The 55,441-nt window shown below is 65.6% G+C and carries 55 protein-coding genes and 1 other RNA gene (2 of these 56 running past the window's edge); 37 read left to right on the forward strand and 19 right to left on the reverse strand.

Features of this window, described 5'->3' with window-relative positions:
- Positions 1-187: the 5' portion of a recombination-associated protein RdgC gene (locus HPS01S_RS11515; protein WP_066155745.1), read on the reverse strand. It extends 812 nt beyond the left edge of the window; 187 of the gene's 999 nt are visible here — the first part of the coding sequence; it begins with the start codon at positions 185-187; its stop codon lies beyond the left edge, outside the window.
- A 199-nt stretch (positions 188-386) separates the two neighbouring features.
- Here HPS01S_RS11515 and HPS01S_RS11520 point away from each other — a divergent pair, with 199 nt between their 5' ends.
- Positions 387-1,100, forward strand: coding sequence for a hypothetical protein (locus tag HPS01S_RS11520; protein ID WP_157576266.1), 714 nt, complete (start codon positions 387-389; stop codon positions 1,098-1,100).
- Positions 1,097-2,461 carry a Tle-like phospholipase domain-containing protein gene (locus tag HPS01S_RS11525; protein WP_503826368.1) on the forward strand — a complete coding sequence of 455 codons (1,365 nt, stop codon included), beginning with the start codon at positions 1,097-1,099 and terminating at the stop codon, positions 2,459-2,461. Before HPS01S_RS11520 ends, HPS01S_RS11525 begins: the two co-directional genes overlap by 4 nt.
- A gap of 37 nt (positions 2,462-2,498) precedes the next feature.
- On the opposite strand, the gene HPS01S_RS11530 is transcribed toward HPS01S_RS11525, so the two are convergent.
- From HPS01S_RS11530 to HPS01S_RS11545, 4 genes are read right to left on the reverse strand one after another with little or no spacing between them, the layout of a single operon-like run.
- The gene (locus HPS01S_RS11530) at positions 2,499-3,266 is read right to left on the reverse strand and encodes a LamB/YcsF family protein (protein WP_066155754.1); all 768 of its coding nucleotides are present in this window, start codon (positions 3,264-3,266) and stop codon (positions 2,499-2,501) included.
- Entirely contained in the window at positions 3,263-4,315 is a 1,053-nt protein-coding gene (locus HPS01S_RS11535; RefSeq protein ID WP_066155757.1) for a 5-oxoprolinase subunit C family protein, read from the reverse strand. Before HPS01S_RS11535 ends, HPS01S_RS11530 begins: the two co-directional genes overlap by 4 nt.
- Positions 4,312-5,055, reverse strand: a complete 744-nt coding sequence (gene pxpB, locus HPS01S_RS11540) for a 5-oxoprolinase subunit PxpB (RefSeq protein ID WP_066155758.1) — start codon at positions 5,053-5,055, stop codon at positions 4,312-4,314. The genes HPS01S_RS11535 and pxpB overlap by 4 nt, the downstream gene beginning before the upstream one ends.
- 5 nt (positions 5,056-5,060) lie before the next feature.
- Positions 5,061-5,609 carry a winged helix DNA-binding protein gene (locus HPS01S_RS11545; protein ID WP_066155760.1) on the reverse strand — a complete coding sequence of 183 codons (549 nt, stop codon included), beginning with the start codon at positions 5,607-5,609 and terminating at the stop codon, positions 5,061-5,063.
- Positions 5,610-5,779: 170 nt separating this feature from the next.
- On the opposite strand from HPS01S_RS11545, the gene HPS01S_RS11550 reads away from it, so the two are divergent.
- Genes HPS01S_RS11550 through HPS01S_RS11560 form a run of 3 tightly spaced genes read left to right on the forward strand, consistent with a single transcriptional unit; the run spans position 5,780 to position 8,563 of the window.
- The gene (locus tag HPS01S_RS11550) at positions 5,780-6,754 is read left to right on the forward strand and encodes a TRAP transporter substrate-binding protein (protein ID WP_066155762.1); all 975 of its coding nucleotides are present in this window, start codon (positions 5,780-5,782) and stop codon (positions 6,752-6,754) included.
- Positions 6,755-6,768: 14 nt separating this feature from the next.
- Positions 6,769-7,275 (forward strand): TRAP transporter small permease, encoded by a 507-nt coding sequence (locus tag HPS01S_RS11555; protein WP_066156067.1) that lies wholly within the window; start codon positions 6,769-6,771, stop codon positions 7,273-7,275.
- Entirely contained in the window at positions 7,268-8,563 is a 1,296-nt protein-coding gene (locus HPS01S_RS11560; RefSeq protein WP_066155763.1) for a TRAP transporter large permease, read from the forward strand. Before HPS01S_RS11555 ends, HPS01S_RS11560 begins: the two co-directional genes overlap by 8 nt.
- Before the next feature lie 12 nt (positions 8,564-8,575).
- Here the strand turns inward: HPS01S_RS11560 and HPS01S_RS11565 are convergent, their stop codons facing one another.
- On the reverse strand, positions 8,576-9,844 hold the full coding sequence (locus HPS01S_RS11565; RefSeq protein ID WP_066155766.1) for an NAD(P)/FAD-dependent oxidoreductase: 1,269 nt from the start codon (positions 9,842-9,844) through the stop codon (positions 8,576-8,578).
- A gap of 50 nt (positions 9,845-9,894) precedes the next feature.
- On the opposite strand from HPS01S_RS11565, the gene HPS01S_RS11570 reads away from it, so the two are divergent.
- Positions 9,895-10,599 (forward strand): aspartate/glutamate racemase family protein, encoded by a 705-nt coding sequence (locus tag HPS01S_RS11570; RefSeq protein ID WP_066155769.1) that lies wholly within the window; start codon positions 9,895-9,897, stop codon positions 10,597-10,599.
- On the opposite strand, the gene lapB is transcribed toward HPS01S_RS11570, so the two are convergent.
- From lapB to gyrA, 9 genes are all read right to left on the reverse strand, one after another.
- On the reverse strand, positions 10,569-11,714 hold the full coding sequence (gene lapB / locus HPS01S_RS11575; RefSeq protein WP_066155772.1) for a lipopolysaccharide assembly protein LapB: 1,146 nt from the start codon (positions 11,712-11,714) through the stop codon (positions 10,569-10,571). The genes HPS01S_RS11570 and lapB overlap by 31 nt on opposite strands.
- Complete coding sequence (locus HPS01S_RS11580) at positions 11,704-12,006, reverse strand: lipopolysaccharide assembly protein LapA domain-containing protein (protein WP_066155775.1); 303 nt, start codon at positions 12,004-12,006, stop codon at positions 11,704-11,706. The genes lapB and HPS01S_RS11580 overlap by 11 nt, the downstream gene beginning before the upstream one ends.
- Before the next feature lie 33 nt (positions 12,007-12,039).
- Positions 12,040-12,393, reverse strand: coding sequence for an integration host factor subunit beta (locus HPS01S_RS11585; protein WP_341785663.1), 354 nt, complete (start codon positions 12,391-12,393; stop codon positions 12,040-12,042).
- 51 nt (positions 12,394-12,444) lie between these two features.
- Entirely contained in the window at positions 12,445-14,121 is a 1,677-nt protein-coding gene (gene rpsA, locus HPS01S_RS11590; protein WP_066155779.1) for a 30S ribosomal protein S1, read from the reverse strand.
- A 181-nt stretch (positions 14,122-14,302) separates the two neighbouring features.
- A complete protein-coding gene (locus HPS01S_RS11595) occupies positions 14,303-16,321 on the reverse strand; it encodes a bifunctional 3-phosphoshikimate 1-carboxyvinyltransferase/cytidylate kinase (protein ID WP_066155782.1) in 2,019 nt (672 codons plus the stop codon).
- 13 nt (positions 16,322-16,334) lie between these two features.
- On the reverse strand, positions 16,335-17,231 hold the full coding sequence (locus tag HPS01S_RS11600) for a prephenate dehydrogenase (protein ID WP_066155785.1): 897 nt from the start codon (positions 17,229-17,231) through the stop codon (positions 16,335-16,337).
- Between the two features lies 1 nt (position 17,232).
- Entirely contained in the window at positions 17,233-18,333 is a 1,101-nt protein-coding gene (gene pheA, locus HPS01S_RS11605; RefSeq protein ID WP_066155788.1) for a prephenate dehydratase, read from the reverse strand.
- Positions 18,330-19,439: a 3-phosphoserine/phosphohydroxythreonine transaminase gene (gene serC, locus HPS01S_RS11610; protein WP_066155791.1), complete on the reverse strand. Its 1,110-nt coding sequence runs from the start codon at positions 19,437-19,439 to the stop codon at positions 18,330-18,332. Before serC ends, pheA begins: the two co-directional genes overlap by 4 nt.
- Entirely contained in the window at positions 19,436-22,072 is a 2,637-nt protein-coding gene (gyrA, locus tag HPS01S_RS11615) for a DNA gyrase subunit A (protein WP_066155794.1), read from the reverse strand. Before gyrA ends, serC begins: the two co-directional genes overlap by 4 nt.
- 250 nt (positions 22,073-22,322) lie before the next feature.
- Here gyrA and ompA point away from each other — a divergent pair, with 250 nt between their 5' ends.
- The 22 genes from ompA (at position 22,323) to HPS01S_RS11715 (ending at position 42,552) form a co-directional block, all read left to right on the forward strand.
- Entirely contained in the window at positions 22,323-22,991 is a 669-nt protein-coding gene (gene ompA, locus HPS01S_RS11620) for an outer membrane protein OmpA (protein ID WP_066155797.1), read from the forward strand.
- 800 nt (positions 22,992-23,791) lie between these two features.
- Positions 23,792-24,748, forward strand: a complete 957-nt coding sequence (locus HPS01S_RS11625) for a hypothetical protein (RefSeq protein WP_157576269.1) — start codon at positions 23,792-23,794, stop codon at positions 24,746-24,748.
- Positions 24,749-24,768: 20 nt separating this feature from the next.
- Positions 24,769-25,473, forward strand: a complete 705-nt coding sequence (gene ubiG, locus HPS01S_RS11630) for a bifunctional 2-polyprenyl-6-hydroxyphenol methylase/3-demethylubiquinol 3-O-methyltransferase UbiG (RefSeq protein ID WP_066155803.1) — start codon at positions 24,769-24,771, stop codon at positions 25,471-25,473.
- A complete protein-coding gene (gene gph, locus HPS01S_RS11635; RefSeq protein WP_066155807.1) occupies positions 25,470-26,141 on the forward strand; it encodes a phosphoglycolate phosphatase in 672 nt (223 codons plus the stop codon). Before ubiG ends, gph begins: the two co-directional genes overlap by 4 nt.
- A gap of 14 nt (positions 26,142-26,155) precedes the next feature.
- Positions 26,156-26,544: a transfer-messenger RNA gene (gene ssrA / locus HPS01S_RS11640) on the forward strand.
- Between the two features lie 195 nt (positions 26,545-26,739).
- Entirely contained in the window at positions 26,740-27,990 is a 1,251-nt protein-coding gene (locus HPS01S_RS11645; protein WP_066155811.1) for a tyrosine-type recombinase/integrase, read from the forward strand.
- Positions 27,991-28,376: 386 nt separating this feature from the next.
- On the forward strand, positions 28,377-28,904 hold the full coding sequence (locus HPS01S_RS21805) for a hypothetical protein (RefSeq protein ID WP_157576272.1): 528 nt from the start codon (positions 28,377-28,379) through the stop codon (positions 28,902-28,904).
- 307 nt (positions 28,905-29,211) lie between these two features.
- Positions 29,212-29,451: a hypothetical protein gene (locus HPS01S_RS11655; RefSeq protein ID WP_066155820.1), complete on the forward strand. Its 240-nt coding sequence runs from the start codon at positions 29,212-29,214 to the stop codon at positions 29,449-29,451.
- 3 nt (positions 29,452-29,454) lie between these two features.
- Complete coding sequence (locus HPS01S_RS11660; RefSeq protein ID WP_066155823.1) at positions 29,455-29,778, forward strand: hypothetical protein; 324 nt, start codon at positions 29,455-29,457, stop codon at positions 29,776-29,778.
- Entirely contained in the window at positions 29,775-30,137 is a 363-nt protein-coding gene (locus HPS01S_RS11665) for a hypothetical protein (RefSeq protein WP_066155826.1), read from the forward strand. Before HPS01S_RS11660 ends, HPS01S_RS11665 begins: the two co-directional genes overlap by 4 nt.
- Positions 30,134-30,421, forward strand: coding sequence for a hypothetical protein (locus tag HPS01S_RS11670; RefSeq protein ID WP_157576275.1), 288 nt, complete (start codon positions 30,134-30,136; stop codon positions 30,419-30,421). The genes HPS01S_RS11665 and HPS01S_RS11670 overlap by 4 nt, the downstream gene beginning before the upstream one ends.
- 25 nt (positions 30,422-30,446) lie before the next feature.
- The gene (locus tag HPS01S_RS21810; RefSeq protein ID WP_157576278.1) at positions 30,447-30,944 is read left to right on the forward strand and encodes a hypothetical protein; all 498 of its coding nucleotides are present in this window, start codon (positions 30,447-30,449) and stop codon (positions 30,942-30,944) included.
- A 134-nt stretch (positions 30,945-31,078) separates the two neighbouring features.
- Positions 31,079-31,369, forward strand: coding sequence for a helix-turn-helix transcriptional regulator (locus HPS01S_RS22465; protein ID WP_084397313.1), 291 nt, complete (start codon positions 31,079-31,081; stop codon positions 31,367-31,369).
- A complete protein-coding gene (locus HPS01S_RS21815; RefSeq protein ID WP_157576281.1) occupies positions 31,366-31,758 on the forward strand; it encodes a hypothetical protein in 393 nt (130 codons plus the stop codon). The genes HPS01S_RS22465 and HPS01S_RS21815 overlap by 4 nt, the downstream gene beginning before the upstream one ends.
- Positions 31,755-32,126 (forward strand): hypothetical protein, encoded by a 372-nt coding sequence (locus HPS01S_RS11680; protein WP_066155836.1) that lies wholly within the window; start codon positions 31,755-31,757, stop codon positions 32,124-32,126. The genes HPS01S_RS21815 and HPS01S_RS11680 overlap by 4 nt, the downstream gene beginning before the upstream one ends.
- The gene (locus tag HPS01S_RS11685; protein WP_066155838.1) at positions 32,123-32,455 is read left to right on the forward strand and encodes a hypothetical protein; all 333 of its coding nucleotides are present in this window, start codon (positions 32,123-32,125) and stop codon (positions 32,453-32,455) included. The genes HPS01S_RS11680 and HPS01S_RS11685 overlap by 4 nt, the downstream gene beginning before the upstream one ends.
- Positions 32,448-32,804, forward strand: a complete 357-nt coding sequence (locus HPS01S_RS11690) for a hypothetical protein (RefSeq protein ID WP_066155841.1) — start codon at positions 32,448-32,450, stop codon at positions 32,802-32,804. The genes HPS01S_RS11685 and HPS01S_RS11690 overlap by 8 nt, the downstream gene beginning before the upstream one ends.
- Positions 32,805-32,850: 46 nt before the next feature.
- Entirely contained in the window at positions 32,851-34,209 is a 1,359-nt protein-coding gene (locus HPS01S_RS11695; protein WP_084397315.1) for a S49 family peptidase, read from the forward strand.
- Between the two features lie 41 nt (positions 34,210-34,250).
- The gene (locus HPS01S_RS11700) at positions 34,251-35,372 is read left to right on the forward strand and encodes a hypothetical protein (RefSeq protein WP_066155847.1); all 1,122 of its coding nucleotides are present in this window, start codon (positions 34,251-34,253) and stop codon (positions 35,370-35,372) included.
- Positions 35,373-35,470: 98 nt separating this feature from the next.
- Positions 35,471-38,707, forward strand: coding sequence for a tape measure protein (locus HPS01S_RS11705; protein WP_066155850.1), 3,237 nt, complete (start codon positions 35,471-35,473; stop codon positions 38,705-38,707).
- Between the two features lie 2 nt (positions 38,708-38,709).
- Positions 38,710-41,667 carry a DUF927 domain-containing protein gene (locus tag HPS01S_RS11710; protein WP_169803942.1) on the forward strand — a complete coding sequence of 986 codons (2,958 nt, stop codon included), beginning with the start codon at positions 38,710-38,712 and terminating at the stop codon, positions 41,665-41,667.
- Between the two features lie 366 nt (positions 41,668-42,033).
- The gene (locus HPS01S_RS11715) at positions 42,034-42,552 is read left to right on the forward strand and encodes a hypothetical protein (RefSeq protein ID WP_066155856.1); all 519 of its coding nucleotides are present in this window, start codon (positions 42,034-42,036) and stop codon (positions 42,550-42,552) included.
- 30 nt (positions 42,553-42,582) lie between these two features.
- On the opposite strand, the gene HPS01S_RS11720 is transcribed toward HPS01S_RS11715, so the two are convergent.
- The gene (locus HPS01S_RS11720) at positions 42,583-43,128 is read right to left on the reverse strand and encodes a hypothetical protein (RefSeq protein WP_066155859.1); all 546 of its coding nucleotides are present in this window, start codon (positions 43,126-43,128) and stop codon (positions 42,583-42,585) included.
- Positions 43,129-43,583: 455 nt separating this feature from the next.
- On the opposite strand from HPS01S_RS11720, the gene HPS01S_RS11725 reads away from it, so the two are divergent.
- Positions 43,584-44,318 carry a 16S rRNA pseudouridine(516) synthase gene (locus HPS01S_RS11725; protein ID WP_066155861.1) on the forward strand — a complete coding sequence of 245 codons (735 nt, stop codon included), beginning with the start codon at positions 43,584-43,586 and terminating at the stop codon, positions 44,316-44,318.
- A 22-nt stretch (positions 44,319-44,340) separates the two neighbouring features.
- Here the strand turns inward: HPS01S_RS11725 and HPS01S_RS11730 are convergent, their stop codons facing one another.
- A complete protein-coding gene (locus tag HPS01S_RS11730; protein WP_066155863.1) occupies positions 44,341-45,072 on the reverse strand; it encodes a DUF2726 domain-containing protein in 732 nt (243 codons plus the stop codon).
- A 224-nt stretch (positions 45,073-45,296) separates the two neighbouring features.
- Complete coding sequence (locus HPS01S_RS11735; RefSeq protein ID WP_066155867.1) at positions 45,297-46,112, reverse strand: alpha/beta fold hydrolase; 816 nt, start codon at positions 46,110-46,112, stop codon at positions 45,297-45,299.
- A gap of 55 nt (positions 46,113-46,167) precedes the next feature.
- On the opposite strand from HPS01S_RS11735, the gene HPS01S_RS11740 reads away from it, so the two are divergent.
- From HPS01S_RS11740 to ntrC, 6 genes are all read left to right on the forward strand, one after another.
- Positions 46,168-47,058: an EI24 domain-containing protein gene (locus HPS01S_RS11740; protein ID WP_084397319.1), complete on the forward strand. Its 891-nt coding sequence runs from the start codon at positions 46,168-46,170 to the stop codon at positions 47,056-47,058.
- A 5-nt stretch (positions 47,059-47,063) separates the two neighbouring features.
- The gene (locus HPS01S_RS11745; RefSeq protein ID WP_066155870.1) at positions 47,064-47,894 is read left to right on the forward strand and encodes a competence/damage-inducible protein A; all 831 of its coding nucleotides are present in this window, start codon (positions 47,064-47,066) and stop codon (positions 47,892-47,894) included.
- A 248-nt stretch (positions 47,895-48,142) separates the two neighbouring features.
- Complete coding sequence (gene glnA / locus HPS01S_RS11750; RefSeq protein ID WP_066155873.1) at positions 48,143-49,558, forward strand: type I glutamate--ammonia ligase; 1,416 nt, start codon at positions 48,143-48,145, stop codon at positions 49,556-49,558.
- 192 nt (positions 49,559-49,750) lie between these two features.
- Positions 49,751-50,338, forward strand: a complete 588-nt coding sequence (locus HPS01S_RS11755) for a hypothetical protein (RefSeq protein WP_307173835.1) — start codon at positions 49,751-49,753, stop codon at positions 50,336-50,338.
- A gap of 53 nt (positions 50,339-50,391) precedes the next feature.
- Positions 50,392-51,480 (forward strand): nitrogen regulation protein NR(II), encoded by a 1,089-nt coding sequence (glnL, locus tag HPS01S_RS11760; protein ID WP_066155876.1) that lies wholly within the window; start codon positions 50,392-50,394, stop codon positions 51,478-51,480.
- Positions 51,481-51,518: 38 nt separating this feature from the next.
- Positions 51,519-53,057: a nitrogen regulation protein NR(I) gene (gene ntrC, locus HPS01S_RS11765; protein ID WP_066155880.1), complete on the forward strand. Its 1,539-nt coding sequence runs from the start codon at positions 51,519-51,521 to the stop codon at positions 53,055-53,057.
- Between the two features lie 6 nt (positions 53,058-53,063).
- Here ntrC and HPS01S_RS11770 read toward each other — a convergent pair whose 3' ends face one another.
- Positions 53,064-53,828, reverse strand: coding sequence for an exodeoxyribonuclease III (locus HPS01S_RS11770; protein WP_066155883.1), 765 nt, complete (start codon positions 53,826-53,828; stop codon positions 53,064-53,066).
- A gap of 133 nt (positions 53,829-53,961) precedes the next feature.
- On the opposite strand from HPS01S_RS11770, the gene HPS01S_RS11775 reads away from it, so the two are divergent.
- Both HPS01S_RS11775 and HPS01S_RS11780 read left to right on the forward strand, forming a co-directional pair.
- The gene (locus tag HPS01S_RS11775) at positions 53,962-54,609 is read left to right on the forward strand and encodes a thermostable hemolysin (RefSeq protein ID WP_066155886.1); all 648 of its coding nucleotides are present in this window, start codon (positions 53,962-53,964) and stop codon (positions 54,607-54,609) included.
- Positions 54,606-55,441 carry the 5' portion of an AMP-binding protein gene (locus HPS01S_RS11780; protein WP_255284204.1) on the forward strand. Its footprint extends 619 nt past the window's final position, so the window shows 836 of its 1,455 coding nt (coding positions 1-836); the start codon lies at positions 54,606-54,608; its stop codon lies beyond the right edge, outside the window. Before HPS01S_RS11775 ends, HPS01S_RS11780 begins: the two co-directional genes overlap by 4 nt.

Below are 55,441 nucleotides of genomic sequence, written 5' to 3' on the forward strand. Positions count from 1 at the left end.
TGCGCTGGCCGGCCACGGATTCGACCAGCGGGCCATGCTCCTCACCACGCGGTTCGGCCCAGCCGACCGACTTGTCCTGCGAGGCGCTGCAGGGCACGAAACGCGCCGCGTCCAGCGCGGCCTCCATCGACTCCAGCGTCGCGTCCCAGCCGGGCGCGATGCGGTAGATCGTCACATTCTTGAACACGTGTTTCCTTGGGTTGCAGGCCGTCAGCGGCCGACCTCCCCTGCCGGCGGCAGGAGAGGCCTGGGATCTGGGCGTTCGATGATACCGAGCCGGTTGGTATGTCCAGGCGTTTGCCTATACTGCCGGCGGAACAGATCGGGCAGGGCGGCCAACAGATGTGCACCAGCGACCCTGCCAGCAAAACATCAAGGAGGTGTGTGTGCATGAGTTGCCTTTCAACCGCGGCGCCCGTCTGGCCTGCGCCATCGTCATGTGGGGGACGCTGATGGCCTGCCAACCCACCGCCCCAGCCGCGCCTGCGCCGGGAGCATCCGCTGCGACCGACCAGCCCACCGGCGCGCAGAAGAACGACCGGTCGGAGCAGGCCCATCTCTTCAAGCTCAACCCCTCGCCTCGCCGGGTGTTCGAGGTCACGTTCGAGATCCACGATGCCCCCGGGCCGCTGATGGCCGTGCGGGGCAGCGCCGGTTACAGCGCGCCGCAGGTGCCCAACTGCACCTTTGTCACCAATGCCTGGGCAGGCACCTGGGGCACGCCGTTCAAAGGTCTGAGCCTGCCCGTCACACCCGCTGGTCCGAATCGCTTCGTGATGACGGTGGCGCTGGATGCCATGCTGGACGAGGACTACTACGGCAAGGGGGTGTGCCGCTGGGAGATGGGTGGCGCGGGGGCGGGCTTTGCTGCCAGTGCGTCGGAGGAGGACACGCGCTATGGCCTCAGCCTGGATGCGAAGGAGTTCGTGGACGGTGCCACGTACCGGCAGCACTACTGGAAAGGGGACTATCCAAAGCTGGAGACGCGCGATTCGGCTGTTTCCGTGAGCAACCCCGGGCGGCGCGATCCTGACGGCTACAAGGAGCCCTTCCGCTCCAACCTGTTCTCCATCACCGCACAAGTGAAGGCCAAACCATGAGTGTCTCCAGTCAGCAATACGCAGACTTGGCGTGGCATGTGTACAAGCCAGCGCAGGCTGCGAATTACGACCGTGGCGATGATTCGGCCCCAAAGGTCGTCTCCGACGGTGTCACGTTCCATGTCCGTGCCCATGTGGACAACCCCAGGACCGGGTACCAGGGCACGATTTACCAGCGCCGCGACACGGGCGAGTTGGTGGTTGTCCACAGAGGCACTGAGTTTGATCGGGAGGCGTTCAAGGACGGCGCTTTGGCAGACGGTGGCATGGTTCTCAATCGTTCCAACCTCCAAGCGGAGGATGCAATAGCCCTGACGCGCGAAGCTCTCCGTTTGAAAGTGGCGGATGAGGCGCGGAACTTGACTTCTGGCCCTGTCACCACCACCGGCCACTCCCTGGGCGGCACGCTGGCCCAGGTCAGCGCCCACCACTTCGGTCTCAAAGGCGAAACCTTCAACGCCTATGGGGCGGTCAGCCTGAGCCGGCGCATTCCCGAAGGCGGGCACTCGGTCATCAACCACATGATGGCGGGCGACGCGGTGAGCGCGGCCAGCCCGCACTTTGGAGAGACACGGCTCTATGCCCGGCCCGAGGAGGTGAAGACGCTGCTGTCCAAGGGCTACGACAACCAGACCCACTGGAGCGACGCGCTGAGGGGTTATTCGCCCATCAATATGGCCACTGGCACCACCCCGCCCAGCACCCTTGGCGCGGCGGTGGCGCTGGGGGGCAGCCACAGCATGCACCACTTCGTGGAGGTGGACGCCAGCGGCCAGCCCGACCGCTCCATCCTTGCCGATCCGCAGGCGCGCAGCCTGGCGCAGCAGCAGTCGGTGCAGATTGGCGAGTACCGCCGGGACGTGCGCCAGATGCGTGGCGTGCTGACGGCGGTGTCTCGCGGCATCGATGGCAACGCCCGCGACGCCATCGACACGATCCGCGGACCGCTTGAACCGGGTGAGCCTGCCCAGCGCGAGCCGCGCAAAGGCGCCGCACTGGACCCGGCGGCCTTGCCCGAACCGACCCGGCGGTTGCTCGATGACAGCCGGGGTCATGTGCAGCGGCTGGCCGGCCAGCACGGACTGCCCTGGGACCAGGGCATGGAGAACACGGTGCACGCGGTGGCGCTGGGCGCGCGCGAGGCCGGTCTGTCGCGCATCACCCACTTGCGTGCGGATGGGGGCCAGATCCGCGTCGCGGAGTTCGATGGCCTCGGCTTGAAGGAGGGGGCCGTCGATGCACGGCAGGCGGCCAACAGGCCTGCGGATGAATCGTTGCAGCGGCTGGCCGCGGCTCCGGACCCGGCCGCCGAGGTGGCGGCTGTTCAGCCCCAGGACAGACAGGCGCCGGTCAGGGCTTGAGCCTCGCAACGCCCACCCTGGTTCTCGAAGGACCGCCTCAGACCAGTGCCGGCAAGCCCGCCAGGCGGTGGCCAGCCGCTTCCAGCGCGGTGCGGATCGCCCGCGCAGCGGCCACGGCGCCGGGGCCGTCGCCGTGCACGCAGATGCTGTGGATGGGCGTGGGCAGGCGCTCGCCTTCGGCGGTGACGATGCCGCCGGCCTCCAGCATGTGCTGCACGTGCCGCACACAGTCGGCGGCGTCGTGCAGCACCGAGCCCGGTTGTGAGCGTGGCGTCAGCTGGCCGTCGGCCTGGTAGGTGCGGTCTGCGAACACCTCGCGCGCGACGCGCAGGCCGGCGGCTTCGCCCGCGCGCTCGAGCGCCGAGAGGGCGGGCGCCAGAAGAATCAGCTGCGGGTCCAGCGCCTTGACGGCGCGCGCCACGGTGGCGGCCATGGCCTCGTCGGCGCAGGCCATGTTGTTCAGTGCGCCGTGCGGCTTGACGTGGGTCACGCGACCGCCTTCCGCGGAGGCCATGGCCTGCAGCGCGCCGACCTGGTAGAGGATGGCCGCTTCCAGTTCCCTGGGCGAGAGCTGCATCACCCGCCGGCCGAAGCCCTGCAGGTCGGGGAAGGCCGGGTGTGCGCCCAGGCTCACGCCGTTGGCGATGGCCAGGCGCACGGTCTCGCGCATCACCACCGGGTCGCCGGCGTGGAAGCCGCAGGCGATGTTGGCGCTGTTGATGACGGTCAGCAGTTCGGCGTCGCTGCCCATGGTCCAGGCACCGAAGCTTTCGCCGAGGTCGGCGTTGAGGTTGATGGGGCTCATGGTGTGTCCTCTCCGGGGTGGGTGGCGAGCATGCCGGAAATCAGGTTGCGGCCGTAGAGCGCGGCCTCGTCGATGTGGCCCGGCGGCAGGAAGGCCTCGCGGCCCGCCAGCCATTGCTGCCAGCGCGTGCGCTGGGCGGTCAGGGCCTCGTGCGCCTGTTCCGCCGTCACGGGCGCGAAGCGCACACGCGTGCCCGGCCGCAGGTGCGCCAGCCGCGGCAGGTCGGCGGTGATGACGGTCGCGATCTTGGGGTAGCCGCCCACGGTCTGGCCATCGGCCAGCAGCACGATGGGCTGGCCGTTGGCCGGCACCTGGATCACGCCCGGCGTCACGCCGTCGGACACGATGTCGGCGGCGTCTGCGCTGGTGTGCGCGAGTGCCTCGCCTTCCAGACGCAGGCCCATGCGGTCCTGTGCGGGTGTGGCCTGCCAGTCCTGCGCGAAGAAGCTCGCCAGCGCGTCGGGGGTGAAATGGTCGTCCTGCGGGCCAGGCATTACGCGGATCGGGCCGGTCTCGGGTTCCCAGGGTGAGCGGCAGCGCCATTCGCGCGGGTCGCCGCTGCCGGCCTCGCCACAAGGCAGCACGTCGCCCGGCTGGAAGGCGCGGCCCAGCACACCCGACAGGCCGGCGCGCCAGTAGCTGGCGCGGCTGCCGAAGGCCGGCGCCAGGGCGATGCCGCCTGCCACCGCCAGGTAGGCGCAGCCGCTGTCGGCGCTGCCCAGCTGCAGGGTCTCGCCCTCGTGCAGCGTGGCGGTCTGCCAGGCGGGCAGGGGCGTGCGGGCGCCGTCCTCTCGCATGCGCTGCGCGCCGATGCGGCCGGCCAGCGCGACGCGCACGGGTCCGCGCTTCACCCGCAGCGCCGTGCCGACGCCGCGCAGCTCCAGCACCGCCGCGTTCAGATCGTTGCCCAGCAGCGCGTTGGCGGCCCGGGCCAGCGGCGCGTCGAGCCAGCCCGAGAGCGGCAGGCCGTGGTGCCGGTGGCCCGGACGGCCCCGGTCCTGTACGGTGGTGCCGATGCCGGGCTGCAGGACTTCCAGCTGGCCGCTCATGTCGCAGACTCTTTCAGGAAGGTCTCGCGCGGCAGGCCGTTGGCGATCTCGCGCGCGAGCCGGTCGTGGGTGTCGCGGTCCACCGCGGTCCAGCGCACCTCGTCGCCTGCGGCGAGCATGGCGGGTTGTTCGGTCTGCGCCGGGTCGAACAGCACCACCGGCGTGCGCCCCAGCAGGTTCCAGCCCCCCGGGCTCTCCCAGGGATAGACCGAACACATGTCCAGCGCGATGGCCACCGACTTCGCGGGCACCTTCTGTCGCGGCGAGGGCAGGCGTGGCGTGACCAGCGTGGGTGGCAGTCCGCCCATGTAGGGGAAGCCGGGCTGGAAGCCGAGCATGTAGACCCGGAAAGCGGCGCCCAGCAGCTGGCTGATCACCTCGGACCGGCTCAGTTGCTTCAGCTCGCACACGCGCGGCAGGTCGGGTGCGAAGTCGTCGTCGAAGCACACGGGCAGCTGCCACTGGCGTCCTTGCACAGTGGTCTGCTGACCCTCCTGCGCCATGGACAGCAATTGCCGGCCCAAGGCAGTGGCGTCGCCCGCCCAAGGGTCGAAATGCACCGTGAGCGAGCGGAAGGTCGGCACCACATCGGTCACCGGGGCCAGCAGCGGATCGTTCTGGCGCGCGGCCGCGACCCGCCCGGCCAGGCCCATGACGCGCGCGTTGGTTGCCGCGTCGATGGCGTGGCCGAACTCCACCGTCCAGGCGCTGTCGCCCAGGGGCAGCAGACGTGGGGTCATGACGCTCACAACGACGCCGCCGACCGGGCGGCCTGGTCGTACATGCCCGAGAGCACGCGCAGCAGGCGCGCCAGCTCGCCGATGTCCTTGTTCAGTGCATCGTCGGCGTGCAGCGCCTGGATCAGGCATTGCTCGCGGATCTCGCGGTAGCGCTGGACGAAGGCGCTGCCGGACTCGGTGGCCGCGTAGGTCACTTCCTTGCCCGACTTGCTCGATGCCACCACGCCCAGGCTCGCCAGCTTCTTGAGCGAGTAGTTCACCAGGTGCGTGTCCTCGATGTTCATGATGAAGCAGATGTCGGACAGGCGCTTGTCGCGCGCGCGGTGCGTCACGTGGTGCAGCACCAGCACGTCCAGCGGCATCAGGTCCTTCAGCCCGGCGGCGGCCATGCAGTGCACCACCCAGCGGTGGAAGGCGTTGCTGGCCACGATCAGGCCGAACTCGAACTCGCTCATCTCCGCGCTCTGGGGCGAGACCAGGTGCGCAGAGGACACGATGGGCGATCGTGGTGCGGCGGTGACTGGCGTGCTGCTTGCTTGGGCTGACTTGGCCATGGGTCGGTTTCCGTGGTGGGCGGGCGCCTGTATTTGACGACAATTTACCAACGATTTGTCAACAATAAGGGAAAACACTGGTCACAATCTGTTGCCATGACCCCTACAGTGCATGCACCCGTCTTCTGCGGTCGGTGCCGCGGTTTGTTCAACCTGCAACTGGAGCTTTCATGAAACGTCGCGCTTTCCAACTCTCCATGGCCTTCGCTGCCATCGGCCTCTCGACCTCGGCGTTCGCCCAGGCCAAGTGGGACCTGGCCACCGCCTACCCGGCGAGCAACTTCCACACGGTCAACATCAACCAGTTCGTGGCCGACGTGGACAAGGCCAGTGGCGGCAAGCTCAAGATCACGGTGCACCCCAACGCCGCGCTGTTCAAGGCGCCCGAGATCAAGCGCGCGGTGCAGGGTGGCCAGGCGCAGGCCGGCGAGATCCTGCTGGTGAACTACCAGAACGAGTGGCAACTGTTCGGCGCCGACGGCCTTCCGTTCGTGGCCGACAGCTACGACGAGGCCGCCAAGCTGTGGAAGGCGCAGCGCCCGCTGCTGGAGAAGAAACTGGCCGAGCAGGGCATGATGGTGCTGTTCGCCGTGCCGTGGCCGCCGCAGGGTGTCTACAGCAAGAAGCCGCTGAACAGCGCCGCCGACCTCAAGGGCATCAAGTGGCGCGCCTACAGCCCCGCCACCGCCCGCATCGCCGAACTGGTGGGCGCACAGCCGGTGACGGTGCAGGCCGCCGAAGTCAGCCAGGCCTTCGCCACCGGCGTGACCGAAAGCATGATGTCCAGCGGCTCCACCGGTGCCGACGCCAAGCTCTACGAGCATGTGAAGTACTGGTACGACACCCAGGCCTGGCTGCCCAAGAACGCTCTGCTGGTGAACAAGAAAGCCTTCGACACGCTGGACAAGCCCACGCAGGACGCGGTGCTCAAGGCGGCTGCCGACGCCGAGACGCGCGGCTGGGACGCCAGCAAGAAGGCCAACACCGAAAGCCTGGACAAGCTCAAGGCCGGCGGTATGCAGATCCTGCCCGCGCCAGCCGCGCTCAAGGCCGACATGAAGAAGGTCGGCGACACCATGCTCAAGGAGTGGCTGGACAAGGCGGGTCCTGAGGGCCAGGCCCTGGTCGACGCGTTCCGCAAGTGAGCGGCGGCAGCAGCATGCGGCGCGCGCTCGACGCTCTGTACGACGGCTGCGCCTGGCTCGCGGCGGTGTTCATGATCGGCGTGCTGGTCATGGTGCTGCTGTCGGTGCTGGGGCGCCAGTTCAATTTCCATGTGCCGGGCACCGACGCCTACGCGGGTTACAGCATGGCGGCGGCCGGCTTCCTGGCACTGGCGCACACGCTCAAGCGCAACGAGCACATCCGCGTCACGCTGGTGCTCGGCAAGCTCACAGGCGGTGCGCGCCGGGGCATGGAGCTGTGGTCGCTGAGCGCGGCGGTGCTGCTGTCCGGCCTGTTTGCCTGGTTCTCGCTGCGGCTGGTGATGCAGTCGCACGAGTTCAACGACATCTCCACCGGCAACGACGCCACGCCGCTGTGGATTCCGCAGCTGGGCATGGCGCTGGGCACGCTGGTGCTGCTCATCGCGTTTGTGGACGAATGGGTGCTGGAACTGCGCGGCCAGCGCCAGCACATCGGCGGACCGGAGACGCGCCATGAATGAGATGCTGGTCACCGGTTTTCTGATCGTCGCGCTGTTCCTGCTGCTGGGCAGTGGGGTCTGGATCGGCCTGACGCTGGCCGGCGTAGCCTGGATCGGCATGGAGCTGTTCTCCTCGCGCAGCGCGGGCGACGCCATGGCGGTCACCATCTGGGGCTCGGCCAGCAGCTGGACACTCACCGCCTTGCCGCTGTTTGTGTGGATGGGCGAGATCCTGTTCCGCACCAAGTTGTCCGAGAACATGTTCAAGGGGCTGGCGCCCTGGGTGAATGCGCTGCCGGGCCGGTTGCTGCACACCAACATCCTGGGCAGCACCATCTTCGCCGCGGTGTCCGGCTCCTCGGCCGCGACCTGCGCCACCATCGGCAAGATGACCATTCCCGAGCTCACCGAGCGCGGTTACCCGCCCGAGCGCGTGATCGGCTCGCTGGGTGGCGCCAGCACGCTGGGGCTGCTGATTCCGCCCTCGATCGTGATGATCGTGTACGGCGTCGCAGCCGAGGTGTCGATCGCCAAGCTGTTCGTCGCCGGCGTGATACCCGGGCTGATGCTGGCGGGCCTGTTCAGCGGCTACCTGATGGTCTGGGCGCTGATGAACCCGGACAAGATTCCCGAAGCCGACGCCGGCATGAGCTTTGGCGAGAAGCTGCGCGCGTCCAGCGAGCTGATTCCGGTGATCCTGCTGATCGGCGGTGTGATCGGCTCGATCTATGTCGGCGTGGCCACCGCGACCGAGGCGGCGGCCATCGGTGTGGTCGGTGCGCTGCTGCTGTCGGCCTACCAGAGGTCGCTCTCGTGGCAGAGCTTCAGGGATGCGCTGCTGGGCGCCACGCGCCTGTACTGCATGATGGCCCTGATCCTGGCGGGCGCCGCCTTCCTCACGCTGTCGATGGGCTACATCGGCCTGCCGCGCCATCTGGCCGAATGGGTCGGATCGCTGGGCCTGTCGCCCGGCCTGCTGCTGATCGCGCTGGCGCTGTTCTACATCCTGCTGGGGTGCTTCTTGGACGGCATCTCGATGATCGTGCTGACCATGGGCGTGATCATTCCCACGGTGCAGGCCGCAGGCATCGACCTGATCTGGTTCGGCATCTTCATCGTGATCGTGGTCGAGATGGCGCAGATCACGCCGCCCGTGGGCTTCAACCTCTTCGTGCTGCAGGGCATGACGCGGCGCGAAATCAACTGGATCGCGCGGGTCTGCATGCCGTACTTCCTGCTGATGGTGCTGGCGGTGTGTCTGCTGTTCTGGTTCCCGCAAATCGTGATGTGGCTGCCGGGGAACATGTGACCGCTGGCCGGTTCAGGCGCGCAGGAAGCGCTGCGGCCTGAACGGGTGCGGGTCGATGGCGCTCGGTTCGCCCAGCATCAGTTGCGCCAGCAACTCGCCGGTGCCCGGGCCGGTGGAAAAGCCGATGTGCTGGTGACCCAGCGCCAGCCACAGCGCCTCCTGCCCCGGGCATTCACCGATCATCGGCCTGCAGTCGGGCAGGGTGGGGCGGCTGCCCAGCCAGTCGGGGTCGGAAGTGCGGTCACCCAGCGGCATCGCTTCCCGCGCAGTGCGTTCGGCCACCTCGAGTTGCGCCTGGTGGGGCGGCGCGAATTGCGCGTTCAGCTCGACACCCGTGGTCAGCCGCAGCCCCTGCGCCATCGGCGCCAGCACGTAGCCGCCAGCGGTGTCGTACACCGGCCGGTACAGCACTGTACCCTCGGCGGGGTGGAAGTGGCGGTGCTGGCCGCGCTCGAAGCCCATGGGCAGGCGCAGGCCGAACTGCCCGCGCAGGAAGTCGCGCGACCAGGGGCCAAGCGCCACCACCACATGGTCGGCTTCGAGCGGTGTGCCGCTGCGGGTGTGAACCGTCCAGCCGCCGCTGTGGCGATGCAGCCCGGTGGCCTCGTCCGTGCGCACCGCGCCGCCGAGCGCCTGGAGCCAGGCCGCATAGCTGCGCACCACCTCGCCGGGGCTGTCGACCGAGCTGGCGTCCTGCACCCACAGCGCGCGCGGGAACATTGGCTTCAGGTGGGGCTCCAGCTCGTGCAGCGCGGCCGCATCCAGCACGCGTGTGGCCACGCCGAAGCGCGCCAGCGTCTCGCGCCCGAAGGCGCCACTGTCGAAAGCGGCCTCGCTGCGGTAGAGAAACAGCCAGCCGTCGTCGCGGCGGCGGTGTGCGATGCCCGCCTCGGCCATCCAGCGCCGGTGGACGGTGCCGGAGTGGCGGATCAGCGCGTCCAGCGCGGTGGTGGTTTCCTGAAAGTCGGCAGCCCGCGCATGGCCCAGAAACGACAACCCCCAGCGCCACTGGCCCAGCACCCACGGCAGGTGGTAGCGAAAGCCCGGGTTTTTCCCGCGCAGCAGCGCCGGCAGCTGGGCCCACAGCCCTGGGTGGTTGAACGGCATCAGCGAACTGCGCGCCAGCACGCCCGCGTTGCCATGCGAGGTGGCGGCGCCGGGACCCAGCGGGTCGAGCACCGTGACGTCCATGGACCGCTGGCGCAGCGAGAGGGCACAGGCAATACCCACCATGCCGGCGCCCAGCACCACAGCGCGCTGCCCTGGTCTGGCCTGCGTCATGCTTCAATCACCTTCTTGTTGCTTCGGATGTGGACGCACAGCTTATCGCCATGAATGGTTCGGACAGCGGTGAAAAGGCCTTTCTCGGCGTGATCGTGCTCGACACGCGCTTCCCGCGTCCGCCCGGCGACATCGGCTGTCCGCAGACCTGGACGCGGGCCGGCATCCCGGCCCGGCTGCGTGTCGTGCCAGGGGCATCGGCACGGCGCGTGGTGCAGCAACAGGACCCGGCACTGCTCGGCCCGTTCATCGACGCGGCCCGCTCTCTGGCGGATGACGGTGCACGCCTGATCTCCACCAGCTGCGGTTTCCTCGCCGGGTGGCAGGCCGAACTGCAGGCCGTGGTCCCGGTGCCCGTGATCACCTCCAGCCTGCTGCAATGTGCCGACCTGCCCGCACCGGGCATCGTCACCTTTGACGCGGCCTCGCTGCACCCATCCCTGCTGCGCAAGGCCGGTGTGCCCGCCGGAACACCGGTGCAAGGCCTCGCTCCCGGCTGCGAGCTGCAGTCGCGCATCCTCGCCGATGACACGGTGCTGGACCTGGCGCAGGCGCAGCAAGATGTGGTGGCGGCGGCCATGAGGCTGGTGTCGCGGCACCCGCAGGTGCGGACTGTGGTGCTGGAGTGCACCAACATGCCGCCTTACCGTGCGGCCGTCGAAGCGGCGACCGGTCGGCCGGTGCACGACCTGGAGACCTGGCTGCTGGCCGTCTGGCGCCGTGCTCAGAGTTCTTCGACGCGGCGAGCCGGGTAGCTGTCCCAGCTCTGGCAGCCCGGGCAGTGCCAGAAGTGCTGGCGTGCCTCGAAGCCGCAGGCGGCGCAGCGGTAGCGCTTGAGCGGAGCGGCCGCATGTTCGAGCGCCGCCTGGACCCGCTTCTGGGCAGCGGGGTCCGACAGGGTTTCGCCGGCCAGCCACTGGGTGGCCGCCACCAGGGAAGGTTCCCGCTCCAGGTGGCTGAGGTAGTGCCTCCGGGCCGCTGTCGCGCTGCCGCTGAGCGTGGCCAGCGCCTCGGTGATGTCCAGCGAGGGGCCGTGGGCCTGCGCCTCGTTGAGCAGGGCGATGGCTTCCTGCTGGCGCCCGGTGGCGATTGAAAGGTCGGCGATGGGTCGCGCCGCCAGCGGAAAGCCCTGCGGCGCATGGCGCACCAGTTGCAGCAGCGTGTCGAATGCACCCTTGGTGTCGCCCTGCTGCGCTTTCAGCGCCGACAGCGCCATCCAGCCGCGGACCATCTGCGGCGCGCGCTCCACCGCCTTGTTGAGCAGGCGCTGGGCCTCCGCGGCGTCCCCCTGGCTCATGGCCAGCTCGGCCTCTTCACAGAGGTAGTGTGCAAGGCGGGGCGTGAAGCTGCCCTGGTGGGTGTCCTCCAGGCGCTGGGCGAGGATCTGCGCCTGGGGCCAGTCGCGCGAGCGTTCGGCGATCGACAGCAGCGCCATCAGGGCTTCGCCCTCGTAGGCAGACCCTTCCAGCTTGTGCAGGGCGGACTCGGCACGGTCCAGCAGGCCCGCCTTGAGAAAGTCCAGCGCCAGCGCATGCTGGGCGCGGTCGCGGTCCTTGCGGCCGATGTCGGCGCGGGCCAGCAGGTGCTCGTGTACCCGCACGGCGCGGTCGTAGTCGCCGCGGCGGCGGAACAGGTTGCCCAGTGCGAAGTGCAGCTCGGCGGTGTCGGGGTCTCCTTGCACCGCCTCGATGAAGGCGTCGATGGCCTGGTCCTGCTGTTCGTTGAGCAGGTGGTTCAGTCCCCGGAAATAGGCCTTGGGCGTCTGGCGGCTTTCCATGCGCCACTGACGCAGGTCGAGGCGTGAGGCCAGCCATCCGAGTGCAAAGGCCAGGGGAAGGCCCCAGAGGAGCCAGGTCAGGTCAAGTTCCATTCGGGGGGCGGGACGCGGTGGACACTGCGTCCGGGACGGCGGGAGGCAAGGGTATGGGTGCGGTTGCCGGTCGGGCTGCTGAACGCCGACGCGCCCGCAGCCACAGCGGCAGCATCACCACCACACCCAGCACCACGCCCAGGAGCAAGGCGCACAGAAGAATCAGCACCAGCGGGGCCTGCCAGCGGGCTCCGAAGAACAGGTGCATGGTGACCGTGTCCTGATTGTTCAGCGCGAAGGCGAACAGAACAAAAAAAATGGCTGCATTGAGCAGCCACGTCAGGTATTTCAAATCATCCCCTCTGTGGTGGGACGATTGTAGCGATCAGGCCGTATTTTTCGGCTCTCGACCCAGGATCTCCGCCGTCTTGGCATCCACCTGCTCGCGCAGGGCTTTGCCAGGCTTGAAGTGGGGCACCCGCTTCTCGGGGATCATCACGCTCTCGCCCGAGCGCGGATTGCGTCCGATGCGGGGCGAGCGGCGGTTGACAGAGAAGCTGCCGAACCCGCGGATCTCGATCCGGTGGCCTTTCACCAGGGCATCGCCCATCGCGTCCAGGATCGCCTTGACAGCGAACTCTGCATCGCGGTGGGTGAGCTGGCCGAACCGGCTGGCCAGTGCTTCGACAAGGTCGCTGCGGGTCATGACTGAACTCGGGCGTTGGTGTGTCCGGAACAGCGCCGGGCCCTGCCGGTGCGTGAAGCACCGGCAGAAGCCTCAGGCTGGATCTCAGTTGTTGCTGTCCAGCTTGGCCTTGAGCAGGGCGCCCAGGTTGGTCGTACCGGCGTTGCCGGTGTTCTGGTTCAGGCTGGCCATGGCTTCGTTCTGGTCGGCCATGTCCTTGGCCTTGATCGACAGCTGGATGTTGCGGGTCTTGCGATCCACGTTCACCACCACGGCCGTGACTTCGTCGCCTTCCTTGAGCACGTTGCGGGCATCTTCCACGCGGTCGCGGGAGATTTCCGAGGCGCGCAGGTAGCCGATGACGTCTTCGCCCAGGTCGATCTCGGCGCCCTTGGCGTCCACAGTCTTGACCTTGCCGGTCACCACGGAGCCCTTGTCGTTGACCGACACGAAGGTGGTGAACGGGTCGCCGTCGAGCTGCTTGATGCCCAGGGAGATGCGCTCGCGCTCGACGTCGATGGCCAGCACGATGGCTTCGACTTCCTGGCCCTTCTTGAAGTTGCGCACGGCGGCTTCGCCCGGCTCGTTCCAGGACAGGTCGGACAGGTGCACCAGACCGTCGATACCGGCGGCCAGACCCACGAACACGCCGAAGTCGGTGATCGACTTGATCGGGCCCTTGACGCGGTCGCCGCGCTTGGTCTGCTCGGCGAACTCGTGCCAGGGGTTGGCGCGGCACTGCTTCATGCCCAGGGAGATGCGACGCTTGTCTTCGTCGATGTCCAGCACCATGACTTCGACCTCGTCACCCAGCGACACCAGCTTGGACGGGGCCACGTTCTTGTTGGTCCAGTCCATTTCGGAAACGTGCACCAGGCCTTCGATGCCGGGTTCGAGCTCCACGAACGCGCCGTAATCGGCGATGTTGGTGATCTTGCCGAACATGCGGGTACCTTGCGGGTAGCGGCGGGCCACGCCCATCCAGGGGTCGTCGCCCATCTGCTTCAGACCCAGCGAAACGCGGTGCTTCTCGGTGTCGAACTTCAGGATCTTGGCGGTGATTTCCTGGCCAGCCGTCACCACTTCGCTCGGGTGACGGACACGGCGCCATGCCATGTCGGTGATGTGCAGCAGGCCGTCGATGCCACCCAGGTCCACGAACGCACCGTATTCGGTGATGTTCTTGACCACGCCGTTGACGATGGCACCTTCCTTCAGGGTTTCCATCAGCTTGGCGCGCTCTTCGCCCATGGAGGCTTCCACCACAGCGCGGCGGCTCAGCACCACGTTGTTGCGCTTGCGGTCGAGCTTGATGACCTTGAATTCCAGGGTCTTGTTCTCGTAGGGGGTCAGGTCCTTGGTGGGACGGCTGTCGACCAGCGAGCCCGGCAGGAAGGCGCTGATGCCGTTGACCATGACCTTGAGGCCGCCCTTGACCTTGCTCGAGGTCGTGCCGGTGACGAACTCGCCGGACTCCAGGGCCTTTTCCAGGGCCATCCAGGAGGCCAGACGCTTGGCCTTGTCGCGCGACAGCAGGGTGTCGCCGAAGCCGTTTTCGACGGAGTCGATCGCCACGGACACGAAATCACCGACCTGGACTTCGAGTTCGCCCTGGTCGTTCTTGAATTCGTTCAGAGGCACGTAGGCTTCCGACTTCAGACCGGCGTTGACCACCACGTGGTTGTGCTCGATGCGCACGACTTCGGCGGTGATGACCTCACCCGAGCGCATTTCTGCGCGCTTCAGGGACTCTTCGAAGAGGGCGGCAAAAGATTCAGACATTGAATTTCCTATGACCACCTGGCGTCGGACAGCAGCAGCACCGAAGGAGGGTGCGCGAGGAATCGACGTGTGGGCGGCGTTGACGTTGCGGTGCGTGACACCGCGGGTTAAGTGAAAGAACCATGGGGCCTGCGGGCTGTGAACACCCGGCGGGGCCTTCTGGGCCATCGAAAAAGGCGGTTCAGTTGCCTGGAACCGCCGTTGTGCCTTGCCACCAGTCAAGAACCAGTTGCACCGAGGCTTCGATGCTCAGGTCCGAGTTGTCCAGCAACTGGGCGTCTTCCGCGGGCTTCAAGGGTGCGTGTGCACGGGACATGTCCCGGTGGTCGCGCGCCTTGAGGTCTGCCAAAAGGTCGTCGATGTTAGCAGAAATTCCCTTGGAAATCAATTGTTTATGGCGTCTCTGGGCCCGTTGTTCGGCGCTGGCGGTGAGGAACACCTTCAGGCCTGCGTCCGGGAAGATCACCGTGCCCATGTCGCGCCCATCGGCCACCAGCCCCGGCAGGCGCCGGAAGCTTTGCTGCAGGCCATGCAGCGCCGCCCTCACCGCCGGGTGCTGGGACACCCGGGAGGCCATGCCTCCGGTGGATTCCAGCCGCAACGGATCGGTGATGTCCCGGCCGGCAAGGTAGACCCGGTGATCGCGGAAGGCCAGGGGCAGATGGGCTGCCAGGCGGGCGAGGGCCGTTTCATCATCCAGGTCCAGTCCGGCGTCCTGTGCGGCCAGGGCCGTGGCGCGATAGAGCGCGCCGGAGTCCAGCAGGTGAAAACCCAGTCGTTTGGCAACCTCGGAGGCCAGCGTGCCCTTGCCTGAGGCGGTAGGGCCATCAATGCAGATCACAGGGATGTGCGCCGCCGGTGTGGCACACAGCTCGAACAGGGTTTCGAAGTAGTCCGGGAAGGTCTTGGCCACGCACTTCGGGTCTTCGATGCGCACGGTGACACCATCCGGATTGAAGGCGGCCAGCGAAAAGCACATGGCGACGCGGTGGTCGTCGTAGGTGTGGATGCTCGCACCCGTCCAGCGGGCGGGCGGCGTGACGCGGATGAAGTCTGCACCTTCCTCGACTGTCGCTCCCAACTTGCGGCATTCGATGGCCATTGCCGCGATCCGGTCGGTTTCCTTGACGCGCCAGCTCGCGATGTTGCGCAGTGTGGTGGTGCCGTCGGCGTAAAGCGCCATCACAGCGAGCGTCATGGCGGCGTCGGGGATGTGGTTGCAGTCCAGGTCAATGGCCTTCAGGGGCCACTTGCCTCGCCGGATGTGCAGGCGGTTGGCTTCACCCGTCACCTCGGCACCCATCATCCGGGCCGCCTCGACGAACCGGATGTCGCCCTGTATCGACGACAGCCCCACGCCCTCGATGGTCACGCCATCTGTGCCCTCACGGGCAGGCGCCAGCGCACCCAGCGCGATGAAATAGCTCGCTGACGAGGCGTCTCCTTCGACGTGGACCAGCCCGGGCGACACATAGCGGCTGCCGGCGGGGATCGTGAATCGGGACCATTCGTCGCGCTGCACGTGCACACCAAACCGCTCCAGGAGGTTGAGCGTGATCTCTATGTAGGGCTTGGAAATCAGTTCGCCGACTACGTCGATTACCACCGGGCGCTCTCGCGCCACCAGCGGCAGGGCCAGCAGCAGCGCCGTGAGGAACTGGCTGGAAACGTCGCCCCGCACCCGGATGGGCTGGTCCAGACGAAGCACAGAAGGTGTGCCATTGCCCAGGCGCAGCGGCGGGTAACCCTCCTGACCGAGGCAGTCCACCGGGCAACCCAGCTGGCGCAGCGCGTCGACGAGGTCGCCGATGGGCCGCTCGTGCATGCGCGGGATGCCGCTCAGCTCGAAACACCCGCCCTGCTCGGCGGCCAGCAGCGCAAGCGCCGCGGTAAGTGGCCGCATGGCGGTGCCGGCATTGCCCAGGAACAGTGCGGCCCCTTTCACCGGCAGCTGACCGCCCAGACCGTGCACGCGCAGCAGGTTGTCGGGGCGCTGTTCAATGCGGCAACCCAATTGGTCCAAGGCGGCCAGCATGACGCGCGTGTCGTCCGAATCGAGCAGGTCGGCAATGTCGGTGTGGCCGGCGCTCAGGGCCGAGAGCAGCAGCACACGGTTGGAGATGCTCTTGGATCCGGGCAGGCGGACGGTGCCGCCCGCGCTGGCCAGAGGCGGGATGTCGAGATGGGCAATGGCGTACATGCGCTGGAGGAGGTCAGCTCTGGGGCTTGTGGGCGCTCATGCGCCACCGCGAGCGGGTCTGGCTGGCTTTGTCGATCAGTGCTTCGAGCGCGTCTGGATTGCCTGCAGCGATGGCGGACTCGAACGCGTGCAGAGCGCGCTGGAACTGTCGGGACTGTGCGATCAATTCCTCGCGGTTGGACAGCAGGATGTCGCGCCAGACGCTGGGGTCGCTGGCGGCGATCCGCGTGAAGTCGCGGAAACCGGGGCCGGCCAGGGCGAGGAACTGTTTGCCGTGCTCATGACCCGCGATGGCGTTCATGAGTGCAAACGCAATCATGTGCGGCAGGTGGCTGACCGCAGCGTAGGCGGCATCGTGTGCCTCGGGCGACATGCGCTGCACATGACAGCCCAGAGCCGCCCAGAGCTGGGCCGCCTTCTCCAGTTGAACTGTCTGGGTGCGTTCGATGGGGGTGAGGATGACCTGGCGGCCCTGGTACAAGTCCGCGTCGGCGTTCTCGACGCCCGCCAGCTCCTTGCCTGCGATCGGGTGCGCCGGCACGAACACGCCCACCTGATCCTTGAGCACGCGCCGTGCCGCGTCGATGACTTCCCGTTTGGTCGAACCCACATCCATCACCAGCGTGTCCTTGGTCAGCAGGTGGCGGATTGCCTTGAAGGTGGCTTCGGTTGCTGACACCGGAACGGCGACCAGCACCAGATCGGCGCCCGAGACGGCGAGCAGGGCGGAAGGCGCCTCAATGTCGATGACACCCATCTGGCGGGCGCGTTCGGTGGTGGATGGCGACTTGCTGTACCCGACGACACGCTTGACCAGCCCGGCCTTCTTCATGGCCAGCGCAAACGATCCACCCATCAGGCCGCAGCCGATCAGGCCCAGTTGTTCAAATTTGAGAGGAGGGGCGTTCATGTCATTCGCTGACCGGGTAGGCACCCAGCACCTTGTAGAACGCACACAGGCCCTGCAGCTCCTTCAGGGCTGCTGCCACGTTGGGCTGCGAGGGGTGACCCGCGAGGTCGATGTAGAAGTAGTACTCCCACTGGCCGGACTTGGCCGGGCGGGACTCGAACCGCGTCATGGAGACACCGTTGTTCTTCAGCGGCACCAGCAGGTCGTGCACCGCACCCGGGCGGTTCGGCACCGACACCACGAGGCTGGTGCAGTCGCGCCCGGAGGCGGGCGGCGTGGCCAGGGTCTGCGGCAGACAGATCACCAGGAAGCGTGTGCGGTTGTAGGCCTCGTCCTGGATGGCGTGCGAGACGATGTGCAGGCCGAACTGCGCCGCGGCGCGCTCGCTTGCAATCGCCGCCCAGGCCGGGTTGGTGGCAGCGAGCCGCGCGCCTTCTGCGTTGCTTGAAACGGCGCGCCGTTCTGCCCTGGGCAGGTGCTGTGTGAGCCAGCCCTGGCACTGGGCCAGCGCCTGTGGGTGGGCCAGCACCACCTCGACCGCGTCCAGGTTGTTCACCTGGCGCAGCAGGTTGTGGCGCACCAGCAGGCTGACTTCGCCCACCACGTGCACGGGTGAGCGCAGGAACAGGTCCAGCGAGCGCGCCACCACACCTTCCGTGGAGTTCTCGACGCCGACCACACCGAACTGGGCTGTGCCTGCGGCGGTCGCGTGGAACACCTCGTCGAAGCTGCTGCAGTAGATCAGGTTGGCGGCGCTGCCGAAGAACTCGATCGCGGCCTGTTCGGTGAACGTGCCTTCGGGGCCGAGCACGGCTACGCGCTGCGGGGCTTCCAGCGCCAGGCAGGCCGACATGATCTCGCGCCAGATGGACGCCACGTGCTGGTTCAGCAGCGGGCCCTGGTTGGCGTTCTGGATCTTGTCGATCACTTGGGCCACACGGTCAGGGCGGAAGAAGGGCGAGCCTTCGGCCCGTTTGATCTCGCCCACCTGTTCGGCGACACGGGCACGCTGGTTCAGCAGGGACAGCAGTTGCTGGTCGATGCTGTCGATCTGCACGCGCAGACCGGCGAGCGCTTCGGACTGAACGGGTTGCTGGCTCATGCGCAGGTCTTCTCGAAATCGCGCATGTAGTCCACCAGTGCCTGCACGCCCGCCAGTGGCATGGCGTTGTAGATGCTGGCACGCATGCCTCCCACCGACTTGTGGCCTTTGAGTTGCAGCAGGCCGCGCTCTTTCGCCCCCGCGAGGAAGGCATCGTTGCGGCTCTCGTCGCGCAGAAAGAAGGGCACGTTCATGCGAGAACGGCAGTCTCTGGCCACCTTGTTCACGTAGAACTGGGAATGGTCAATGAAGTTGTAGAGCAGGTTGGCTTTGCCCAAGTTGCGCGCCTCCATGGCGGCGATACCGGTGAAATCACCTTCCTTCTGGCGCTTGAGCCACTGGAACACGAGCCCGGCCATGTAGATGCTGTAGGTGGGCGGGGTGTTGTACATGGACGCGTTGTCGGCCACGACACGGTAGTCGAATGCGCTCGGGCAGATCGACAGGGCCTGGCCCAGCAGGTCCTCGCGCACCACCACCAGCGTCACACCCGCCGGACCGAGGTTCTTCTGAGCTCCACCGAAGGCCAGGCCCACGCGCGCCCAGTCCACCGGACGGGACGCAACGTGCGACGAAAAGTCGATCACCAACGGAGCATTGCTGCCCAGGGCCTTGAGATCGGGCAGCTCGTGAAACTCCACACCGTGGATGGTCTCGTTGCTGCAGATGTGCACATACTGTGCACCGGGGCTGATCTTCCAGCCAGCCGGGGCGGGCAGGGTGGTATGACCGTCGGCTTCATTGCTTGCGACAACGTTCGCGGTCGCGTACTTGCGGGCCTCCTTGGCCGACTTCTGGCTCCAGCCGCCGGTCACGACGAAGTCAACGGTGCCTCCGCGAGACAGGTTCATCGGCACGATCGCGTTTTCCGCCAGTCCCCCGCCCTGCATGAACAGGATGCGGAAGTGGGCTGGAACGGCGAGCAGTTCGCGCAGGTCGGCCTCGGCCTGCGCCGCGATGGACATGAACTCCTTGCCGCGGTGGCTCATCTCCATCACGCCCATGCCGGAACCATTCCAGTTCAGCATCTCGGCAGCGGCTTGTTGCAGCACTTCTTCTGGAATCGCGGCCGGGCCGGCCGAGAAGTTGTAGGGGCGCTGGGTCATTCGGCGTCACCCGCCACGTCGTCGTTTCCTTCTGCTGCTTCGGGTGCGTTGGCATCGTTTTCCACGATGCGCTGCAGACCCGACAGCTCGGCCCCTTCGTCCAGCGCGATCAGCGTCACACCCTGGGTGGCGCGGCCCATCTCGCGGATCTCGCTCACCCGGGTGCGCACCAGCACGCCCTTGTCGGTGATCAGCATGATCTCGTCATCGCTGTGCACCAGCGTGGCGGCCACGACCTTGCCGTTGCGCTCACTTTGCTGGATGGCGATCATGCCCTTGGTGCCGCGGCCGTGGCGGGTGTATTCGCCGATCGGCGTGCGTTTGCCGTACCCGTTGACCGTGGCGGTGAGCACACTCTGCTGTTCGTCCTCGGCCACCAGCATGGCGATCACGCTCTGGCCGTCTTCGATCATCATGCCGCGCACGCCGCGCGCATTGCGACCCATCGGGCGCACATCGTTTTCGTCGAACCGCACGGCCTTGCCACCGTCGCTGAACAGCATCACATCATGCTGACCGTCGGTCAGCGCCGCACCAATCAGGAAGTCGCCTTCGTCCAGGTCGACAGCGATGATGCCGGCCTTGCGCGGGTTGCTGAACTCGGTCAGCGCGGTCTTCTTGACCGTGCCCATGCTGGTCGCCATGAACACGTAGTGGTCGGCCGGGAAGCTTCGGAACTCGCCGGTCAGCGGCAGCACCACGTTGATCTTCTCGCCTTCCTGCAGCGGGAACATGTTGACGATCGGTCGGCCGCGCGAGCCGCGCGAGCCGGCGGGCACTTCCCAGACCTTGAGCCAGTAGAGCCGGCCGCGGTTGGAGAAGCACAGGATGTAGTCGTGCGTGTTGGCGATAAAGAGCTGGTCGATCCAGTCGTCTTCCTTGGTGGCGGTCGCCTGCTTGCCCCGGCCGCCGCGCTTCTGCGCGCGGTACTCGGACAGCGGCTGGCTCTTGATGTAGCCGCTGTGGGACAGCGTCACCACCATGTCGGTGGGCGTGATCAGGTCTTCTGTCGAGAGGTCCTGGGCGCTGTGCTCGATCTCGCTGCGGCGGGCGCCCAGCTTGGTCTGGCCGAACTCGTTCTTCACCGCCACCAGCTCTTCGCTGATGATGGTCGAGACGCGTTCGGGTTTGGCCAGGATGTCCAGCAGATCGTCGATCTCGGCCATCACATCCTTGTACTCGGCGACGATCTTGTCCTGCTCCAGCCCGGTCAGGCGCTGCAGGCGCATCTGCAGGATTTCCTGGGCCTGCGTTTCGCTCAGACGGTACAGGCCGTCGCCCTGCATGCCGAACTCACGTTCCAGGCCCTCGGGGCGGTAGTCGTCGGCGTTGACGGTGCCGCCGTCGGCCTTGGCGCGGGTGAGCATCTCGCGCACCAGCTGGCTGTCCCACGAGCGGGTCATCAGCTCGGCCTTGGCCACCGGTGGCGTGGGGCTCTCGCGGATGATCTTGATGAATTCGTCGATGTTGGCAAGAGCAACAGCCAGGCCTTCAAGCACGTGGCCGCGGTCGCGCGCCTTGCGCAGGTTGAAGACGGTGCGGCGGGTGACGACCTCGCGGCGGTGCTCCAGGAAGACGGTGATCAGATCCTTGAGATTGCACAGCTTGGGCTGACCGTCGATCAGCGCCACCATGTTGATGCCGAAGGTGTCCTGCAGCTGCGTCTGCTTGTACAGGTTGTTCAGCACGACCTCGGGCACTTCGCCGCGCTTGAGCTCGATCACCAGACGCATGCCAGACTTGTCCGACTCGTCCTGGATGTGGCTGATGCCTTCGAGCTTTTTCTCGTGCACCAGTTCGGCGATACGCTCCTGCAGCGTCTTCTTGTTGACCTGGTACGGGATCTCGTCAACGATGATCGCCTGGCGCTGGCCCTTGTCGATGTCCTCAAAATGCACCTTGGCGCGCATCACCACGCGGCCTCGGCCGGTGCGGTAGCCGTCCTTGACGCCGTTGATGCCGTAGATGATGCCGCCGGTGGGGAAGTCCGGTGCCGGGATGATCTCCATCAGCTCGTCGATGGAGCAGTCCGGGTTCTTCAGCGAATGCAGGCAGGCGTCCACCACCTCATTGAGGTTGTGCGGCGGGATATTGGTGGCCATGCCGACCGCGATACCGCCCGAGCCGTTGACCAGCAGGTTGGGCAGGCGGGTCGGCAGCACCAGGGGCTCTTTTTCGGAGCCGTCGTAGTTCGGACCGAAATCCACCGTTTCCTTGTCGATGTCCGCGAGCATCTCGTGCGCGATCTTGGACATGCGGATTTCGGTGTAGCGCATGGCCGCAGCGTTGTCGCCATCCACCGAACCAAAGTTGCCCTGACCGTCCACCAGCATGTGGCGCAGAGAGAAGTCCTGTGCCATGCGAACGATGGTGTCGTACACCGCGCTGTCGCCGTGCGGGTGGTATTTGCCGATGACGTCGCCAACGATGCGGGCCGACTTCTTGTATGGGCGGTTCCAGTCGTTGTTGAGCTCATGCATGGCATACAGAACGCGGCGATGCACAGGCTTGAGGCCGTCCCGGGCATCCGGCAAGGCGCGCCCCACGATCACGCTCATCGCGTAGTCGAGATAGCTGCGGCGCATTTCCTCTTCAAGGCTGATCGGCAGGGTTTCTTTGGCGAACTGGGTCATGAGCTTTGAAGGGGTCCGTGACGGAGAGGGAAAGCCAACAATTTTAGTAGACGGGTCGGCCGCCGGTTCGGTTGGTGCCATGTTGTGTGTGGGCAACGTGCGGACGAGCGTTGTGGGCGACCTTGTCCCCGCGCCGACCTTGGTATTCCAGAGGCTTGTGGCACAATGATTTGAGCGTTACAGGTGGTGGTCACCTCGAGCGCGTTCAATCAGAAATCAGCCGTCTGCGGCTTACTCCAAGAGGAAAACCATGAAAAAACTGAACTCAGTGGCAATGCTGTTCGCAACCGCCGCCATGGCATCGGCTGCTTTCGCTGCTCCCTCGAGCGGTACTGCGACGAACGACAACTGGCGCAGCGGCCATGGCAACCTCCAATGGAAGAACGGTGATGGCACCCTGTGCTGGCGCGATGCCAACTGGACGCCCGCCACTGCAGCCAAGGGCTGTGACGGCGCCATCGTGCCGGCGCCCGCCCCCGCGCCTGCTCCGGCACCCGCACCTGCTGCTGCCCCGGCTCCGGCGCCCGCACCGGCCCCCGCTCCCGCACCGGCCCCTGCTGCCACCAAGGTGACCTACGCCGCCGACGCCTTCTTCGATTTCGACAAGGCTGTTCTGAAGCCTGAAGGCAAGGCCAAGCTGGACGATCTGGCCGACAAGGTCAAGGGCATCAACCTGGAAGTGGTGATCGCTGTTGGCCACACCGATGCCACCGGTACTGACGGATACAACCAGAAGCTGTCCGTGCGTCGTGCCGAAGCCGTCAAGGCCTATCTGGTGAGCAAGGGCATCGAAAGCAACCGCGTCTACACCGAAGGCAAGGGCGAAGGCCAGCCGGTGGCAGACAACGGCACCAAGGAAGGTCGTGCCAAGAACCGCCGCGTGGAAGTCGAGGTGGTGGGCACCCGCACCAACAAGTAAGACTTGCCGGTCTCGTTTCTTTCAATAAGCCCCAGGCGTGCAAATGCCTGGGGCTTTTTGCTGGGCGCCCGATGCTGTGTCCTGGGCTTCGCCAGCATCCTGACGGCACCGTTGCATGCGGGTGAGGCACTTGTCCTCTCGCCAGAATGCCTCGACGTCGTTGTGCCCTCGGGCATTCAGCGCCCGGTCGTGGTGGCTGTGTTGTCGCCCAGGATGGTTTACAGCATGACCGAGTGGCCCCGAATGAGGGCTGCTGCGGAGGCAGAGGGTTTTGATACTGTCGCCTGGTGGGCGCCAGATCTGACGAATGATGAGGGTGTCCTGGCGGCACAAAGGGCCGGGTGGTCGGTCCGCGAGATGGCCGATGTGGTCCGGGTGCCCGACGCGTGTGCCGGATCGTTGGGGCATCCGAATCACTTTCCATACAGCAGGGTGCTGGACCGAGGTGGGATGCATGCCTGGCCGATCTGGGGTGTGATGCCGAATCAAGCCTGGGTGGATTCCTTGCGCTGGCGGTTGTGGTCGCTGCAGCAACCCAGGGAGGGGCGCAGACCATGACTCCGGCGGTCTTGCGACGAATGGTCCCGTGGACTCTGGCCTGCTGCATTGGCCTGGCTTGGTCCGCAGACGTCACCGGGCCTTCCTGCATTCCCGCGGTCAGCTACCTGCCCCTGGACGCCGCGGTCGTGGGGACTGACGCGAACGGCGTACCCGCCTTGGGCACCTATGAACGCATCAGCCCTGACGGGCGGTTTGTGTTGCGCTCGTACTCAGGCAAACGCCTCGGAGAGGTGTCGTTGATGGAACTGCCCTCCGAGCCGGACGATCGTATCCGAGCCTACCGGACACCCTTGAGCAACGAGGCCTTTCCGGTGCAGGGCAGCTGGCGATACTTGGTGGATGTGGATGGACGCCATTTCCGTCTGCGCGACGTGCTGCGGTCCGAGGCGGGTGCCAAACCGCTCTTCCAGGGGGGCATGCGGGGCTTCTACGCGGCTGCATCCGAACTGGATGCCCGCGATGTGCCAGATCCGTCCCTCGTCTGGATCAGGTCCATGAGTTGGCCGCAAGGCGACCGGTCCGGTCAGGGCACGGGGCCGTTGCAGGTCAGGACCATCGCGATCCTCGACGATGGCCGGGCGGCAGAGGTCGTGTCCGACACCGGCCCCCAGTTCATCTGTGGCTCTAGGCGGGCCGTCGACGGTGGGGTGTACACCTTGCCCATGATTTCTGTGGATGGGCGCGAGTTTTCAGCCATACCCATCAACCCACGGGTGGGTCAACCATCGATGCGTGTGTATGGGCTGTCGTCCGTGATTCCGGGTGCGGATCATGGTTGTGAGCCTCGGATGGACCTCAAGGCTTCGCCGGGGAAGGCCGTGTTCGCATTCCCGGGCCTTGACTCCGCGATGCTGGCCTACACCGACAACGCCAGCGTGTACTTCGTGGACCGGCGCGCCCCGCTGCAGGACCAGGTGTTTCGCATTGATGACGAGCGCACGCAGGTGCTGGCGAGTGCTTTTCCCGGATTCACTCGCGACGGCCGTATCTTGTTTGGCGCCACTTGGCAGGATTGCACGGTCCATGGCCGGTGTGAAAGCCGGGCCGGCTATGTGGTGGCCGACCCATATCAGAATGCCGACTACCGGCAACAGGTTCAACGCCTCGGTCTGTCGACGGAGAAGCTCTGCATCACACACGCCGATGTCCAGAGGGAGCGCAGGCACTTCGCCTCCGAACTGGGGCTGGCGCCCTGAGCACATGGGACAATGAAAACATGAACAACGTCAATGCCGACCCGGCCGAACTGGCCAAATTCTCTGATTTGGCTCATCGCTGGTGGGACCCTGACAGCGAGTTCAAGCCTCTGCATCAGATCAACCCTTTGCGACTGGGCTGGATTGATGGCCAGGTGTCGCTGGCGGGCAAGCGCGTTCTGGACATCGGATGCGGCGGCGGCATCCTGTCCGACTCCATGGCGCGCAAGGGCGCGGACGTCACGGGCATTGATCTCTCAACCAAGGCGTTGAAGGTCGCGCAGTTGCATGCGCTGGAAGCCGGAACACAGAACGTGTCGTATCGCGAGATCAGTGCCGAGGCGCTGGCGCAGGAGCAGCCCGCCGGCTTCGATGTGGTGACCTGCATGGAGATGCTCGAGCATGTCCCGGACCCCTCTTCGGTTGTCCGCGCGTGTTCCGCGCTCGTGAAGCCTGGCGGCTGGGTCTTTTTTTCGACCATCAACCGCAACCCCAAATCGTTCCTGTTTGCAATTGTCGGCGCCGAGTATCTGTTGCGCATGCTCCCCAAGGGCACGCACGAATACGCCAAGATGATCCGTCCGAGCGAGCTGGCAGCGCATTGCCGCGCAGCGGGTTTGTCTCTTGAGCAAACCCGGGGCATGGAATACAACCCCTTGACCCAGCGCTACTGGCTCAGCAGCGACACCAGCGTGAACTACCTGGTGTCCAGCCGCAAGCCATGACGTCTTTTGCTGGCGTTCGCACGGTGCTGTTCGATCTGGACGGCACCCTGATCGACAGTGCTCCCGATCTGGCGGGTGCTGCCAACGCCATGCGCATCAGCCGCCAACTGACGCCAATTCCCCTGGATCGTTACCGCGCGCATTCGGGCTCTGGTGCGCGCGGCATGTTGCGGGTGGCTTTCGATACCGGACCTGGCGATCACGGCTTTGAAGACCTCAAGCAGGAATTTTTCGATCACTACCAGAGCCGGTTGCTGCTGCAGACATGTCTGTTCGACGGTGTCGAGAGGCTGGTGGGCAGGCTGATGGAGCAGGGCCTCTTCTGGGGCGTGGTGACCAACAAGGGCGAGCGCTTCACCCGGCCGCTGACCCAGTCCATGCCGCTGTTTGCCAGGGCTGCCGCCGTCATCAGCGGCGACACCACGCCACACACCAAGCCCCATCCCGAGCCACTGCTGGAAGCAGCCCGCCGCATCGGGGTTTCGCCCGCGGATTGCCTCTACGTGGGCGACGACATTCGCGACATCCAGGCCGGTCGCGCCGCGGGAATGCGCACGGTGGCTGCGATGTACGGCTACCTGGGGCCAGAGGCCGACGTGTCGACCTGGGGCGCGGACGAAATCATTGAGGTGCCCCTTGGGCTCTTGAAATGGCTGGGACTGCCTTAAACTACCGATTCCAAGGGGCTGCACTGGTTTCGACGTGGGTTCGGACACGCAGCAGGGCATGTCGAGGTTCTGTCACCTCGTAAAACAGCAGAAAAAAACTAACTGCAAACGACGAACGTTTCGCACTCGCCGCTTAATTGCCGGTGAGCTTTGCAACAGCAGGCCTATGGGCTGGGCAAGGGTCTGATCAGCGCAAGCTGTGAGGGTCCAGGCTGCAAAGTTATTTACATAGGCTGGTCGCGCGACGGGCAACTTGTCGCGCGGTGAGATCCAAGGTTGCTGGCGTCCTGGGCAGCGTGCCGCTGCGCGGCTCAGGGGGTGAGATCCAAAACAGACGGCTACACATGTAGAACTGCTCGAAGAAGGCTTGCGGACGGGGGTTCAAATCCCCCCAGCTCCACCATAAACCCGATCAAGGGCATGCATCCACATACGATGCATGCCCTTTTTCATTGGAAAATCAAGGCGTTTCGGTGCAAGGCCATCCATACGCATGCACCCCAAGCCAGCAGGGCTAGGGGGTACAAGTGGGGGTACATCCCCCCTTTCGTCCGCAAATGGTGGTGCTTGTACCCCCACTCTCTGGAGGACGCCCCCCATGCTGACCGATCTGCAGTGCAAGAGCGCTACCTGTCCACCTGACAAGAAGCACGCCCGCTTCTATGACGCCGGGGGGATGTATCTCCAGGTGAGTCCGGCCGGCTCCAAGCGCTGGTTCTGGAAGTACCGCATTGGCGACAAGGAAAAGCAGCTGGCCCTTGGCAGCTATCCGGCCGTGGGGTTGATGGCTGCCCGCAAGGCCAGGGACGCGGCCAAGGTGCTCAAGGACTCCGGGCAAGACCCCGTGTCCGCCCGCCAGGCTGAGCGCAACCCGCCGCCGCCTGTTCCCGATGGTGGCGACAGCTTCCGCCTGGTGGCCCTGGAGTGGTACCGCATCAAGTCCGGCCAGTGGAGCGACGTTCACGCCGAACGCATGCACCGCCAGTTCGAACGCGACCTGTTCCCCTGGATCGGTGACAGGGGAATTGCCAGCATCACCCGCGTCGAGCTGCTGGCCTGCCTTCGCAAGATCGAGGAGCGTGGCGCCATCGAGACCGCCGACCGGGCGTTGATGCTGTGCGGCCAGGTGTGGCGCTACGCCATGGCCACCGGCCGCACCGACAAGGATGTGACCATCGGCATCAAGGATGCGCTCACGCCCTACCGTGGCAAGCACTTCGCAGCTATCACGGAGCCCGCTGACCTGGGGACTCTGTTGCGAGCCATCCAAGCCTATCGGGGCGGTCCCATCGTGCGCGCCGCCCTGCAGCTCGCGCCCATGCTGTTCCAGCGCCCGGGCGAGCTGCGCGGCGCCGCCTGGGGAGAAATGGACCTGGACGGCGCGCTGTGGACGATCCCCGCCATGCGGATGAAGCGGAACAAGGAAGGGAAGGAGCACGGGGAAGCACACCTGGTGCCTCTGCCTCGCCAGGCCGTGGAGATCCTGCGCGAGCTGCACCGCTACACCGGACACCATGCGCTGGTGTTCCCTGGGGAGCGGGGCAAGGGACGCCCGATATCCGAAAACTCGGTGCGCACGGCCCTGATCTCCATGGGCTACACGCCCGACAAACAGACCTGGCACGGCTTCCGGGCGACGGCCCGCACCATGCTGGCGGAGCGCCTGGAGTTCGACCCGCTAGTGATCGAGGCGCAGCTCGCCCACGGGGTGCGCGATGCCAACGGCCGGGCCTACAACCGCACCACCTACCTGGCCCAGCGCACAGCGATGATGCAGGCGTGGGCGGACTACCTGGACAAGCTCAAGGCCGGCGCCGACGTGGTGAAGATGGTCCGTCGTGCCCGTTGAATTGCCCGGCCGCAGTCCTTCGGCGGTGATTTTTCTGGAGAACAACCGGGGCACCGGGGCAAAACCGCTGAAAGTGAGGATTTATGCGGGTTTCGAATGGGGCCGGGTACCGGGGCAGAACCGGGGCAGAACCGGGGCGAAATAGGGGCAAACATAGAAGGAAGAGGACGAAGCTCACTTATTGGAGGAGAGTTTCCAGCCTCTTTTCTGACTTCACTGGATGCCTTCGTACCGCATTGGAAGGCGGTGCAACAGCGCGGAAAAAAGAAACCCTCCGCCACCCCTGTTTCCAGCCGAAGCGCAGCGAATCGGGCACCGTCGCACGGCCCGGACACGTGTCCACTCGGTTTCTTCAATGCCAGAATGGCAACAGGAGGAAAAGCGATATGCCAGCGGAAACCTGTCTCAAGTGTGGCCACGTCAACCCGCATGCCACCGGATCAGAAACAGAGGCCTGTCCCCAGTGTGGCGCGATCTACTCGCGTGTGAAGGCGGCTGCGGCTGCCGGTAAGCCGGTGCGGCCCTCGCGAGCTGTGGACTCAGGTTTCCAGCAGGCCACTGAAGCGCCTGCGCCAACGCCAAGCAAGCCGGCGACTCCCGCCCAGCGCAAACCCTTTTCAAGGGTGCGCTATGTTGAGTCGCTGCGCGGTGACACCAACTATCCGGCCTTCAGGACAGTGGTGCGTTTTGGTCTGTTCTTCGGCTACTTGCTGGCCGTGTGCGCGTTGATCGGTGGCGCCATTACTGCGTTCAGAACGGAAGGCACTTTCTGGCACCTCTTGATCGGGGCCGGCGCAGGGGCCTTGCTCTACCTGCTGACGCGCCTTTGGTTCGAGCTGACGGTGATGATCGTTGACATTGCCGACGCCAGCGTGAGGACTGCTGAGAACAGCGAGCCCAAGACGGGCAGTTGAAGGCTGTTGACAGCGGCGCCGGCCAGCGTCTATAGTTCGTGCAACCCGAAAGGGCCGGTGCTTCAAAACACCTTGGATAAGCGGTGCAGCCTCCCCGTCAGTGAGGTTTTGTCACGTCTGAACACTTGGGCCGCTGCCCCTGCAGCGCCCGCCGAATGGGCCTCCTGGCCCGTTGAGGGTTTTGGGCGGGATGGCCTCAGTGGCAACACCTGGCGCACGGCTTATCCCGTGTTTTGAACATCCCGTCCACCCGATCCGCTTCAAAACGGCGCGGGTGGTTTCAAGTCTCGATAAGGAGCCTGAAGCCATGACCACGGTCATCACCCTGGCCAGCCGCCGCGCTGCGCCCACCATCCCGCCCGCATCGCTGGAAACCATCCAGCTCCACGCCCAAGCGCACAACGCGCTGTCCACGGCGCTGCACTACCTGTCGCAGCCCGACTGCACCCCCGAGCAGCTGCAGACTGCTACGGCCCGCGCTGTGCGCGGAGCCACGCTGTTGAAGCGCGCCAGCGCTGCCGCTACCATCAACCGCACGGAGGGCTGAGCCATGGACAAGATCGTCAACCTGCAGGCCAATGGAAAACCTGTTGACCTGACCCCTCCGGCTGTTGGGAACTGGCGGCAACAGGCCGGCGCGGCGCCTGTGCTGATCGTCAACCCCCTGGCCTCGCTCCACCAGCGCACCGCGCTGGCCTGGGTGACCGCCAGCGACACCCTGAGCATTCTCGAAGCCAGCCACGCAGCCCACGGCAACGACCCTGGCAACGACCGCGCCATGCTGTCCGTGGTCATCGAGCGCATGCACCAGCTCGAACGCTTGCTGAACGACATGGGCGACCGCACCGCCGATCTGGAAGGCGGTGCAGCATGAGCACTGAAAACGCGTTGCAGCGCGCCAATTCCGTCGCGGTCGAAGCAAGGAACCACCCAAACATTGACGAACTGCGCAGCACGCTGGCGCTGGTGGACAACATTTCCCAAGACGCCTTCAAACGCATCAAGGCACTGTGCGCAGTGACTTTGCTTGCCATGGAGCAACGGGATCACCCGCTTGACATGGAGCACGTGGCTCAGGTCTTGACGCAGATCGAACAGGCTTCTGACGAAGCAGAAGGCATCATCAATCACACGGCTGAAAACCACGGTTGCCAGTACGAGGACGAGCGGTGGGTCAGGCGTGTAAATGCGCGCCGTGCTTGGCGCGACCAGGATGGCCGGGGGGCGTTATGAGCACGAAGAAGACTCAACCCGAGGCGCTAACCCCGCGCCAGGTGACCATGGTGTTTGCTGAGATCGCATTTACCGCCAGCGCCTTGGGTGCCGTGCTGGGCATCCTGGAAGTGGACGGAGCGAACGACGACAGCGAACGCGAAGCACTGACGACGGCGGCCGTGATCATCAACAAGCGCATTGGCCTGCTGGCTGAGCTGTACGGTGAGCGCTGCGGGGAGCTGCGGCCTATCCTGGTCAAGGGTGTGGACGAATGGTTGATGCCAAGGAACTTCAAGCCCTGACGCAGCGAACTGGTAGGCCGCTTTTATGAGTCGCGATACCGCCCTGTCAGTCGTCGATGCGATTGGGTTTGATCAGGTTGCAATCCGCCATGCCGTTGATGCTCTGCGATCCGGGGACCTGACCAAGTGCAGACAGCCCGAGCTGTTGCATGTGGTGAAGGTTCTTGAATGGATCGTAAAGGCTGACTATTCGCTTGACGGAAACCTTGGGGCGTTCATCCTGGCCTTGGCAGACATGCGCAATGGTGCAATGTCACCGACACCTGCGACAGAAGTTGCTCAGGCGGTTTCTGATCATCTAGGGTTCGGGCAAGCGTGGCGCGAAGAGGTTGCTTCATGCCTCAGTGCCAACAAGTCACCTGCGGGCTATCGCCGTGTCGTTGACAGGCTCATGAAGAAATACGGCTTGAAGCAGGCCGACGCCATTCGTTGCGTAGCTGATGAGGCAGGGCTTAAAGAGGAGAGCGTGAAGAAATCTCTTCAGCGCTACAGAAGAACTCAAGCCAAGTCCACACCGAAATAGTTACGCGACAAGGGGGACAAAAGAAGGTCAGATTCTGAATCTGTCCACTTTCGCGAACCCGCGTCGGTTTGCACAGTTCGCTCCAGCATCGCATGCCACCCGAGTGCATGCGCATGCATCTAACGGAGTGATCTATGCACCTTGTCAATCCAACGCCACCGGCCTCGCCGGTTACCCCGGATCGGCTGTTGCCGACCGATGAAACCTGTTCCCGCGTCGGCGGCGTGTCCAAGTCCACGCTTCTGGCCTGGGTTCGGGAAGGCACCTTTCCCGCGCCGATCCCCTTGACCCCTGGGGGGACTCGCGTGGCGTTCCTCGAATCGCAGGTGAACGCCTGGATTCAACAGCGTGCACAGGTGGCCGCGCAGCTGGGGACGGCCGGCAGAGCCAAGAGCCCGAACCCGCGTGCGAGGGCTACCCAATGACCAGCCCCGATCAAACCCCGGCAGCGCTGCCGGTGCCTCTGCCTGAGCCATTGGCCGCATGGGTGCGCCACCTGGCCATTCAGAAGGTGCTTGGAGCGTCACCGAACCGGGACAACCGGGTTTTGTGGAGCTGCAGCTTCCCCTTGCCGGGTATGGGCAACGACGTGTCCGTCGAGGTGTTGCCGACGTTGGTGCTTCGCGTGCGCAACCGCGTATCGGGCGAGGTGTTCATGCAGACCGAGCCGGCTTCCTTCGGCCCGCTCGCGCCCAACAGCAAGACCCTGGCCGAGCGGTTCGAACAGTGGTGCGCTGAGCGCCGGGGCGAGACGGTTCCCGCAGACGCTGAGAGCGCAGAGGCGCGCCAGGCAGAGGAAGGCGGGCAGTCATGAGCCAGACCGGAAAAGACGCCCCGCACCTGGAGAAGCTGGCCCAGTTCATCGCCTCCACGCTGCTGCACAAGGCGGCTCGGGAGTTCGATCTCCATACCGATGGTGGTCTCTATGACCCGGTGGTCTGGAGCGCTCGCATGCGCTACTTCAACGGCTTCGGCCTCCGCGTCGTCGCGGAGCGGACGCTTTGCGGTGTGCTGCGAGCACGCGACACGGAGACCGACGAGATCCTGGTGCAAAGCAAGCCCTTCGACTTCACGGCAATCGACACCGACGCGCCCCTGGTCGAGGAGGCCGTGAAGGCATGGGCGGCCCACCGTGAGCGTGAGCGGCGCGCCCCCATCGTGACGGAAGGCGACGCCCAATGAGCGGCACTCAAACGAAACAGAACGCAAAGGCGCGGCAAGTGCCTGCGCTGTGCCAGGGGCCGCGCTACTTCGATCCGAGCACGTTGACCGAGGAAGAAGCGGGCGATCTGTGGACACGCTGCATGGCCGCGATAGCTGCGGGCCAGAGAGAACGCCGGGTGCCGGGTCTCATCCGCGTGCGGCACAGGCCTGCTGAGCTGATCACGCTCTATGGCCGAACCGGCCGGCTTGAGCGCTTCTGGCTGCGCACTTTGGCTTTCAACCACCTGGTGATCGTCGGCAACCGTGAAGGCCTTCTGCCTCTTGACGTGGGGTCCATCCATGGATGAGCAACAGAAAGCCTCAATAGACGCCATCGTGGCCTATCACTCCGATCTGCTGGCGCAGGCGCTCAAGGCGCGCGAGCGGTACGAGGCCACCGGGGAGCTGACACCGCAGAGCGAGGCACCGCACCTGATTGCCGCTTGGCATGCGGCAGCCGCAGCAGTGAAGTACGCCAAGCAGTTGACCCCCAAGGTCAGCGACTTACCAAAGCGCTTCGAGTGGATAGGCCAGGACTTTCTGTTGGTGTTCACGCCCCACAAGACGGTCGAGATCGCCACGAACAACCCGCTCAACAGCATCAATCTTTGCTACGGCATCGAAGGCTGGATTGATCCGATGAAGGTCACTCGCTAGGCCGGGTGAGAACGGACTCCACCTCACACAACCAATTTTCTGAAACATGAACACACCTCACACCCATTCGGCTGAACATGGGCACGCCGCAGCCCTGCAAACCCTTTTCCCGGGCCGCCTGGCCGCCATGGACGTGGCAGGCGTCCGCGCCACGATCGACGAGTTCCTGGCGCGCCGCGAGACCTACACCGGCCCCTTGGAAGCGCCCACGGCCCGCGCCGGCCTGATGCCCGGTCAGGGCGCCAATGGCGTGTCCTATCAGGTGCTGGCCGGCGGCGTGGCCCGCATCGAGTGGGATGGCCCGATGGGGCAGCGCCCTCACTTCCTGGCGCGGCTGTTTCTGGGGTACGTGGATACGTCAGAGATCACGGCGGCGGTTCAGGCTGCTGCGAGTGATCCGGCCGTGCGATCAATCCTGATGGTGGTCAGCAGCCCAGGCGGGGCGGTGCCTGGCGTTGCGGAGCTGGCCGAAGTCGTTGCCGAGGCGTCGCGCTCAAAGCCCGTGGTCGCAGTGACCGATGGACTGCTGGCCAGCGCTGCCTATTGGGCTGTCAGCGGTGCCAGCTCGGTCTATGGCAGTGGCCCGACTGTGCAGGTCGGCAGCGTGGGTGTGGTGAGTGTGCACGTCTACTCGCCGCGCACCGATGGTTCGGTGGTGACCGAGATCACAGCCGGCAAGTTCAAGAGGATGGCCAGTGCCGCCCAACCCTTGAGCGGCGATGGAAAGGCCTATCTGCAGGAAATGGTCGATCACCTGGCATCGGTGTTCATCAATGGGGTAGCCAAAGGCCGCAACCTGGCCCCGTCTGCCGTGGCTGCTCAAGAGGCCCGCGTCTACATCGGCCAGCAGGCGGTGGACGCTGGGCTGCTGGACGGCTTTGCCACGGCCAGCAGCTTGGAAAAGCAGTTGGCTGCCGACCCGTCGAGGTTCATGCGCCGCAAGGCAGGTGGTGGCGCATCGGGTACACCGGCCCGCGCCAGCGCGTCAACCACCTGGCCGCCCAAGCTGCAACCCGTGGTGTCCGCCCCGGTGACCCCGGCCGCGCTGTTGGAGCAGACGGGCCAGGCCGAAGAAGACATGCGCGCCGACGCTGCGGAGATCGTGCGCCTGCACCGGCTGAGAACAGGCCGGATGCCCATCGTTATGAACAGCTGGAAAGCCTGGGAGCAAGCGGGCGCCGCGCGTGCCCGTCAGGACGGCTGTACCTTGCTTGAAGGCATCAAGCGCGAGGGCTATCTCCACCCCTATGTGAGTACGCCCGACTCGCCCAAGCGCGGTGCGGCTGGCGTCAAGCCGACGCTGCAACTCTCCAAACAGCAGATCGCGGAGCGCGCTGCCGCGTGGGCTCAGTTCAAAGGCATCGGCGTTGTCGAGGCCTGCAAGTGGCTCGGGGTTCGCTTCTGACCTCCACACATTCACGTTCACCAATCCAACGAAAGAACACCATGAACCTCAAGTCCCTCTTCGGCCTGAAGGCCGCTTCCGATGTGTCCCCCGAGCTGCAGGCCATGGCCGATCGTGTATCCACTGCGGCCGGCTGCGAAGCGCTCGCGGAGGAGCTGGAACAGCAGTTGTCCCAAAACGCTGCGGGCGACATCCCCCGCAACAGCGTGTTGCGGCGTAAGCTGGCCGAGCTGGCGCGGCTGCGCAAGGCCCACGCGATCGCCCAAGACCGGGTGCGCGTGGCAGCTGTGGTCAAGCGAGACCAGGACGCCGCCAGCAAGGCCCTGAAGGCAGCAGAGGCCAAGTTGAAGGCTGCGGGCGAGGCCGCAGCCAAGGCGGCGGCTGCGTTGGCTAACCGGACGGCCGAAGTTGATCGCATGAAGCAAGACCTCGCCGAACTGCATGCGGCTGCAGACAAGGCCGTTGAGATCGCCCGCAAGGGCTTCGCCGATGCGGTGGCCGCGGATGATGTGAGCGCGGAGGGCGAGGCCGCAGCGTTCGCCGCGGTGAAGAAAGCGCAGGCGCACCGTGAGACCTGCGGCGAGCTTCAGACCGCACGCATCAAGAGCCGCGAGGCTGGTCTCTCAGACCTCCAGCGAGCGAGCGCCGACGCTTCTGGCGCCATCGCACAGGCGCAGGACGATTTGAGCTTGGCACGCCTTCAGCTGGCGCGGGTCGAGTACGACCAGGCGGCCCAATCGATGGTTGATGCCTACATCAAGCAGCTGTCTCTGAGCTCCTTCGGCAGCGACGGCAGGGCCTTCAAAGGGAGCGCGATTCACGAACTCGATCTGACGTTTGCATCCGCCGAGCGGGCGGTGCTGGGCTCGCAGCTGATCGGCGAAACCGGGCGGGTGCGTGGCTATGTCCTGGCGGACATGGCCACGGCGCTGAAACCGGCAGACCTGACGCTGTTGACCACCGAGATCCCGGCGCCGAAGCAGCTCGAAAGGCCGCTGGATCTTCCGAACCCGTTCATGCATGTGGAGGGGTCGGTTGATCACGGGCAGGTCATGGGTGAACTGAAGCGAGCCACCGTCGGCATGAGCGAGGCGGAGTTCTATGGCCTGTGTGATCGGCTTCGGGCGCAAGCCGGCGTAGCGATCCCGGGGCGTTCCTGGTAGCCGCTGGCTCTGTGAGCAGATGGCCGGCAACACGCCGGCCATCGCGTCCCCGGCGCGCTCGCGAGCGCCGACCAAACAACACCAGTTGAAGGGCTCTCATGGCCACCAGCAACCAAAAAATCAAATACGACCTGGAGGCAGCAGTCTCTGGGGAACAAGACGTCGCAGCACTGGCCCGCCAGCTCGAAGGCCTTGCCGACACCCTGGAGGGCGACCTCAAGATTCAGGCGCAGGAGAGCGCCAAGGCCTTGCGCGAGCTGGGCGCCAAGCAGGGCGCCGTCGAGAGCTTCACAAAACTCAAGGGCGAGGCCGGTGAAGCGGCTGCCCAGCTGCGGGAAGCCCAAGAGGCCGCGCAGAAGCTGGGGCGCGAGATGGCCGCAAGCGGTGCGCCGACCCGAGCGCAGGCTGGCCAGCTGGAGAAGCTGCGCGACACCGTTCGAACAGCCAAGGTCGAACTGCAGAGCAAGACGGTTGCGCTCGACCAGTCGCGCGCGGCGCTGAACCGCTACGGCATCGGCACCAGCAACCTGGCGCAGAGCGAGCGGAACCTCAGGGCCGCCATCGCTGGCGCACGCTCCGAGGTGGCGCAACTGGTGCCCACCTACACCGCAGCGGGCAAGGCGGTAGAGGTGGCCAGCAGCCGCACGGCTGGCCTGTCCCAGCAGTTGGCGACCCTGCGCAACATCGCGGGCGCCGCGCTGGGGGGAACGCTGGTCGGGTCGCTGGCCAAAGACCTTGCGGACGTGGCAGACGGCTATGACAACCTGAGCGCACGCATCAAGCTCGCCACGGGCGAAGGGCAGGCCTTCGAGTCCGCCCTGTCCGAAGTGCAGCGGGTGGCCCTGGAGACCAACAGCGACTTGGATGCGACCGGCACCCTGTTTGCACGCCTGGCCGATGCCGGCCGCAGCGCTGGCCAGAGCGCCCAAGAGGCGCAGGCCGATGCGCTGGGCCTGACGCAGACCATCAACGAAGCCATTCAGGTTTCCGGCGCCAGTTCGCAAGCCGCGCAAGCGGCCGTCACGCAGTTGATCCAAGGCTTGAACGCCGGGGTGCTGCGCGGGGAAGAGTTCAACAGCGTGGTGGAGCAGTCGCCACGCCTGGCCAAGGCCATGGCCGATGGCCTGGGCGTCACCATCGGCCAGTTGCGCAACATGGCGCAGGCCGGGCAGCTGACCGCAACGGTGGTGCGCGATGCACTGCGGGGGCAGGCCGAAGCGGTGCGGTCCGAGTTCGAACAGCTCCCGCCGACCGTGGGCCGCGCCGTGGAGAACCTGAACACTGCATGGACCGTGTACGTGGGCGAGGTCAACAAGGCCACCGGGGCGAGCAAGATCGCAGCCGAAGCCATCAAGGCGCTGGCGGACAACCTGGATACCGTGGTGGGGCTGTTGATCGACCTTGGGCAGGCGGCGGCTGCGTTCGCGGCGCTGCGCCTGGCGCAGCAGTTCCTTGGCATCGGCGCTGCGGCCACCACCTCAGCGGCCGCCATCGCAGCCAACGCGACAGCCCTCACAGCGGCCAGCACCGCAGGCACAGGCGCTGCAGCCGGCGCCGGTCGCTTCGCAGCAGCCCTCAGCAGCATCAAGACGTTCGGCCTGCTGGCGGTGCTGACCAACCTTGAAGATATCGGGGTGGCCATCGGCGAAGGCATCGCCAAGCTGCAGGGTTACAACGACAAGTCCGAGGAGCTGGCGCGGACAGAGCGCGAGCGTGCGAAGGCTGCAGAGGAAGGCCGCAAGATCGCGGCCGCGCAGGAAGCGGCGAACAAGGCGGCGCGCGACAGTCAGTTCGAACTGAGCAAGGCAGCCACCGAGAGCATCGGCAAGTTCGATGAGCTGCAAGCCAAGGGCCAGTCTGCCGCTGAGGCGGTGTCTGCCATCGGCAAGGACTTCGACCTCGCCAGCCTGCCCGGCATCGCGAACGCTGCCGGCGTGCTGGACAAGCTGGCGGCCGATGGGAAGCTGAGCGCCGACCAGGTGCGCCAGGCGTGGGCGGAAGCGCTCAAGGGTGAAGACCTGCAGGCTTTCGAGGTCAAGGCGCGGGCCGCGCTGGGCGGGACCGCGCGGGAGTCCGAGCGGCTGGCCACGATCATGGACGCATCGTTGCGCGAGGCCATCCGGCGCAGCGGCGCCGACTTCGATGTGCTGGCGGGTGGCATGACCAAGGCGACCAGGTCAGCGATCAACGACACAGACACGATCATCGCGGGCCTGGACAAGCTCAAGGAACAAGGGATTAACGTAGGCCAGGCGCTGGAGGCTTCAATCTCCAAGGGCATCAGGACGGCAGACAGTCAGGCCGGCGTCGAGGCCCTGCGCAGTCGCATCGAGTCGCTGCGCAACAAGCTCGGGGAGAAGGTGGCAGACGGGTTGCTGCAGCAGCTGCGCGACCAGGCGGAACAGGCGGGTCTCGCCCTGGACAAGCTGCCCAAGAAGGCGGAGGACGTGGCGGCCCGCACGGCGCAGGCATTCAAGAACATGGGCATCGCCACCGAGTCCGAACTCAGGCAGGCCGCCACCAACGCCGCGCGAGACTATGAACTGATCAAGGCCAGCGGGCAGGCCACCGCCGAAGGGGTCTCGGTCGCCTGGCGCCGCATGGCTGAGGCCTCGATCGCGGCAAACGGCGGTGTGGCCAGCGAAACGCTGAAGGCAGAGGCGGCCATGAATGGCCTGGAGATCGCGACCGACAGCGCCGGCCGCGCGATCGTCAAGGCGATGGAGACAGGCGGCCGCTCGGTGGGCGGTTTGACTGAGAGCATCAACGAGGCCAGCGCAGCAGCGTCCGAGTACGTGGGATGGGCTGAGCGCATGGCCAAGCGAAATTCGGAAGTCGGCAAGCTGCCACCGGCCGGCCGCACCGCGCGCAACGGGGAGACCCTGGGCGAAGGCGTGACGGAGGTCGGTAGCGGTGGGCAGTACCGCAACCGGGACGGCTTCGCGAGCGATGCCAAGGGCTCCGCCATCGTGGCGGGCAGTGACTTGGCCACCCTCACGGGAGTTGCCAACTTCCTGAGGGCGGCTGGCCTGAGCGATGAGCAGGCCCGGCGCGTGGCGCTGGAATTTTCGGACGGGCGGGGCAACATCCCCTATTTCAGCAACCCCGGCCAGAAGAAGTACGGCGGGGAGTTCTCAACCATCAGCGACGCGCTCTTGAAGGCCGCTGAGCGAGTGACGTTCGGGCTGGGTGGTGCTGGCGGCGCTTCTGTGGGGCGCTCCGTTGATGTGAACTTGAACCTCGGTGGTGAGCGCGCGACGGTTCGCACCGACGAGGAAGGCGCGCAAGCGCTCGTCAAAACTTTGAAGAGGGCCGGTCTCTCTGCGCGGGGTTGATCTTGCCCGGCCATGATGTAACCCCTGAACTGATCCGCGCCGCACTGGCGCACATCCCGGCAAGCCTTCCGCGCGACGAATGGGCGCGGGTTGCGATGGCCATCAAGAGCGAGTTTCCGGACGGTACCGGGTTCGAGCTGTTCGACACCTGGAGCGCCAGCGATGCGGACCGGTATGACCCCAAGGCCGTGCAATCGACCTGGAGGAGCGTGAAGCCGGGCGGTGGTGTGTCGGTGGCCACGCTGCTGCACCTCGCCAAGGAACACGGATTCACGCAGACCAAGGACGGGCCTGCACCTGCAGCGCCCACGGCTGCGGATCTGGCAGAACGCGAGCGAAAGCGCGCGCAGCGCCTGCAACAGGAAGAAGCCGAGCGCGAAGCCGCGCACGCAAAGGCGGCCGATCAAGCGGCCGCGCAGTGGGCGGAAGCCAGCGAAACGGGCGCCAGCCCTTACCTGGTGCGAAAGGGTGTGAAGCCCTACGGCGTGCGGTTCGCGGCCGGTGGCTGGCTGCTGGTGCCCCTGTGCGATGGCGCCGGCAAGCTGTGGAACCTGCAGCGCATCGCACCAGCGAAGCCCGCCAGCGGCTCGGACAAGCTGTATCTGAAGGGTGGCCGCAAGTCGGGGCTGTGGCACCTGGTGGGCGAGCTGGCCAGTACCGAGGCGGACGACCCGGCCGTGCTGTTGATCGCTGAAGGCTACGCGACAGCGGCCACCTTGCACGAAGCCACCGGCTACCCGGTGGCGGTGGCGTTCGATGCCGGCAACCTGCAGCACGCTGCACGCGCACTGCGTCAACTACACCCTGGCGCGCTGCTGGTGGTGTGCGGTGACGACGACCAGGACACGGAACATCAGACCGGCACGAACCCGGGCCGGGTCAAGGCTACGGCCGCAGCAAAGGCAGTGCGCGGCCTGGCCGTTTTCCCCGAGGGCTTGCCGCCTGGTGGCAGTGACTTCAACGACCTGGCCGCCCATGTGAAGACCGAAGGCGGCGCCGGCGATGGCCTGGAACCAGTGCGCGCCATCGTGGCCGCAGCGATTGAGGCGCACACGACCGCGCAGGCGGCCGCAGAGAGCGCGAAAGCACCCAAGGGCAAGGGGCAGGCCGGGCGGCGCCGGAAGAACGGCGCCAGCGGCCCGCCAGAAGGACCGCCTGTCAATCCCGAGGACGGGGGCGACAAGCCGGCGCCCGACTGGGACCGCTTCACGGTTTCCGATGCCGGCGTTTTCCACCAGGGGGTGGACCGCGATGGGGAGCCGACGAAGCCCGAATGGGTGTGCAGCCGTTTGGACGTGGTGGCCCTGACCAACGACCAGGACGGCAACGGCTGGGGCTACCTGCTGAACTTCGCCGACCCGCTGGGGCGCCGCAAGCAATGGGCGATGCCCTCGCGCATGCTGGCCGGCGACGGGTCGGAGTATCGCGGCGCCTTGATGGGCATGGGCCTTCGCATCGCCACCAGCCCGCGCGCCCGCAACCTGTTGACGCAATACATCCAGACCCGCCAGCCTGGAGAGTTCGCGACGTGTACCGATCGCATCGGCTGGCACGGCCTGGCCTTTGTGTTGCCCCATGAGACCGTCGGCGACGAAGCGGACAGGGTGGTGTTCCAGAGTGAGAGCGCGCAGGAAAACACCTTCCGGGTCAAGGGTACGCGCGAGCAGTGGCGCGACCGCGTGAGCCTCGCCTGTGCTGGCAACACCCGGCTGGTGTTCGCAGTCTCTGCGGCCTTTGCTGGTCCCTTGCTCAAGCCGGCCGGCATGGAGGGCGGGGGCTTCCACATGCGCGGGGACGGCAGCACTGGCAAGTCCACCACGCAGGTGGTGGCCGCCAGCGTGTACGGCAATCCCGAGCGGTTCAAACAGTCATGGAAGGCGACCGACAACGCCTTGGAGGGCGTGGCCGCGCAGCACAACGACTGCCTGTTGATCCTGGACGAGATCGGGGAGGTAGATCCCAAGGTGGTCGGGGAGTGCGCCTACATGCTGGGCAACGGTCAAGGCAAGGCGCGCGCCGCACGCACCGGGGTGCCGCGGCCGCGCCTGTCCTGGCGCTTGCTGTTCCTGAGCAGCGGGGAAAAGTCGCTGGCCGATCACATGCAGGAAGTGGGCAAGCGCACGCGGGCTGGGCAGGAAACCCGTATGGCTGACATTCCGGCCGATGCCGGCAAGGGCATGGGGGCGTTCGAGGAGGTGCACGGACACGAAGGCGGCGCTGCTTTCTCCCGGCACCTGGTGGCACAGGCCAGCGCCTGCCATGGCGCGGCGGGCCGCGCCTGGCTGCAGTGGCTGACCGAGAACGCCGAAGGCCTGCGGGAACGCATCCGCACGCTGGCGCAGCGTATCGAGCTGCAGATCGTCCCCGAGCTTGGAAGCGGCCAGGTGCAGCGAGTCGGCGCCCGTTTCGCGCTCGTGGGCGCTGCTGGTGAGCTGGCCACTGAGGCGGGCCTCACAGGCTGGCACAAGGGCGAGGCAGAGCAGGCGGCGCGCGAGTGCTTCAACGCCTGGCTGGTGGCGCGCGGTGGCATCGGCAACAGCGAGGAAACCATGATGGTGCGCCAGGTGCGCCACTTCCTGGAGGCCAATGGAGACGGGCGGTTCATGACCTGGCACCGTGCCCACGACGACCATGCGCCGCGCGTTGGGCTTCGCGCAGGGGTGAGGCGGTTGATAGGTTCGAACGGTCTTCCGATTGGGATTCGCAAGACGCCAGAGTTCGCCCACGAGATCAGCGATCCCGAGGGCGAGAGCGTGGAGTTCTTCATCTTCCCCGAGGTGTTCAAGTCCGAGATCTGCAAGGGCTACGACCCCGAGGCCGTCGCGCGCGTGTTGCGCGATCGTGATTGCCTGCAGGCCAAAGAGCCGGGTAGGTTCACCGTGAGCATGAGCCTGCCGGGCGGCATCGGTAAGGCGCGGGTCTATCACGTATCCGCACGCATCTTTGCCCTGGACACATGAGCGCAGCGAAGCGAAGCCACGCGGGCCGCCAATGGGGCGGGGGGAGAGCTTTTCTTTTTGCGCGCTGTTCCGCTGGTGTGCACCTCCAAACGAATCAAGGGGCTGGCCTTGAGTTGCTCCGTGCTGTGTGGTGGCGCGGTGGCGCTGGCTGCAGATCGGCTCTGGTTCGCTGCTGGCGCGGCCTTGGCTGGACGGTTGAGCGCACCACGCTGCCACCAACCGGCGAGGGGTGGGGTACCCCCCCTATAGGTACTCCTGGAGGGACGACCCACCGGGGTAATTCGGCCCCCGTGCGCACGCTAGTGGCAGGTCCGGCCAATTTGTCAATTTGTCCGCTTTTCGGGGTGTAGGCGATACATGAAAGCTATGAAGAAACCCACTCATGCGGCACTTGCGGCCGCCCTCGGGATCGATCCCGCTCTTGTGACCAGGTACAAGCGGCGCGGGATGCCGGTCCACAGCATCGAAGCAGCCCAGCAGTGGCGCAGCGAGAACCTGCGCGTGCACTACACCCCGGAAAAAGACTACACGGCCGTGGACCGGGCGATTGATGGTGAGATCGCGGCCGGGCGGGCCTGCGATCTGATGGAAGCGGCGGGCGAACTGCTGGAGAGAGGGGGTAACGTGTATCCGTTGCTCGATCCACTCAGAGCGGCCTTGTCTGCTGTCCCGCCTTCACAGCGTAGGCGGGTGGGAGTTCACTTCGCCGTGCTGGACTTAATGACTGAAGCTGTGGCCAAGGAGATTGACCAGGGCGACCCGCACGGTTTGATTGAGGGCACGCTGTACGAGACCAGCAGATCCGATGGAGAGCGGGTCGACATGGGGGCGTTCTGGTATGCCGTGGCCGCCGGAGAGATCCGACTAAGGGCTAAGAGCCATTGAGCATCGTCGGATGGATCTTCGCCAACGCTGTCAACCTTTCAGGGTCTCAAGAATTTCTTTGGCGCGATCCCATGTGTTCTTGAGCATGAGCTTTGTTGTGCTCATCTCTTCCTGCCACCTGTGTACGTGTTCCACTCTTGCGGCGCTGACCTTCGTGGAGAGTGCCATTGCGCGAGAAATGAGCACTCTTAGCTCCAAGACGAGGGGGGAGACCATTTCATCCAGAAGCCCGACGTCGATCTGTCGTCCAATCAGCTGCACCTCTTCTAGCTCCACACAGAAGCGCTCCACGTACAAAGCGCGGAAAGCTTCAGGGGAGGAATCAGTCACCACGTAGAGCCCGCCAATACGCTCCACGGCCATGTTCGCGAACTGCATCGTGGCTGAATAGGCGCGCGATCTGGCTGACCTCTCGCCATCATGTGAGAGGTAGATCGCAATTCCGATGGCTCCAATGGAGCCAATCGCCTGCACCCATCCTGGGGCGGCTTGGTCTGACAAGGCGGAGAACAGCTTTGGAAGCCCAAAGGCAATGTGGAGCACCGGTGCAATCGCAAGTGCGAAGGCAAAGACCAAGATGGTCCAATCAACAGTAGTGAAACCTCTTCCTCTCATGCGACACCTCTCTTGTGGCTCAGTATGCCCCGGTGAATGAGTGACTCTTGGTGGTTCCAGGGCGCAGATGGTTTGCCCCGGTTGCCCCGGTACAGTAAGCGAATGCCCCGGTTCACCCGGGGCATCCTTTTTTCAATGGCGACAAGGACTTACAGAATAGTGCCCCGGTTGCCCCTATTGCCCCGGTAAAAAACAGCAAGGGGGGAAGCAAATCAGCTACGATTCCCGAACTTTTGGGGGTACGTGTCCCCACGTGGCTCCCGTCCCGCGGGGGTACAAGTGGGGGTACAGGGTGCAAATCCGCAATCCGGTACCCATATAAATCAACAGGTTGGGTCATCGTTCGGGTGTCCCCAGCTCCACCATTCATCCAACCCCAGCCGTCACCGGCTGGGGTTTTTCATTGTTGTTTTGTCATGCTCGCGTTGCAGGACATCCTTTTCAGTCAGGGCTTCGGAACCCGTCGCGTCTGCTGCGGACTGGTCCAGCAGGGTTTCGTCGATCTGGGCGAGGCGCGGAACCCCTGCACGGACCCTGGAATCATGCTGGATGAGGACGGCCTGGTGTTCTGGGTGCAGGGTGTGCGCTGGACTTACCAGGAGTACGCCTACCTGATGCTGCACAAACCGGCTGGCTTCGAGTGCTCCCAGAAGCCTGGGGCTCATCCAGGTGTGTACACGCTGCTACCGGCCCCGCTGCGCCAGCGGGGAGGTGGTGCCGCCGCCGGGGTGCAGGCGGTGGGTCGGCTGGATCAGGACACCACGGGCCTGCTGCTGCTGTCCGACGATGGCAAATTCATTCACCGGATGACGTCGCCCAAGCACCATGTGCCCAAGGTGTACCAGGTGCAGGTGAAACATCCGCTCGATGAGCGTCAGACAGTCCGCCTGATGGATGGCGTCGTGCTGGATGACGATCCGAAGCCAGTGCGTGCAGCGGCGTGCCGGGCTCTGGGGCCGAACCACCTGGAGTTGACGCTGACGGAGGGCAAGTACCACCAGGTCAAGCGCATGGTGGCCGCTGTCGGGAACAGGGTGGAGGGGCTTCACAGGTCCCGGATCGGGAGCATTGAACTGACCGATGAGCTGCCAGTCGGACATTGGCGGTGGCTGACGGCCGACGAAGTGGCTGACCTGAGCCGCAAACAATGAGCCCCTTGACGGGGCGACCCGGTCAGAGCAGGTCGCCTTTGCGGCTGTCGAGCGGCATCAGGAACGAATTGTCCTGCCATTGGGAGCCCAGATCACTGACGCGTGAATCACCTGTGGTGCTGCCGGGCCAGGTCGACAGGGGACTGAAGTCACTGTGACGGGTGCTGCGCTGGCGGTTCAGTGCAGAGCGCAGATTGGCCTGTGCAGCGATGATGGCCCGTTCTTCCTGCTCGTGCTCACGCATGCTCTGCGCGGTGGGGGTCTCGCCGAGAAACTCGCTGCGGACTTCGGAAACCGTGGGCAGGCTGGACGAACGAACCACCCAGTAGGGGAGTCCGCATTGCGTGAGAAGGGAGTGTTTGAGCTGGCGCGTGCTCCTCGGGATGCCCGCCCGTCCAGGCACGTCCAGACAGCCGACCACCCGCCCGTCGGACTTGCAGATGGTGAACGTGCAGTAGACGCCCCCAAGCAGCCGGTACCAGTCCATTCCTTGCTGCTTCTCCCGGGGCAGGGTGAAGCGGGTGACCGGCAGCTTGATCATCACGTGGTGATCGTAGAAGGCCCGGGACAGCCAGTGCCACACCTGCAGCTCTTCTGAGTTCGCGATCACCCGGGTATCCAGTGGCCACCGCTTGGGAATCCTGCGCTGGGCCCGGGCTTTGCGACTCTCCCAGAGGCGATACATCCAAGCGCCGGTGACCAGCAGAGCGGGTACCAGCACGGAAAGCAGCCAAGGGTTGTTCCAGGCGATCATGCAAGTTTCAGTGACGGAGTGTGACCAAATGTAGTTGGATGATCGCGCAAACGGGCAGTTTTGTCGCAATTTGACACGTCGTTTGCGTGATTTCCTTGGGGGATTGGAGCCACTCGCCGACCAAAGCCCACGGTCGTGAGCGCGCGTTTCATGCCGGTTTCCGAGCGGCCAACCGGGCATTTTGCCGGCGCTGGAGGTGTGTTGCCATCCCACAAACGGGGGATTCACGGGAGTTCGGACAGAAACTCCCCAATGGCAGCGAGCACCGCGTCGGGTTGGTCCCGATGCGGGCTGTGCCCGCAAGCTTCCAGCACCAGGGTGCGGGCTGCAGCGTTCTTGGGTTGTATGTCCCGTACCTGCTGGAGGGTGCCGTACTCGTCGCTGGCTCCTTGAATAGCCAGCACAGGCGCTTGGATGTTTTGGCATTCGTGGCGGATGTCGAAACCCCGGAATGCCGGTTCAAGCCAGATGTCGTTCCATTGCCAGAAGGCGTTGTCGACATTCTTGTGATGGCGCGCCAGGCGCGCTCGCAGGCCCCGTTCCCCAGGTTGCATGTAGGCGGACCTGGCCTGCTCGATGGACCGGATCGAGACATCCTCCACAAACACATGGGGTGCCATGACCACACAGGCTGTCACCGGATGCCGGCTGGCGTGCAGCAGCGCGATGGTGGCGCCGTCGGAGTGGCCCACAAGCACGGGCGCGTCGATGCCCAGTGCCTCCAGCAAGGCCGGCAGCACATCCAGGGCCTCTCGGTGCATGTAGTCGGGTTCGTGCCGTCCGGTGTGCCAGAACTCTCCGGCATGGGGCGCCCCGCGCACGTCGGGCACGGAGTCCGAGCACCCATAGCCTCTCCGGGAGTACACCCAGCCGGCCCGTCCGGTGGCGTTGCACAGTTCCATCGTCCAGTCGCGGCCTCGTTGGGTCCACATGGACACGCTGCCCAGCCCCTCGTGCAGGAACACCAACGGCGAGCGGCCGGTCGGGCCTGGGATGTGTCGAACTTCCAGGCGGGTGCCGTGGATGATGACGCTGTCCATCGTGTCTCCGCTTCGCGTGCCGCCTGGCTGGCGGGAAAACCGGTATTCTCGTTGCATGACTCAGCTGTTTGATGCGTTCTGGCGGGCGGTGGTGTACTGCATGCACCCGCGGGTGATCGGTTTGTCGTTCCTGCCCCTGGTGCTGATGGTCGCACTGTCTTTTGGGCTGGGCTATTTCTTCTGGGACACGTCTGTCGATGCCGTCACGCAGTGGCTGCAGACCTATGAACTGGTTCAGGGCTTTCTGGGCTGGCTGGATCGCGTCGGCCTAGGCTCCATGCGGACGGTGTTTGCACCGCTGGTGGTCCTGGTTCTGGCGACGCCGGTGATCGTGTTGCTGTGCCTGCTGCTGGTCGCCGTGTTCATGACTCCGTCCATGGTTGAACTGGTTGCGCAAAGGCGCTTTCCTTTGCTCGAACGCAGGCGTGGTGGCTCTTTCGTTCTCGGTCTGTTGTGGTCGCTGGGGTCCACGCTGGTGGCCCTGGTGGTACTGGTTCTTTCTATGCCCCTGTGGCTGGTTCCGCCGCTGGTGCTCATCCTTCCGCCGCTGATCTGGGGCTGGCTGACCTACCGCGTGTTTGCCTATGACGCACTGGCGCAGCATGCCAGCAGTGCCGAGCGCAAGACCATCCTGCGTGAACACCGTGGCAGCCTTCTGGTCATGGGCATCCTCAGCGGGTATCTTGGCGCGGCACCCAGCCTGCTCTGGGCATCGGGTGCCATGTTCGTGGCGCTGGCGCCCTTGCTGGTGCCGGTGGCCATCTGGATCTACACCTTGGTATTTGCGTTTGCGTCTCTGTGGTTCGCACATTTCACGCTGGCGGCGCTGCAGCGGATGCGCGCGGCGCAGGTGGTGGAGGTCCTGGATCCTGAGCCAGGAGGTCAACCAGCCATGCCGCTGGAGACCCTGCCGCCCACCACCGTTCTTCCGCCGCCTGGCGCCTGACCTCCATGAACACCAGTAAAGAGAACCCACCGGCGTTTGGTCTGATCATCATTGGCGATGAGATTCTGTCGGGCAAACGCGCCGACAAGCACTTGCCGAAGGTGATCGAACTGCTGGCGGGAAGAGGCCTCTCGCTGGCGTGGGCTCGGTTCATCGGTGATGACCGCGAGCGCATCACCGACGCACTGCGAGAGGCGTTCGCCAGCGGCGATGTGGTGTTCAGCTGTGGTGGTATCGGGGCCACGCCCGACGACCACACGCGCCAGTGCGCGGCTGCGGCACTGCAGGTGGGCCTGGCGCTCCACCCCGAGGCCCGCGACCTTATTGAGCAGCGTATGAGGGACGTGGCCGCCGAGAAGGGGGAGGTTCACGACCCCGAGAGGTCCGACAACATGCACCGGCTGAACATGGGGGTGTTCCCGGTCGGCGCGCGGATCATTCCCAACCCGTACAACAAGATTCCCGGGTTCAGCTGCGATGGGCCTGGTGGTGGTTCCGTGCATTTTGTCCCGGGGTTTCCCGTGATGGCCTGGCCGATGATCGAAGCGCTGCTGGATGGGGCGTACCGCCATCTGCACCGGCAAGACGCGTGGCAGGAGCGCTCGGTGGTGGTCATGGGGGCCATGGAGGCCACCTTGACCCCTCTCATGGAGACCATCGAGCGCGAGCACCCGGTGAAGGTGTTCAGCCTGCCCAGTGTGGACCACCCAGACTACGGGCGGCACATCGAGCTGGGCGTCAAGGGCGCCCCAGATGCCGTGACCCCGGCGTTTGCGTCGCTGCTTGACGGGCTTGAGCGGTTTGGTGCGAAATTGGGACCCGAATTGGTGCGATAGATGTTTGCACCAATTGTGTGCAAACTGTTGGAATGCACCAAAAAAAGGCGTTGCAGGTCGGGTGTGCAGCGATCACGCCCGGTGCCCGGGTTTTGCAGACCGCCGGTGCAGTGTGCTGCGCCATAATCTGCGCCGCCTTGGGGCCTGGCGCATCGTTGATTGAACCCGACGGCACAACTTTGGCACAGAAACTGCTTCATGCCCTTGTCAAATTCAGTTTTCCACTCACACAGCAACAGGAGTATTTGATGGCCAAGACCGTCGCAGACGTGATGCAAATGGTGAAGGACAACGAAGTCAAGTTCGTTGATTTCCGCTTCACCGACACCCGTGGTGCGCAGCAGCACACCACCGTGCCCGTGTCTCACTTCGATGAAGACAAGTTCGTTTCCGGCCATGCATTCGATGGCTCGTCCATCGCAGGCTGGAAGGGCATCGAAGCTTCCGACATGCAACTGATCCCCGATCCGAACACGGCCAACATCGACCCGTTTTACGAAGAGACGACGCTGATCCTCACCTGCGACGTCATCGAGCCTGCCGACGGCAAGGCCTACGACCGCGATCCCCGCTCCATCGCCAAGCGCGCCGAGGCTTACCTCAAGTCCTCGGGCCTGGGCGACACCGCCTTCTTCGGACCGGAACCCGAATTTTTCCTGTTCGACGGCGTGCGCTGGAGCACGGCCCCGGGCCACACCTTCTACGAAATCGAAGAGTACGAAGCCCCCTGGAACAAGGGTGCCAAGCTCGAAGGCGGCAACCGTGGCCACCGTCCGACGGTCAAGGGCGGTTACTTCCCCGTGCCCCCGGTCGACAGCACGCAGGACATGCGCGCCGAGATGGCACTGATCCTCGAATCGCTGGGCATCCCGGTCGAGGTGTTCCACCACGAAGTGGCGGGCGCGGGCCAGAACGAGATCGGCACCAAGTTCAGCACGCTGGTGCAGCGCGCCGACTGGACAGTCCTGCAGAAGTATGTTGTGCACAACGTGGCCAATGCCTACGGCAAGACGGCCACCTTCATGCCCAAGCCCTACGCCGGTGACAACGGTTCCGGCATGCACGTGCACCAGTCGGTCTGGAAGGACGGCAAGAACCTGTTCGCTGGCGACGGTTACGCCGGCCTGAGCGAGTTCGCGCTGTATTACATCGGCGGCATCATCAAGCACGCCCGCGCCCTGAACGCCATCACCAACCCCGGTACGAACTCGTACAAGCGGCTGGTGCCGCACTTCGAAGCCCCGGTGAAGCTGGCCTACTCGGCCAAGAACCGTTCGGCCTCCATCCGCATCCCGTACGTCGCCAACCCGAAGGGCCGCCGCGTGGAAGCCCGCTTCCCCGATCCCCTGATGAACCCCTACCTGGGCTTCTCGGCGCTGCTGATGGCCGGTCTGGATGGCGTGGAAAACAAGATCCACCCGGGCGAGGCAGCGACCAAGGACCTTTACCACCTGCCGCCGGAAGAGGACAAGCTGGTCCCGACCGTGTGCCACAGCCTGGACATGGCGCTGGACTACCTGGACAAGGACCGCGCGTTCCTGACCAAGGGTGGCGTGTTCACCGACTCCATGCTGGACGCCTACATCGAACTGAAGATGGGCGAAGTCAACCGCAGCCGTATCGAAGTGTCGCCGGTGGAGTTCGACATGTACTACAGCCTGTGACGGCGGGCCCGGGATCACCCGGGCCTCGCTTCGCAGATGAAAAGGACGGCTCGGCCGTCCTTTTTTTTTGGGCCGTTCGGACGGGCGCGCGGGCGCCCTGTCATGGCGGATACCATGCGACCTGTTTTTGGGTCATACTGAAAATTGATTCTCAATGCGCCCACAGCGCCTGGAGCCCACGTGTTGTCGAAGATGAACGTTGCCGCAAGAACCCATCGCGTCCTGATCCTTTCCGTTGCCGTGGCGTGGTGCCTGCCGTCTTTGGCGCAAGAGCGCATCTATCGCTGTGGCAATGAATACACCAACAACGCCACGGTGGCGAAGGCCCAGGGCTGCAAGCTGATGGAGGGCGGCAACATCACCGTCATTCAAGGCCCGGCGCCGCAGGCGGCTCCGCGGTCTGCCAGTTCGTCGACAGCGCCCCGCAGCGCACCTCGCAACGACTCTGCTGAGCAGCGTGCACGCGACAGCGATGCCCGCCAGATCCTCGAGATGGAGTTGAGAAAGGCAGAAGAGCGGCTGGCCCAGGCGCAGAAGGCCTACGCCAATGGGCAGCCCGAGAAAGAAGGCATCGAGTCGCGCAACTACCAGCGCTATCTCGACCGTGTGGCCGAACTCAAGGCGACGGTGGCCCGGGCCGAGGCTGATGTGAATGGTTTGCGGCGCGAGCTGGCCCGCATGGGCGGTGCGCCGGTGGCGCCGCCAGCGGCGTCGGGCCCCGCGGGACCCGCTCCTGCGGTGCCGGGTGCGAGCGGGCCGTCCGAACCTGCCGCAAAATAGCCGGCTTGAAAAAGCCAGACCTTTCTCTCCCCCTGTCCCGTGTCGATGCGGCCATGCTGCCGGGAAAGGCTGCGCAGCGCGCGGCTTCGGCGCACGGCAAGTTCCATTCGCTGGATCTGCTGGCCACGCTGGTGGCGGTGGTCTCGCTTGACGGGCAGGTGCTCTTTGCCAACGCAGCGCTGGAAGATGCCCTGGGCATGTCCCGTCGCAGCATCACGGGCACGCGGCTGCAGGACTGCTTTACCGAACCGCAGCTGCTCCAGAACGCGCTCAGCGGCGCCGCAGTCAACGAGTTCGCTGCCTTGCGGTACGACGCCTGGCTGCGGCGCCTGGCTCATGAACCGCTGCCGGTCCACGTGGTGGTGGCGCAGACCGACACGGCGGGCGAGGTCATTGTCGAGCTGCTCCCGCTGGAGCAGCAGGCCCGGCAGGAACGGGAAGAGCGGCTGATCGACCAGGCCCAGGCGAACAAGGAGCTGATCCGCAACCTGGCCCATGAAATCAAGAACCCGCTGGGCGGGATCCGCGGCGCGGCCCAGCTGCTGGAACTCGAGCTCGACAACAAGCAGCTGACCGAGTACACGCAGGTCATCATCCACGAGGCCGACCGCCTGCAGTCGCTGGTGGACCGCCTTCTGGCGCCACACCGCCGGCCCCATGTGGTGGGCGACGTGAACATCCACGAGGTGTGCGAGCGTGTGCGCTCGCTGATCGTGGCTGAGTTCCCCCGAGGTCTGAAGGTGGTTCGCGACTACGACACCTCCATTCCCGAGTTCCGCGGTGACAAGGAGCAGCTGATCCAGGCGGTGCTCAACATCGCGCACAACGCGGCGCAGGCGCTGGCCGAGCGCATCGCGGCGGGCGATGCACAGATCACCCTGCGCACGCGCGTGGGTCGGCAGGTGACCTTCGGCAAGCAGCGTTATCGGCTGGCACTGGAATTGCATGTGATCGACAACGGGCCTGGCGTGCCCGATGCGATCAAGGACCGCATCTTCTTCCCGCTGGTGTCGGGTCGTGAGGGAGGTTCCGGGCTGGGGCTGACCCTGGCACAAACCTTCGTGCAGCAGCACCATGGACTGATCGAGTGTGAGAGCGCGCCAGGCCACACGGATTTCAAATTGCTGATTCCGTTGCCATGAAACCGAAACGCCTCGCCTGAGGAAGGGAAGACGCACACATGAAGCCGATCTGGATAGTGGATGACGACCAATCGATCCGCTTCGTTCTGGAGAAGGCGCTGTTGAGGGAGAACCTGCCCACCCGCAGCTTCACCAATCCGCAGGAAGTCCTCAAGGCACTGAACGAGACGCCCGAGAGCGAAGGGCCGCAGATCCTCGTGAGCGATATCCGCATGCCGGGCGGCTCGGGCCTGGACCTGCTGGAGAAGGTCAAGGAGAAGCTGCCGGGCCTGCCCGTCATCATCATGACCGCGTTCTCCGATCTGGACAGCGCGGTGTCGGCCTTCCAGGGCGGTGCGTTCGAATACCTGCCCAAGCCCTTCGACCTGCCCAAGGCGCTGGAGCTGATCCACCGCGCGGTGGAGGAGAGCCAGCGCGAGGAAGTGGCGCAGGAGTCGCTGACGGCCGCGCCCGAGATGCTGGGCCAGGCGCCCGCCATGCAGGACGTGTTCCGCGCCATCGGGCGGCTGTCGCAGAGCAACGTGACGGTGCTGATCACAGGTGAGTCGGGCTCGGGCAAGGAGCTGGTGGCGCGCGCGCTGCACAAGCACTCGCCGCGCGGTGGCGGTCCGTTCGTGGCGATCAACACCGCCGCCATTCCGAAGGACCTGCTGGAGTCCGAGCTGTTCGGTCACGAGCGCGGCGCCTTCACCGGCGCGCAGACCATGCGGCGCGGCCGCTTCGAGCAGGCCGAGGGCGGCACGCTGTTCCTGGACGAAATCGGTGACATGCCGTTCGACCTGCAGACGCGCCTGCTGCGCGTGCTGTCCGACGGGCACTTCTACCGCGTCGGTGGGCACAGCGCCGTCAAGGCCAATGTGCGCGTGATCGCGGCGACCCACCAGAACCTGGAGCAGCGCGTCAAGGAAGGCGTGTTCCGGGAGGACCTGTTCCACCGCCTCAACGTGATCCGGCTGCGCCTACCCGCGCTGCGCGAGCGCCGAGAGGACGTGCCCATGCTCACGCGCTTCTTCCTGCAGCAAAGCGCCAAGCAGCTGGGCGTGGAGCCCAAGCGCATTTCGGATGCAGCCCTGCGCCTGCTCAGCGGTTTTGATTTCCCGGGCAACGTGCGCCAGCTGGAAAACGTCTGCCACTGGCTGACGGTGATGGCGCCGGCACAGATGATCGAGGTGAAGGACCTGCCGCCGGAGGTGCTGTCTGCGGTCGGCGATGCGGTGCCGCCCGAGTTGTCGGTGCCCGCCGAGCCGGTGGCGCCGGTGTTTGCCGCGCCGGCACCGACGGCCGCTCCCGCGGAGTGGTCTCCTGTGGTTCACGAGGCGCCCGCAGTGGCCTCAGTGGGTGCGCCCGCCACGTCAGCCCCTGTGTCGGCCTGGGAGCTGGGTCTTCAGGCCGAAGCCCGCTCGCTGCTGGAAGCCGGGCGCACCGATGTGTGGGACGTGCTCACGCGCCGCTTCGAGACCGGCCTGATCCTGACCGCGCTGGCCAACACGCGCGGGCGTCGCATCGAGGCCGCCCACAAGCTGGGCATCGGCCGCAACACGATCACCCGCAAGATCCAGGAATTGAATCTGGAGTGACCGCGCTCAGTCCAGCGTCAGCACCACCGGTGCGTGGTCGCTGGGCTGGGGGTTCTTGCGGGGTGCGCGGTCGATCTCGCAGGCGGTGGTGCGGGCCTTCAGCGCGTCGCTGATCAGGATGTGGTCGATGCGCAGGCCGCGGTTCTTCTGGAAGCCCAGCATGCGGTAGTCCCACCAGCTGAAGGTCTTGGGAGGATGCTCGAAGAGGCGGTGCGCGTCGTGCAGGCCCAGGCCGATCAGGCTTTGGAGCTGGTTGCGCTCTTCGGTCGTGCAGTGGATGGTCTCGCGCAGGCCCACCGGGTCCCAGACATCGGCGTCGTCGAAGGTGATGTTGTAGTCGCCCATGAGCACGAGTTGTGGGTGCTGTTGCAGCTCAGCCCGAACCCATTCGCGCAGCGCATCGAGCCAGCGCATCTTGTAGGCGAACTTGTCGCTGCCCGGCTCCTGGCCGTTCGGGAAGTAGGCGCCGATCACCCGCACGCCGTCGAAGGTGGCGCAGAGCACGCGCGACTGTTCGTCCTCGAAGCCCGGGATGTTTTTGATGACGTCGGCGGCGGGCGCCTTGCTCAGCAGCGCCACGCCGTTGTAGGTCTTCTGGCCGAACCACTGCGCGTGGTAGCCGGCGTCGGTGAAGGCCTGCACCGGGAACTTGTCGTCGGTGAGCTTGAGCTCCTGCAGTGCCAGCACATCGACCGGGTGGGTGGCCAGCCAGGCCAGCACCTGGGGCAGGCGCACGTTGAGGGAGTTGACGTTCCACGTCGCTAGTTGCATGGGGATTCCCTGGAGTCCAAAGAGCTGCATTCTAGGGAGTGAGGGCACTGTTACGTCTCCCATAAGACTCGCTTAATCTGGTCCGCAGACCATGCGTCCGTGTCCGGCCGAACCGGCTGGAAAAGGAAGCACGATGCCCCTGGCCATTGCCACCGCGGGTGGCCCATGCGCCCCCTCGTTCCCCGCGGCGAACCCGTCACCCTCGCTCTGCGTGTGCACGGAGTCCGATCCGGGGCGCGAAACCGTGGAGCGCTTCATCCGGCGGGTGTTTGCGCGCCGGTTTGGTGCACGCGTGCAGCGCTTCGCACCTGAACTGGTGTGCCTGCGCGATCCCGACAGCGGTGACATCGTGGCCGCGGCCGGCTACCGCTTTGCCGACCAAGGGGCCCTGTTTCTGGAGCGCTACCTGGATCGCCCGGTCGAACAGTGCCTGGCCGGCGCGGGCCAGCCGGCGGTGGCCCGCGCCGGCATTGTCGAGGTCGGGCATCTGGCGTCCGAGCGCGCCGGTGAAGGCCGCCGCCTGATCGTGCGGCTGGCCCACCACCTGGCCGCGCAGAACACGCAGTGGGTGGTGAGCACGCTGACCGAAGAACTGCGCCACCTGTTCGTGCGCATGGGCATCACGCCGCTGGCCCTGGGCCGGGCGGACGCCACCGCGCTGGGCGAGCAGGCGGGCGAATGGGGCAGCTACTACGAACACCACCCGGTCGTGCTGGCGGGGCAGATGCAGCCGGCGCTGCGCTGGCTGCAGCGCCGCCAGGCCAGGGGGCTGGACGCATGATGGCGTTCGACACCGTGATCGCGCTGGGCAACGGCCAGACCGGTCTGACCCGCGACGAACTGACCGCCGAAGTGGCCGCCTTGACCGCGCACCTGAAGCACGCTGGCACCCGGGTGCTGGCCACGCTGCTGGACAACGGCATGCCCTGGGTGGTGGCCGACCTGGCCGCCGAGGACGCGGGTGTGGTGCACGTGCCGCTGCCACTGTTTTTCACGCCAGAGCAGACCGCGCACGCGCTGCAGGCGGCGGGCGTCGACACGCTGCTCACCATCGCCCCGCTGGCCGCGCGCTGGCCGCAGGCTCCGTGCGAGCAATGGGACGTGGCGGGCGAACCGCTGTGTGCGCTGCGCCTGCCGGCACAGGGCCTGCCCATGCCGCCCGGCACGGCCAAGCTGACCTTCACCTCAGGCACCACCGGCACACCCAAGGGCGTGTGCCTCGGCGCCGCGGGCCTGCACCGGGTGCGCGATGCGCTGGTGCAGGTGCTGGAGCCGCTGGACATCCGCCGCCACCTGTGCGCGCTGCCGCTGGCGGTGCTGCTGGAGAACGTGGCGGGTGTGATGGCCCCGCTGGCGCGCGGCGCCGAGTGCCTGGTGCCGCCACTGGCCGAGCTGGGCCTGAGTGGTTCGTCGTCCTTCGACCCTGCCGTGTTCAACGCGGCGGTGGAGCGCCACCAGCCGCACAGCCTGATCCTGCTGCCGCAGATGCTGCGCGCCTGGGCCGGCTGGCTGGCCGTGCAGGGCCGCCTGGCACCGCAGGGTTTGCGCATGGTCGCTGTCGGTGGGGCCGCCGTGGGCGCGCCGCTGCTGCGGGCCGCGCGCCAGCTGGGAAT

This window comes from Hydrogenophaga pseudoflava NBRC 102511, from assembly GCF_001592285.1.
GTDB classification, from domain to species: domain Bacteria; phylum Pseudomonadota; class Gammaproteobacteria; order Burkholderiales; family Burkholderiaceae_C; genus Hydrogenophaga; species Hydrogenophaga pseudoflava.

Bases quoted from the DNA above. Each gene is read 5' to 3' on its own strand.
- HPS01S_RS22465 (WP_084397313.1), top strand. From the start codon at position 31,079: ATGCACCTTGTCAATCCAACGCCACCGGCCTCGCCGGTTACCCCGGAT.
- HPS01S_RS11560 (WP_066155763.1), top strand. From the start codon at position 7,268: ATGAATGAGATGCTGGTCACCGGTTTTCTGATCGTCGCGCTGTTCCTG.
- HPS01S_RS21810 (WP_157576278.1), top strand. From the start codon at position 30,447: ATGAGTCGCGATACCGCCCTGTCAGTCGTCGATGCGATTGGGTTTGAT.
- HPS01S_RS11600 (WP_066155785.1), bottom strand. From the start codon at position 17,231: ATGAACGCCCCTCCTCTCAAATTTGAACAACTGGGCCTGATCGGCTGC.
- HPS01S_RS11680 (WP_066155836.1), top strand. From the start codon at position 31,755: ATGAGCCAGACCGGAAAAGACGCCCCGCACCTGGAGAAGCTGGCCCAG.
- HPS01S_RS11525 (WP_503826368.1), top strand. From the start codon at position 1,097: ATGAGTGTCTCCAGTCAGCAATACGCAGACTTGGCGTGGCATGTGTAC.
- ompA (WP_066155797.1), top strand. From the start codon at position 22,323: ATGAAAAAACTGAACTCAGTGGCAATGCTGTTCGCAACCGCCGCCATG.
- HPS01S_RS11690 (WP_066155841.1), top strand. From the start codon at position 32,448: ATGGATGAGCAACAGAAAGCCTCAATAGACGCCATCGTGGCCTATCAC.
- HPS01S_RS11730 (WP_066155863.1), bottom strand. From the start codon at position 45,072: ATGATCGCCTGGAACAACCCTTGGCTGCTTTCCGTGCTGGTACCCGCT.
- HPS01S_RS11755 (WP_307173835.1), top strand. From the start codon at position 49,751: ATGAACGTTGCCGCAAGAACCCATCGCGTCCTGATCCTTTCCGTTGCC.
- HPS01S_RS21815 (WP_157576281.1), top strand. From the start codon at position 31,366: ATGACCAGCCCCGATCAAACCCCGGCAGCGCTGCCGGTGCCTCTGCCT.
- serC (WP_066155791.1), bottom strand. From the start codon at position 19,439: ATGACCCAGCGCCCCTACAACTTCTCGGCCGGCCCGGCCGCGATTCCA.
- rpsA (WP_066155779.1), bottom strand. From the start codon at position 14,121: ATGTCTGAATCTTTTGCCGCCCTCTTCGAAGAGTCCCTGAAGCGCGCA.
- HPS01S_RS11735 (WP_066155867.1), bottom strand. From the start codon at position 46,112: ATGGACAGCGTCATCATCCACGGCACCCGCCTGGAAGTTCGACACATC.
- HPS01S_RS11700 (WP_066155847.1), top strand. From the start codon at position 34,251: ATGAACCTCAAGTCCCTCTTCGGCCTGAAGGCCGCTTCCGATGTGTCC.
- glnL (WP_066155876.1), top strand. From the start codon at position 50,392: ATGCTGCCGGGAAAGGCTGCGCAGCGCGCGGCTTCGGCGCACGGCAAG.
- glnA (WP_066155873.1), top strand. From the start codon at position 48,143: ATGGCCAAGACCGTCGCAGACGTGATGCAAATGGTGAAGGACAACGAA.
- HPS01S_RS11670 (WP_157576275.1), top strand. From the start codon at position 30,134: ATGAGCACGAAGAAGACTCAACCCGAGGCGCTAACCCCGCGCCAGGTG.
- HPS01S_RS11535 (WP_066155757.1), bottom strand. From the start codon at position 4,315: ATGAGCGGCCAGCTGGAAGTCCTGCAGCCCGGCATCGGCACCACCGTA.
- HPS01S_RS11550 (WP_066155762.1), top strand. From the start codon at position 5,780: ATGAAACGTCGCGCTTTCCAACTCTCCATGGCCTTCGCTGCCATCGGC.
- lapB (WP_066155772.1), bottom strand. From the start codon at position 11,714: ATGGAACTTGACCTGACCTGGCTCCTCTGGGGCCTTCCCCTGGCCTTT.
- gyrA (WP_066155794.1), bottom strand. From the start codon at position 22,072: ATGACCCAGTTCGCCAAAGAAACCCTGCCGATCAGCCTTGAAGAGGAA.
- pheA (WP_066155788.1), bottom strand. From the start codon at position 18,333: ATGAGCCAGCAACCCGTTCAGTCCGAAGCGCTCGCCGGTCTGCGCGTG.
- HPS01S_RS11645 (WP_066155811.1), top strand. From the start codon at position 26,740: ATGCTGACCGATCTGCAGTGCAAGAGCGCTACCTGTCCACCTGACAAG.
- HPS01S_RS11570 (WP_066155769.1), top strand. From the start codon at position 9,895: ATGAATGGTTCGGACAGCGGTGAAAAGGCCTTTCTCGGCGTGATCGTG.
- HPS01S_RS11725 (WP_066155861.1), top strand. From the start codon at position 43,584: ATGCTCGCGTTGCAGGACATCCTTTTCAGTCAGGGCTTCGGAACCCGT.
- HPS01S_RS11740 (WP_084397319.1), top strand. From the start codon at position 46,168: ATGACTCAGCTGTTTGATGCGTTCTGGCGGGCGGTGGTGTACTGCATG.
- HPS01S_RS11655 (WP_066155820.1), top strand. From the start codon at position 29,212: ATGACCACGGTCATCACCCTGGCCAGCCGCCGCGCTGCGCCCACCATC.
- HPS01S_RS11545 (WP_066155760.1), bottom strand. From the start codon at position 5,609: ATGGCCAAGTCAGCCCAAGCAAGCAGCACGCCAGTCACCGCCGCACCA.
- HPS01S_RS11625 (WP_157576269.1), top strand. From the start codon at position 23,792: ATGGAACTGCCCTCCGAGCCGGACGATCGTATCCGAGCCTACCGGACA.
- HPS01S_RS11665 (WP_066155826.1), top strand. From the start codon at position 29,775: ATGAGCACTGAAAACGCGTTGCAGCGCGCCAATTCCGTCGCGGTCGAA.
- HPS01S_RS11555 (WP_066156067.1), top strand. From the start codon at position 6,769: ATGCGGCGCGCGCTCGACGCTCTGTACGACGGCTGCGCCTGGCTCGCG.
- HPS01S_RS11705 (WP_066155850.1), top strand. From the start codon at position 35,471: ATGGCCACCAGCAACCAAAAAATCAAATACGACCTGGAGGCAGCAGTC.
- HPS01S_RS21805 (WP_157576272.1), top strand. From the start codon at position 28,377: ATGCCAGCGGAAACCTGTCTCAAGTGTGGCCACGTCAACCCGCATGCC.
- ubiG (WP_066155803.1), top strand. From the start codon at position 24,769: ATGAACAACGTCAATGCCGACCCGGCCGAACTGGCCAAATTCTCTGAT.
- HPS01S_RS11685 (WP_066155838.1), top strand. From the start codon at position 32,123: ATGAGCGGCACTCAAACGAAACAGAACGCAAAGGCGCGGCAAGTGCCT.
- pxpB (WP_066155758.1), bottom strand. From the start codon at position 5,055: ATGACCCCACGTCTGCTGCCCCTGGGCGACAGCGCCTGGACGGTGGAG.
- HPS01S_RS11695 (WP_084397315.1), top strand. From the start codon at position 32,851: ATGAACACACCTCACACCCATTCGGCTGAACATGGGCACGCCGCAGCC.
- HPS01S_RS11715 (WP_066155856.1), top strand. From the start codon at position 42,034: ATGAAGAAACCCACTCATGCGGCACTTGCGGCCGCCCTCGGGATCGAT.
- HPS01S_RS11775 (WP_066155886.1), top strand. From the start codon at position 53,962: ATGCCCCTGGCCATTGCCACCGCGGGTGGCCCATGCGCCCCCTCGTTC.
- HPS01S_RS11565 (WP_066155766.1), bottom strand. From the start codon at position 9,844: ATGACGCAGGCCAGACCAGGGCAGCGCGCTGTGGTGCTGGGCGCCGGC.
- HPS01S_RS11660 (WP_066155823.1), top strand. From the start codon at position 29,455: ATGGACAAGATCGTCAACCTGCAGGCCAATGGAAAACCTGTTGACCTG.
- HPS01S_RS11745 (WP_066155870.1), top strand. From the start codon at position 47,064: ATGAACACCAGTAAAGAGAACCCACCGGCGTTTGGTCTGATCATCATT.
- HPS01S_RS11530 (WP_066155754.1), bottom strand. From the start codon at position 3,266: ATGAGCCCCATCAACCTCAACGCCGACCTCGGCGAAAGCTTCGGTGCC.
- ntrC (WP_066155880.1), top strand. From the start codon at position 51,519: ATGAAGCCGATCTGGATAGTGGATGACGACCAATCGATCCGCTTCGTT.
- HPS01S_RS11770 (WP_066155883.1), bottom strand. From the start codon at position 53,828: ATGCAACTAGCGACGTGGAACGTCAACTCCCTCAACGTGCGCCTGCCC.
- gph (WP_066155807.1), top strand. From the start codon at position 25,470: ATGACGTCTTTTGCTGGCGTTCGCACGGTGCTGTTCGATCTGGACGGC.
- HPS01S_RS11595 (WP_066155782.1), bottom strand. From the start codon at position 16,321: ATGTACGCCATTGCCCATCTCGACATCCCGCCTCTGGCCAGCGCGGGC.